The organism is Pseudomonas sp. o96-267 (assembly GCF_003935465.1).
In the GTDB taxonomy this organism is placed as follows: domain Bacteria; phylum Pseudomonadota; class Gammaproteobacteria; order Pseudomonadales; family Pseudomonadaceae; genus Aquipseudomonas; species Aquipseudomonas sediminis.
On record NZ_RHQP01000005.1, the window covers coordinates 140,580 to 184,940 of the forward strand.

Consider the following 44,361-nt stretch of genomic DNA (forward strand, 5'->3'; position numbering starts at 1 on the left):
CTCAGTGGCGCCGCCAATGCAAACTGGTTGGCATCGGTCATGGTGACCTTGATGTCGCCGGCCGAATAGCGAGTGGGCAGGATGGTGAATTTGTCCCCTGCTGCGACGGTGCCCGCATCGAGCTGCAGCGAAAAACCATCGATCACCGGTGCCGGCGAGTCGGTGAGGTCAAAGGTGCCCATGTCCTTGCCATCGGACAGCCGTCTTACGCTGTAGCCGGTGGCACTGTTGAATGTCACTTCATAATCGCTGGCGCTGAGTTTGCTGGTGTCCTCGATGGACACGCGCAGATTACCGGTGGTGTCGCTGTTACCGGTCTGCGCAAGGCTGCGCTGCTGCTGCAGCGTCAGATCATTGATATCGCCAAAGAGCATGGCGCCGAGTTCGGCATTGAGGTCGAGCCCCTGCCCCAGCTGACTGTTGATCTGATCCGAAACCACCAACGCCAGACGCCCCAGTTCATTCATGGTGGTGTCGAGCACATCTTCACGGTAACGCAGCAACCCACCGATCTGCCCGCCGGTGATCGAGGACGTGACGTCCAGCGTTGAATAACTGTTCTGGCTAAGCTGCAGCGAGTAACGCGCAGGATCCTCGGTACTCGGCACCGCATTGAGCGTCGAAGCCGCATTACCGACGACCAGCGGCTGTCCATTGCCGATGAACAGGTTGTAATTGCCGTCCTGCTGCACCACCGTGACGCCGATCAGCTCGGAGAGTTCACGCACGGCCTCGTCGCGCTTGTCGAGCAGATCGTTGGGCGAACCACCAGCCGCCGACACATTCATGATGGCCTGGTTGTATCCCGCCACGCTGGCGGCCAGGCTGTTGACCTGCTGCGTCATGCTGGAAAGCTGCTGATTGATGTAGCCGTTCTGATCCGACAACTGACCATAGATCGAGTTGAAGCGCTCGCTCAGGGTATTGGCCTGGGTCAGCAACAACTGCCGCGAGGCGGTATCGGTCGGGCTGGCTGCGGCGGTCTGCAGGGCTGCGAAGAAATTCGCCATCACGGCGGTGATACCGGTGGTGCTGTCGGCCAGCAGTGAGTTGACCTGGTTGATCTGCGTCAGATAAGTCTGCGCATCACCGTCCAGCGCCGTCGCGGTACGCACCTGCGTCGTCAGGAAATCGCTGTAGATACGCCGCACGTCGGTAATCGAGGCGCCACTGCCAAGATAGGTCGCCCCCAGTTTCTGCGAGGCATTGGAAACCTGGGTCACCTGCTGGCGGGTGTAGCCGGCGGTATCGGTATTGGTGATGTTGTTACCGGTCACGGACAGCGCGGTCTGGCTGACACGCAGGCCGGAAACGCCAATCGAGAGAAGATCAGCCATGAATCACCTCAAAGCGTCCGTGTTGTTGCCACATCGCTGCGGGCGATGGTCTGGTAGGTTGCATCGATCTTGCGTGCGATTTGATTGATCTTGCGGGCGTACTGCGGGTCGGTGGCATAACCGGCTGCCTGCAGTTCGCGCACGAACGTCTCCGAGTTATCCGTTTTGGACAGCGCATTTTGATAACGCGGGTTGCTCTGCAGGAAATCCACCAGGTCGTGGAAGCTCTGCTTGTACGAGTCATACGCCCGGAAACTGGCGGTTTCGCGCACCATTTGGCCTTCACGGTATTCGCTGGTCACGGCGCGCGCGGCCTCGCCCTGCCACTGCCCATGGGTCTTGATGCCAAACAGGTTGAAGCTGCTGTCGCCGTCACTGCGCCGCAGGATCGACTTGCCCCAGCCGGTTTCCAGCGCCGCCTGCGCTACCAGGTAGTGCGGCTCGACGCCGATACGATCGGCCGCCTCCTGAGCCAGTGGCAGCATGGTCTGCACGAAGTCCTGCGCCGAAGCGAATGCCGCCTTGCCCTTGGCCAGTGGTGGCTGAGCCACGCTACGTGGCGTCGTCTTCTGGGGTTCGGCGAGCGCCTTCTCGCTGCTGTCCTTTTTCGCCACCCAGTCAGCACCGTTATTGAGCTGACCCTCGCTGCTGGAGACGATGCCTGCCAGCAGACGATCTTCCAGGCGTGACGGCAGCGACAGGCGCCGGCGGTTGAGCAGCGCAGCCTGCGACACAGGCGCCTCGTCTGCATTCTTGCTGCTCGCCTTGTCTGCGCCCGACTCACCCTGCTGCACGACAGTACCAAAGGGGCTGCTGCGCGCAGGCTCACCACGCAGACGGCTCATTTGCCGTACCAGAACATCGGCCAAGCCAATGCCCCCACCCTCGCGTGACAGGCTGATGGACAATTGCTGATCGTGCATTTCCTGATAGTGGCGCGTGGTATCACTGTCGAACAGACTGTCCTTGGCAACCGCCTCGTTGGCCGAACGCATCGACTTGAAGATCTGGTTGATGAACAGCGCCTCGAACTCCTGAGCGACACGCCGAACGTTACCCTCGCTGTCGCGCTGTTCGCCATTTTTCATGCCGGCCAGGCGATTGAGATCGGTATAAGCCCCAGAGTCGCTGACCGTACGTGTACCACCGAGCAAGGTATTCATAGGGCCACCTCAAATAACGATCAGGTCAGCCTGGAGCGCGCCTGCCTGCTTGAGCGCCTCCAGAATGGCCATCAGGTCGGAAGGCGCTGCGCCCACCTGGTTTACCGCACGCACGATTTCATCAAGGCTGGTGCCGGGGCCGAACTTGAACATCGGTTTGGCCTCCTCTTCCGCCCCCACGCGCGAGCGAGGCACTACGGCCGTCTGCCCACCGGAAAGGGCGTCTGGCTGACTGACGATGGGGTCTTCGGTGATGGTCACGGTCAGGCTGCCATGGGTCACGGCTGCCGGCTGCACCTTGACGTCCTGGCCAATGACGATGGTGCCAGTGCGCGAATTGATGATGACCTTAGCCACAGCCTTACCCGCCTCGACCTGCAGGTTTTCCAGAATCGACAGATAGTCGACACGCTGGTTAGGGTCGAGCGGCGCGCTGACGCGAATCGAACCACCATCGATGGCCTGGGCGACGCCAGGGCCGAGCAGATCGTTGATCTGGTCGACGATGTTCTTGGCAGTGGTGAAGTCGGGGCGATTGAGGTTCAGGGTCAGGTAGTTGCCCTGATCGAAACCGCTCGGCACCGGGCGTTCCACCGTAGCACCACCAGGAATACGGCCGGCAGAAGGTACGTTGACGGTGATACGCGAACCATCGGCACCACTGGCATCGAAGCCACCCACGACCAGGTTGCCCTGAGCGATAGCGTAAACGTTGCCATCGATACCCTTGAGTGGCGTCATCAGCAAGCTGCCACCGCGCAGACTCTTGGCATTACCGATGGATGAAATGGTGATATCGATGGTTTGCCCGGGCTTGGCGAATGCAGGCAGATCAGCATGCACGGATACAGCCGCGATGTTCTTGAGCTGCACGTTGCCACCTGCCGGCACCTTAATGCCGAACTGCGCCAGCATGTTATTGAAGGTCTGGACGGTGAACGGTGTCTGGGTGGTCTGGTCGCCCGTACCGTTGAGGCCCACGACCAGGCCGTAACCGATCAGCTGGTTACTGCGCACGCCCTGAATGGATGCCAGATCCTTGAGGCGCTCGGCCTGCGTCGGCAGGCTCAGCAGCATGCACGCGAGCATGATGACCAGCAGCAACCAGTCGTTGGCGCCACGGTGACGGTAACCACGATGAGCAACCGCGAACTGCCGGCGGCAGGACGTGCTCTGCGCTTCACGCACGCAGCCCTTCTTCGGCTCGCGAATCCGGGCATCGGTAAAGGCTTGGCGAGCAGAGTTCGCAGCCACAAAGGTCAGGGGCCATTTCATATTCATACCCCTCAGAACGGCCACATCGGGCTCAGGAAGAAACGACTCAACCAACCTGGCTGGCTGGCATCGGCAAACGAACCGGTACCAGAATAGGTCAGCCGGGCATCGGCGATACGGGTCGAGGATACGGTATTGCTGCTGGAGATATCGTCGGCGCGGACCAGCCCGGAGATACGTACCATTTCATCGCCGGTATTGAGCGTCAGCCACTTCTCGCCACGCACCACCAGCACACCGTTGGGCAGCACTTCCGCCACCGTCACCGTCACCGAACCACTGAGGCTGTTGCTCTGCGCTGCGGAGGAGTCACCCTGATTGCTGCGAGTGCCGCTGAACTCGGAGCTCAGCGTCATGGGGTTGCGCGTCAGCGGATTGGTCGCCGATACCGCACCGCCGAACAGCGAGGTCAGGCCGATATTGGCCGAGCTGTCCTTGCTGATATCGGAACTGGCCGCCTTGCTCGCCTGGGTACGCTCTTCCAACGTGATGGTAATGATGTCACCGACGCGAAACGCCTTGCGATCATCGTACAGATTGGTCTCGAAGCCGGCCTGATAGATCGCACCATTGGTCGCGCTCGCCGGCAATGGCGTGCGTGGTAGCACCGGCGCGTAATAGGGGTCGTCGGCTTTGGGCGTTGGCGCCATGCAGCCAAACAACGACACGCAGAACGGCAAAAGAATATAAAGACCTTTCATTGCATACCTCACATCACAGACGCTCATGCTGCACCCAGCTCAATCAGCATCAGAGATTCTGATTGACGAACTGCAGCATCGAGTCAGCCGTGGAAATCACTTTGGAGTTCATCTCATAAGCACGCTGGGTGGTGATCATATTGACCATCTCCTCAACCACGCTGACGTTGGAGTTCTCCAGGGTGTTCTGCAGCACGGTGCCCAAGCCATTGAGGCCCGGCGTACCCACTTGGGGCGCCCCGCTGGCTGCAGTTTCCAGGAACAGGTTGTTACCGATGGCCTGCAACCCAGCCGGGTTGATGAAGTCGGCCGTCTGCAGATTGCCGATGACCTGAACCGCCGGATTATTGGCAGTGGTCACCGAAACCGTTCCATCCTCACCGACGGTGAACGTCTGGGTCTCGGCGGGTACGACGATGGCAGGCTCCAGGGCAAAACCGTTGGAGGTCACGACCTGCCCATCGGAGTTAAGGTGAAAAGTACCGTCGCGCGAATAGGATACGGTGCCATCAGGCAGCAGCACCTGAAAGAAGCCACGGCCGTTGACGGCCATATCCAACGGCTGATCGGTGGTCTGCAGACTGCCAGAGGTGAAGTTTTTCTGCGTGCCGACGATCCTTACCCCGGTGCCCAATTGCAGACCCGATGGCAACTCGCTGTCCTGAGTCGTCTGGCCACCTGGCTGACGGCGAATTTGGTAGAGAAGATCCTGAAACTCGGCACGATCACGCTTGAAGCCGGTGGTCGATACGTTCGCCAGGTTGTTGGAAATCACCGACAGGTTCATATCCTGTGCGGAGAGGCCGGTCTTACTGACCCATAATGCTGGAAGCATGTCTATCTCCTCGCCCTCGCCGGGCGGAACTCATTAGCTGACTTGCATGATCCGGGCCATGGACTCTGATCCTTCCTTGGCCGTGTTCATCATTTTCACGTGCAATTCAAACTGCCGGGAAAGCGCCAGCATGGAGGTCATCTCGGCGACCGCGCTGACGTTACTGCTTTCGAGGAACCCAGAATTGAGGCGTACATTGGCATCTGCTTCAAATGGCTGGCCTGTGCGCGAGTGGATCAAGCCATCGGTTTCCTTGCGGATTTGCGCGGTATCGGGGTTGACCAACTTGATCCGGTCGACTTCGGCCAATACGTTTGGGGCCTCACCGAGGGCGCGGATACTGATGGTGCCGTCCTGGCCGATTTCCACCTTCTGCTCAGGCGGTACCGCAATCGGCCCGGCATTGCCCATGACCGGCAAACCATTGCCGGTGCGCAACACGCCCAGCGCATCGACAGTCAAGCTGGCGGTGCGCACATACGCCTCGTTGCCATCGGGGGCCTGCACGGCGATCCAGCCGTCTCCCTCGATGGAGACGTCCATATCACGCCCGGTTTCCTGCAAGGCACCTGGCGTAAAGTCGGTGCCGGGGCGCTCGGACATCGCATACACGCGCGCCGGATAACTGTCGCCGAAAACCGGCATGGCACGCGCCTGCTCAAGGTCGGCGCGAAATCCGCTGGTAGAGATATTCGCCAGGTTGTTGGCATGAGCCTTCTGTGCCAGGGCGTTCTGGCTGGCACCCGTCATCGCCACATACAGCAACTTGTCCATCTCGACCTCCGCCTGAAAAACCACAATCACATGGTTTTTAGCAAGGTACGTGCCACAACCAAAAATAAATATTAAGCTACTGTTTTTAAAAGAAAAAAGCCTCTCGCAAGGAGAGGCTTCAACAATGGAGACGGCAAGAATCTGCCGCCGAAATCATCAACGGATATTGATGATCGTCTGCGCGATCGCGTTCTCGGTCTCGATGGTCTTGGCGTTGGCCTGGTAGTTGCGCTGCGCCACGATCAGGTCGACGAGCTGCCCTGTCAGATCGACGTTGGAGTCTTCCAGCGCCCCCGCCGCAATCGAACCGAGCGTACCGGAAGTCGGCGTCCCGATCACCGGCTCACCAGAGGCCAGCGACTGCCTCCAGGCCGTGCCACCAACCGGGGTGAGGCCTTGCATGTTGGCAAAGGTCGCCAGGGCCACCTGCCCGATCACCTCGGACTTGCCATTGGTGTAAGTGGCAAACAATTGCCCGGTTTCATCGAAGGACAAACCCGACAATTGCCCGGTGGTGTAGCCATCCTGCGCCAAGCTGTTCACTGCGAAGTTGGTGTTGGTCTGGCTTGCCTTGCGCAGATCCAGGGTAACGCCGGTAGCGCTGGCAGCAGCGCCATTGGAGCCCCAGGTGACCGGATCGGTCGTAGCATCGGTGATTGTCGCTGGAATCCAGTTGGCCAGGCTCAGCGTGCCATCGCCATTATCACCAAAATCACCAAATACAATATTGTCCGTATCCAGTGCGCCTGCGGTGGTGAACGGCAACGTGGCCTGGTACGGGTCCGTACTGGTCGGATCGCCCGGGTTACGCCCATCCACCAGCACGTACATGCTCCACTGGTTGCTCGCATCCTTGACGAAGTATTGCGTCATGGTATGGGCGTTACCCTGCGTGTCATACAGGCTCACGGAGGTCGACCAGTTATAGGAAGTTGACACAGTAGAATCGAAGGGCGAGCTAGTGGGTATGCTGGCCGACGAATTGAGCGCGAGACTCTGAGTGACAAGCGAGGTGGCGTTAGGCTCCTGGTTACTGGTATCGACCACCAGATTGGTCAGCACCCCATTGACTAGATTGCCGTCAGCATCGACGCCATAGCCCATCAGGTTGTTGCCAGCGCTGTTGACCACATTGCCATTACTGTCGACCTTGAAGGCACCGGCCCGCGTATACAGCTGGCTACCACCGTCATTGACGATAAAGTAGCCACTGCCATTGATGGCCAGGTCGAGACTGTTATCGGTGTAGCTGATATTGCCCTGGGTAAACTGCTGGGCGATATCCGATGTGATCACGCCACTGCCGATCGAGTTGCTCCCCGTGCCGAACATGCTGCTGGCATAGAGATCGGCGAACTCCGCACGCGAATATTTGAAGCCGGTGGTCCCGGTGTTGGCAATGTTGTTACCCGTCACGTTCAAGTATGAACTGGCAGCCTTCAAACCGCTCAATGCTGTATTGAATGTCATGCTCGCGTCTCCCTTACATCGATCGCTTACTGGCCGATATTGATTACTTTGGACAACGCAATACTGCCTACACCGGCCAGATTGAGCGTCATGTCACTTGTTCCAGAACCCAGCGTCACACTGCTGACCGCTGCCGGCAGGTAGGTCTCAAGGGCCGTGGATTTGCCATCCAGCGAGGCCGACGCCTTGAAGGTGTAGGTGCCGGACGGCTGCGCCACTCCGCTGGCGTTAGTGCCATCCCAGGTGAAGCTGACGTTGCCGCCTTTGGTCTGGCTGTCGAGCGCAATGGTCTTGACCAAACTGCCTGCCGAGTCATAGACACCGACCGAAATACCATCGGCTGCGGACGGGAGCACGACGCTACCCGTCATGCCGGCGGCGCCATCGACATAGGTACTACTGGCCGATACCGTCACGCTGCGCCCCACCAAGGAGGACGCCTGGAGCGCTTGCGAGGACTGATAGGAACTCAGCAACGAGTCCATCGAACTCGACATGTTGGTGAGGCTTTCCAGGCTGCTGAACTGGGCGAGCTGAGCCACGAACTCACTGTTGTCCTGCGGATCCAGCGGGTTCTGGTTGTTCATCTGCGTTACCAGCAGCATCAGAAAGTCATCCTTGCCCAGGCTGGAGTAACTGGATTCGTTGGTGCTGCTGGTCGAGGTGCCGGAGTAAGTCGACAGCACGCTGCTGGAAACAGTCTCTGTGGTGCTCATGGCTATGTCCTTACTGACCCAGGGTCAGAACCTTCTGCAGCATGGTCTTGGCGGTATTCATCATTTCCGCATTGGTTTGAAAGGCTCGACTGGCCGAAATCATGTCCGCCATTTCCTCGACCACATTGACGTTCGGATAGAACACGTAGCCATCCGCATTCGCTGCCGGATGACTGGGCTCGTAGCGCATGTCCAGATTGCTCTGATCCTCGACGATGCCGAGCACCTGCACCCCACTCCCCGCCTCGTCCTGCTCGGCGAACAGCGAACCACTACCACTGTTCTGCGACTGCTGGAACACGGTGGCGAACACCGGATGACGGGCGCGGTAGGTCTGATCGATGCTCGAGGAAACGGTCTCGGCGTTGGCGATGTTGCTGGAAATGGTATTGAGACGCGTGCTCTGGGCACTCATGCCGGTTCCGGCGATATTGAAAACACTGGCAAGGGACATGGCCTGACTCCTTATTCGCCGCGCAGGGCTGCAGTCAGCCCTTTGAATTTGCTGTTGAGAAAGGTAAAGCTGGCCTGGAACTGCACCGCGTTCTCGGCGTAGTTCGACTGCTCGATCTGCAGGTCGACGGTGTTTTGATCCAGCGACGCGTGGAACGGCGTGCGATACGGCAGCTCGGCTTCGCCGGTCTTCACGCCCTCGGCTGGGATGTGGCGGCTATCGGTGCGGCTCAGAGAAACGCCGCCACGCTGCATGCGGCTGCTCTGTTCGGCCAGTACGCTGGCGAAATCCAGATCGCGAGCCTTGTAGTTCGGCGTATCGGCGTTGGCGATATTGTTGGCCAGCACCTCGGCGCGTTGGGCACGAAAGCCGAGGGCTTGTTCGTGAATACCGAGTGCTCTGCCGAAGTTGATGCTCATGTTCCGAACCTTTGCCGCTTGGGCCATGTAGTCTCTGTTGCGAGATATTCAGCAAAGGCTGTGCCAACTTATTTAAGTCAACAAAATCAATAGCTTAAAGCATGACGAACAGGGAAATAGCGGCAAAGCGGCAAGGCTTTACCGCCTATTGGCAAGCAAGCGGCAAAGCCAACCGGACAGATTGCCGCCCCGCCGAACCCTGGGGCGCGCGATGCGCATCGGTTCTTCTGCACCAGGCCAAACCGCTGGTGCCTACGGCGAAACCTATCCGATCGGGCCCATGGTTTTCAGAGTCCAGAAACGCAAACGGGAGGCCAAAGGCTAATGCTGATCAGATAAGTTCGTCACCACCCCCTCCTACTTGCAGTAGAGGGGCGTTTTTCGTAGGAGCCAGCTTGCTGGCGATGCTTTTTATGGCGGATCGCCGGCAAGCCGGCTCCTACAAAGATCGAGTGCAACGGCTTAACTGACTGGCATTAGGCCAAAGGCCTCCCGCTGCTGATACCAAACATGCCTTGCGCCTATTTGGCCTTGTAGATGATCCCCGGGCTGCACTGCACCATCTGGTACTTGTCCGGCAGGCCATTGAGCGCTTCGGAGGCGCCAAGGAACAGATAGCCACCCGGCTTGAGGGTGGCATGGATGCGCGTGAGGATGTCCTTCTTCACCTCGGCCGAGAAGTAGATCAGCACGTTGCGGCAGAAGACGATGTCGAACTTGCCCAATGCCGCGTAGCTATCCAGCAAGTTCAGTGGGCGAAACTCGACACGGCTCTTGATAGGCGCCTTGACCTGCCAACGCCCTGGCCCCTTGGGGTCGAAGTAGCGCTGCAGTCGCTCCTGCGAAAGCCCGCGCCCCATGGCCAGGCTGTCGTATTCACCGGACTTGCAGTTGGCCAGCATCGAAGGCGAAAGATCGGTGGCGACGATCTGCACACCTGCCTTGAGCTGACCGAGGTTGGTACGCTCGAACTCATCGATGGCCATCGACAGCGAGTATGGCTCCTGCCCGGACGAGCAGGCGGCCGACCAGATACGCAGGCGCTGCCCCGGGTAGGCCTTGATCAACTCCGGCAGTACACGGCTCTTGAGCACCTCGAAGGGATAGGTGTCGCGAAACCACAGGGTCTCATTGGTGGTCATGGCATCCACCACCTGCTCGCGCAACCCGCCTCGCGGCTGGCTCTGCATGCGCTGCACCAGCTCGCCCAGGGTCTTGATGCCGTTCTGTTCCATCAACTTGTTCAGACGGCTGGAGACCAGGTACTGCTTGTTGCTGCCAAGCAGAATACCGCAGGCCTTTTCCAGGAAAGTCCGGAACTGCTCGAAATCCAAATTACCTGAAGACACTAGTGCCGCCTCTGCAACCATAACGTTCGCCGAAGGTCATCCTTCAGCACCCATCCGATACACGAATGCGATCGACCACCCGCGCCGCCAGATCATCTGGCTTGAACTTGGCGAGGAAGTCGTCAGCGCCGACCTTCTTCACCATCGCCTGGTTGAACACACCGGAAAGCGAAGTATGCAGGAGGATATGCAGCTTCTGCATGCGCGGATCGCTACGAATCTCCGTGGTCAGCGTATATCCGTCCATCTCGGGCATCTCGATGTCGGAAATCAGCATCAGCAGTTCCTTGTCGGGATTATGCCCCTCGTCGGCCATTTTCTTGAGGTAATTGAGTGCCTCGCGGCCATCGTTCAGCGCCGTCACCTCGACGCCAACGGTCTGCAGGCAGCGCAAAACCTGTTTGCGCGCCACCGAGGAGTCATCGACGATCAGCACATGCTTGGTCACCGCCTGACTCTGCACCTGATCATCGATGACGCCAGCGGAGATCACTTCCGAGGTCGGCGCGACTTCGGCAAGAATTTTCTCGACATCGATGATCTCGACCAACTGCTGGTCGAGCCGCGTGACTGCTGTCAGGTAGTGATCGCGTCCGGTGCCCTTGGGTGGCGGATGGATCTCCTCCCAGTTCATGTTGACGATACGTTCGACCGAGCGCACCAGAAAACCCTGAACCTTGGTGTTGTACTCGGTGATGATCACGAAGCTGGTCTTCAGATCTTCCAGCGCGGCACGGCCGGTAGCGATGGAAAGATCGAGAATCGGGATGGTGCCCCCGCGAATGTTGGCCACCCCCCGCACCACCGGACTTGATTTGGGCATGATGGTGAGTTTCGGGCATTGCAGCACCTCTTTCACCTTGAATACGTTGATACCGTAAAGCTGTGGGCCTTCCAGGCGAAACAGCAACAACTCCAAGCGGTTCTGTCCCACCAACTGAGTGCGCTGGTTAACCGAATCCATCAACCCGGCCATGCCCGGACTCCTTCTTATCCAGTAACGCCTACCCCGTTGAGCCTAGCAGGCGGCACGGGGCTTGCTTTGCATTGCTTATGAAGCAGAGAACGTCATCATTCCGTCAGCTACTAGCAAAGTGCCTTGCCCCTTTGCCCGTTTTACTCGCTTTGCCGACACTCGGCTACAGCGCTACGGCGGCTGCCACCTTCACCAGCACTGAACAACTTATCGGCGCCACCGAGGCCTTTCTTGAGCAGGCGACCACTGAATATCTACAGCGTAGCGAAATTCAGGGCCGCCATGAGATTCGCGTCAACCGTCTCGACCCACGGTTACGCCTGCCTCTGTGCGATCAGCCGCTGACCACCACGCTGGAAAGCCCGGCGCAGCCGCTGGGCCGTGTCACTACGCGCGTGCGCTGTGACGGCAGCGCTCCGTGGACAGTATTCGTGCCCGCTGAAGTGCGCTTGTATCGCCCCATTGTCGTACTGACTCGCCCGCTCAAGCGCATGAGCGTAGTCAAAGCTACGGATTTGAGCCTGGTTGAACGCGATGTCGGTCAATTGGGTCAGAACTTTCTCACCGACCTGAATCAGGCGATCGGCAAAAAATTGACGCGCCAGCTCGGTAGTGACCAGATTCTTCTTTCGACTCATCTGCAAATAGCCGAGGTCATTCGGCGCGGCGACCAGGTGGTGATCAGCGCTCGTGGCTCCACGGTCAACGTACGCATGCCCGGCGAAGCCCTGACCGACGGGGCCCCGGGCGAGCAGATCAACGTGCGTAACCTACGCTCGCAGCGAGTCGTTCGAGCCCGCGTTGTCGGGCCTGGGCAAGTGGAAGTACCCATGTAGGCATGTTTCTTGTAGCGCAAAGACGTGGCGATTCCCTACACTGTTAAACGACGCGATGAAATTAATCCTAAAGTTTTCCCGGCAGCAGCCGAGAAGCATGGCAAGCGTCCACCATATCGTCCGAGGTTCTGCATCATGGTCATCGACTTCAACCGGCTGAACAATGCCAATACGCCCGCCAATGCGGGACGTACCGGCGCGACTCAGGCTGGCAATCGCAATGAGTCGGCACAGCCGAACAAAGCGCCTGTCACCGGTACTGATGAACAGACCAACACCAAGAGCGGTGAATCGGTACAACTGAGCCGTGAGGCACAGCAGTTGCAAACAATCGGCGAGAAGCTGCGTGATCAGCCCATCGTCAACAAGGAGCGTGTGGCCCAGCTGAAACAGGCCATTGCTGATGGCAGCTATCAGGTCGACAGCAAACGCGTCGCCCAGAAACTGCTCGACTTCGAATCCCAGCGCTAGTCTCAGGGCTGCGCTGGGGGTGTTGGACGCCCGACCCCCAAGAGCCCGCCATGAACGACACAGCCTTGCTTGACCTCTTCACCAACGATATCGGCACCGCCGAGCAATTGCTTGAGCTGATCGATAGCGAATTCCAGGCCCTCACCGAACGCGACCTGCCGCGCCTCGACAGCCTGCTCAGTGAAAAACAACCTCTGCTTGCCCTGCTTCAACAGCACGGCAACGAGCGCAGCCGTCTGCTGCAAAACGCCGGTCTGAGTGCAGATCGCGAAGGGCTCACTGCGCTGGCGAGCAAGTCCTCCGTAGGTGATCAGTTGCTGGTACGCAGTGAGGAGCTGTCCGCTCTCCTGCAGCGCTGCCAGGAGGCCAATCTACGCAATGGGCGTTTGATTCGCGCCAACCAGGCCTCGGTCGGCAGCGTCCTTGGTATTCTGCGCGGCGCAGAGACACCCGGCCTCTATGACAGCCGCGGCGGTGCCGCTAGAATCGCGCAGCAAAGACCGCTCAGCCAGGCCTGAGCCATCCCCCAACAAAAAGCACAGGGACATGCAGGCACTCTGCCAGTATGCTAGTGCCGTTATAGCTCATGAACCGGAGAGTTCCGTCCTGTGTCCAGCGCGTTCAACGACGAGAGCGGTCCTCAGCCGCCCAAGGTGCTCAAGACATCCGTCGAGATCATTGCCACCCTGCGCCAATTGCAACAGAACCATGATCCCCTGGTTATCCAATTCAAGGATCGTGGCCAGCGTTTTCAAAGTTACCTTGTAGAAATCGATAAAGACCGTGCGCGCTTAGCGCTGGACGAGATCATCCCTAACGATGGCGAACGTTTTCTCAAGCAAGGCGAAACCTTCAACGTCGAGGCGTTCCGCGACGGGGTGCGAGTAGCCTGGACCTGTGATCACGACGTGCGGCTTGGCGAGCTCGAGGGAGCCCCCTGCTACTGGGCACCGTTGCCCACCGAAGTGATCTATCACCAGCGCCGCAGCGCCTTTCGCGCACAATTGAAACAAAGCGATCTGGTCAAGGTTGTACTCAATGGTGACAAACTGCGCGAGTCGCTGCCAGGCCATCTGCTGGACATCTCGGCCACCGGCTGCAAACTGCGTTTCGCCGGTAATCTCAGCCAGCAATTAAGCAATGGCCAGGTGCACGAGCGACTCACAGCTTACCTGCCCTTCGGCAACCTGACCTGCGCAGTGGAAATACGTCATGTGCAATACGAGGACAAGGTCGACATGACCTTCGTCGGCACTCGTTTTCATCGCATGACCGGTCTGGAGCAACGTCAGGTCGAGCGCTTCGTCTATCAGTTGCAACGCGAGGCGCGTCGCACCGAGAGCGACGGCCCCTTCTGAGCCCACCCCCTCCATTCGCGCAAAGCCCGTAGGGTGGGCTTCAGCCCACCAAGGGAGGCCGCCGTGGGCTAAAGCCCACCCTACAAAGTCTGGCGGCGGACTACCCCCGCTTCACGTCCGGCTCAACCTCCTCCTCGCCCGCCGCAGCTGGCTCCTGCATCTGCTCCTGTACCGTCTGCTCATCGACCCGCGGGTCGAGAGCGGCGACCAGTGGCGAGCTGGTTACGTTGCCGGGCATGGCCATATGCTGCAGTGGCGCATCATCGACCTGATGCTGATGGGTGACGACCTCTGGGCGAATACGCCAGACCAGGATCAGCGCACAGACACTGACAAACACATAGAGCATGTTGGCGCCATAAAAACGCATCAATACACCCGCCAATAATGGACCGATGCAGGCACCAACACCGAATGTCACCAACAGCATGGCCGTCAGTGATACCCGCCGCTCCGGCTCGACATGGTCATTGGCCAGGGCCACGGCCAGTGGGTAGAGGCTGAATTGCATCATGCTGACCAAAAAACCGACACCGAACAGCAGGCCGAGAAATACCTGTGGCAGTGCCGCCAACGGCAAGGCAGCCAGCAGCAGCAAGACCGAACAGCCACGAATCAGGCGCACGCGGTCATGTCGATCGGAAAGCCAGCCCAGCGGCCACTGCACCAACAGACCCGCCAGAATGCAGCTGCCCATGAACAGCCCCACCTGCTCGGTCGATAGCCCCATCCGAGTGGCGTACAAAGGCGCCAGGCCATAAAAAGAACCGATCAACAGGCCAGCCACGGCGATAGCGGTCAGCGACAGCGGCACGCGACTGAGGAAGAAGCGCAGCTCCAGCGGTGCCGGATGCAAGGGCGCCGGGTGTAAACGCCGGGTCAGCGCTACGGGCACCAGACACAAGGCGAAGCACAGGGCGACCAACATGAGCAATTCCAGACCCAGCGTCGGATGCACCACCAGCGCCAGCTGCCCAAGAATCAGGCCCAGGTAGGAAGCCCCCATGTACCCGCTGAACACCAGGCCACGCTGCGTGGCTTCGGCCTGCTCGTTGAGCCAGCTCTCGATGACCATGTACTGACACATCATGCCCAGGCCCACCAGCATGCGCAGGAACAGCCAGAATGGCAGCCACTCGATCAGCCCATGGCCCAGCACAGCAGCCGTGACTACGCCGGCACAGGCCACGTAAGCACGGATATGCCCCACCCGACCGATCAGTCGATGCCCCAGCTTGCCGCCGAGCACAAGGCCAAAGTAATTGGCCGCCATCAGCGCACCGACCCAGAGACCATCCACGGTGTCAGCCAGACGCAGGGCCAGGTAGGTACTGAGCAGGCCAGAGCCGAGCAACATCAGCAAGGTGGCGAAATAGAGCGAGCGGAATGACTTCCAGATCAAGCGCATTGACGGGTAAAGCTCCTTGTGCACGGAAACCGGGAATGGCGGCGGGCCTGCGCGGCTAGGACGGCGCCCTTGGGGCGTGCGGGCGATGCAACTTTCGATGCCCTGGAAAACGAACAGTTCGATTGCCAACTCATCACGATTCAGACGCTCGCTTGCGCCGCACATGGTACAGCGTAGCCTCAATTCTTCCTGTTCTTCGAGCGACCACGGGTCACACCCTGCCAGCCGCAGGTTTGCTGATCCGCCCCGGCAACTACCTGGCAGAGCCGGCAGACAAGCCTTGTAGAGATGCGACATGGGCTTGCGCCCTGTCGTCCAGATGCCCGTCCAGCGCACGAACCCCGATCCGGCTGTGCTAGAGTCGCGCGCTATTTTTTCGGCCTGCTCTCCATGGCACTACCGAAAAACCTCTCGAACCAGGCCCGACGCCACTTGCAACGCGCCCAGCAACCAGAGAACTCGCGATGTCCCAAGCCCTTCACCCTGCCCTGCAGCTACTCAACCGCACCAGCCTGGTGACACAGATCATCATCGGCCTGCTGGCAGGTATCGCTCTGGCCGTAATCGCCCCGCAGGCAGCACTGTCCGTCGGCTTCATCGGTAACGTGTTCGTCTCGGCGCTCAAGGCCGTCGCCCCGGTACTGGTGTTCATCCTGGTGATGTCGTCCATCGCCAACCACCAGCAAGGCCAACAGACGCATATCCGCCCGATCCTGCTGATGTACCTGATCGGTACCTTCAGCGCCGCCCTGGTCGCGGTGGTGGCCAGCTTCGCCTTCCCGTCGTCGCTGGTACTGAGCAGCCAGGCTGCTGAACTGACGCCCCCCGGCGGCATCGGCGAGGTGCTCAAGACGCTGCTGATGAACGTGGTCGACAACCCGGTCAATGCCCTGCTGAATGGTAACTTCATCGGTATCCTGGCCTGGGCTATCGGCCTCGGCTTCGCCTTCCGCCATGCCAGCGCCGGTAGCAAACAACTGCTGGGCGAACTGTCCAACGGTGTGACTGCCATCGTCAAGCTGGTGATCCGCCTGGCGCCGCTGGGGATCTTCGGCCTGGTCGCCGCCACCCTCGCCGAATCCGGCTTCGACGCCCTGCTCGGTTATCTGCACCTGCTGGTGGTGCTGGTCGGCTGCATGCTGCTGGTGGCCCTGGTGGTCAACCCGGCGCTGGTGTACTGGAAGATCCGTCGCAACCCCTACCCGCTGGTGTTCACCTGCCTGCGCGAAAGCGGCATCACCGCTTTCTTCACCCGTAGCTCGGCCGCCAACATTCCGGTCAACCTGCAACTGAGCCAGCGCCTGGGCCTGCACGAAGAAACCTACTCGGTCTCCATTCCGCTGGGCGCCACCATCAACATGGCCGGTGCCGCCATCACCATCACCGTGCTGACCATGGCTGCAGTGCACACCCTGGGCATCCCCGTCGATCTACCCACCGCCCTGCTGCTGAGCGTGCTGGCCTCGATCAGTGCCTGCGGCGCATCCGGTGTCGCCGGCGGCTCGCTGCTGCTGATCCCGCTGGCCTGCAGCCTGTTCGGCATCCCCAATGACGTGGCCATGCAGATCGTCGCCATCGGCTTCATCATCGGCATCGTTCAGGACTCGGCAGAAACCGCGCTGAACTCTTCCACCGACGTGCTGTTCACCGCCGCTGCCTGCATGGCACAAGAGCGTAAGGACAGCTGAGACCCATCGCGTTGATAGCAAGGCCCACCTCGCGTGTAATGCTGTTGACTTAAGCGGAGTAGCCTTGCGATCCACCGGGTAGCGGGTCTATGAAATCTTCACCGTCCTTGCTCTTGATGGCCTTGGGCGGTGATCCAGAAACAGCCCACCGACTCCTGCCCTCAACGCTGATAAGCGTTGTCCTGTTGCTGAAATCGGGTTGGCCGCTGCCATCACGATCAATTGCACGGCGATGTAGTGGGCCACCGGCTTGAAGCGGATGTCGCTTGGGGAGCGGCCAAAGGCGACGGCTGCCTGACTGGCTTCACGACGAATGATGTTGTAAGCCAGCAACAATCCCCAAACCTCTTGGTAGATCAGCTCCTTTACAGGCAAGAGCAGGCCGAATCGGCCTTTTTGAGGCAGGACGCCGGAACACAACAGGTGTTCATTGCCGCCCGTGTTCCTGTCTGTTCGCTCTTGTGCTCCATCGCTGAAAGCCCCGTGGTTACTGGCTCCAAGCATTCTAGGAACACCAATCACACCAAGAACAAGGAATTTTTCAGGGGGATGGGTTTGCATGCTCAAACCGACTTGCCGAAGTTGACCGGCACCACGTTGCCGACCCATTCCCAACGGTGGGCGAAATCGTATGGGGTGACGTGCTGCTGCCGGTTGGCATCGAGGTAGTCGGCCCACCACTGGCACATCAGCCGGCGTTCCTGCAGGTGCTCTGCCTTGTGGATGTAGGCGCCACGCACCGTGTCGCGCTCTTGGTGGCTCATCCGCCTTTCAACGGCATCCTTCGACCATAGCCCCGACTCCACCAAGGCGGAACAGGCCATAGTGCGGAAGCCGTGGCCGCACAGATCAACCTTGGTGTCATAACCCATACGGCGCAGGGCCTTGTTGATGGTGTTCTCGCTCATGGGCTTGTGGTGGTAATGGTCGCCGGGGAACACCAGATCGAAGCGACCGGTGAGCTGCCGCACCTGTTCCAGCAGCTCCAGTGTCTGGCGGCTCAGCGGTACCAGGTGCGGAGTCCCCATCTTGGCGCCGCGGTGGGAGAACTTGACGCCCTCGATGGCCTCGCGCTGGCCGGGTATCTCCCACATGGCCCGGACGGTGTCGATCTCACTCCAACGGGCAAAACGCAGCTCGCTGGAGCGGATAAACACCAGCAGGGTGAGCGATACCGCATGCCGGGTCAGCGCCCGGCCGGAATCGGCCTTGATACGCTGCAGCAGCTCGGGTAGGCGATCCAGTGGCAAGGCGGGCCGGTGGGCACTCTTGCGGGTGGCCGTGGCGCCCACCAGGTCGTTGGCCGGGTTACTGTCGATCAGCCCATGCTGCACTGCCATACGCATGACCCCGGTGATGTACTGGCGCAGCCGGCCAGCCAGCTCCAGGGTGCCGCGCTTCTCCACGGCCTTGAGCGGCTGCATCAGATCCCGGGTTTTGAGCTCACCCAGCGGGCGCGCACCGAGCACCGGCAATACGTGCAACTCGAGGTTGCGCCACACCGTGGCGGCATGCCCTGGCGACCACTTGAGGGAACAGGCCGCATGCCATTCCTCGGCCATGGCCTTGAAGGTGTTGGCGCGGGCATTGGTGGCTTCGATCTTTGCGAGCCTGGCGGTCTCTATCGGGTCTTGATCGTGGGCCAGCAGCTCCAGGGCAGAAGCACGCCGATCACGGGCGGCCTTCAGGGTCAGCGCTGGGTAGTTGCCGAAAGTGGCCAGCCCCGCCCTATCATCGGGCCGGGTGAACTTGAAGCGCCACACCTTGGAACCGCTGGGCTTCACAGCCAGGTACAGGCCCTGACCATCGAACAGCTTGTATTCCTTCTCGCGCGGCTTGGCAGCCTCACACTTGGAATCTGTCAGAGGGGTGACTGGGCGTGCCATAGGAATACGTACCCTTATCGAACCGGCGTATCCCTAAACGTCTTCCTAAAACGTGGATATGTACAGAGACAATAGTAGACAGCCGGATACAACAAAGCCGGCTCAAGTGGCCGGCTTTACTGGGATTCGTAGACTTCTATAGACAGATAGAGTCAATCATTTGGCGTCCCCTGCTGGAATCGAACCAGCATCTAGCCCTTAGGAGGGGCTTATTCTATCCGTTGAACTAAGGGGACACGGCCGTATTGGCAACGGCCGGGCCGCATCTTAGCGGCGACACGCGCATTTGTCATGTCGCCACCGCTCACTTCCTAGGGCCTGCTGCCGTTTTACATGGGCAACCATAGGAAGGCGCAGGCCATGGCCACCACGCTCTCGTAATTTCTCTTGAGCTTGTCGAATCGAGAGACCACCTGTTCGTGCTGATCGAAGTCGACGTGAGTGAAGACGGACATCGGGTTACCTCGGATATAAAAAGCCGCCCCTCTCCCGCACGGGAGAGGGTGGCAAAGGGGATGGGTTTGCGGCTCAGGCAGCCGGTTCGAACAGCTGCACAGCGGCGATCTCGCTGACGGTCAGGCGTGCCTTGAGCTGCGTCGCCTGCTCGCGCGCCTTGGCCAGTGCCGCTTCCTTGACGTGGCCGTAGCCGCGGATCTGCTCGGGAATCTCGGCCAGCGCCACCGCCGTGCGGTAGTTACCGGCGTTGAGCTCGGCGAGCAGGTAGGCCACATTGGCTTCGTACTCCTCGATCAGCTCGCGCTCCAGGCGACGCTCGGCACTGTGGCCGAACGGATCGAGCACGCTGCCACGCAGGAACTTGAAGCGCGCCAGTACGCCGAACGCCTTGAGCATCCAGGGGCCGAAGCTGCGCTTGCACGGCTCACCAGTCACCGCATCGGGCTTGCTCAACCAGCTCGGCGCTAGGTGGAACTGCAGCCGGTAGTCGCCTTCGAACTGCGCTTCGAGCTGCTTGCGGAACGTGGCATCGCTGTACAGCCGCGCCACTTCGTACTCGTCCTTGTAGGCCAGGAGCTTGAAGTAATAGCGAGCTACGGCCTTGCTCAGGCGCTGCTGCGCATCGGTATCGGCCTTGCGCACGTGCTCGACCAGCTCACGGTAGCGTTCGGCATAGGCCGCGTTCTGGTAGGCGGTCAGACGCTGCACACGGTCGGCAACGATTTCCTCCAGCGTGCTGCAATGCGGCGCTTCGACGACCTTGGGCGCGGCGAGTTTTTCCACCGCAGCCAGATCATGTGCGGCGCGACGGCCCCAGAGGAAGGCCTGCTGGTTGAGTTGAACGGACACGCCGTTGAGCTCGATGGCCTTGTTCAGCGCTTCGGCCGATACCGGCACCAGGCCCAACTGATAGGCATAGCCGAGCATGAACAGGTTGGTGGCGATGCTATCGCCGAGCAGGCGAGTGGCCAGGCGAGTAGCGTCGACGAAGCGGGTCTTGCCCTCGCCCACCGCCTCGCTGATCGCCTCGCGCATGGCTGCGCCGGGCACCTGGGCGTCCGGGTTGCGGGTGAACTCGGCAGTGGCCGCCTCATGGCTGTTGATCACCGCATGGGCGATCTTGTAGTTGAGCTTGGCCAGCGCCTCTTCGCTGGACGACACCACCAGGTCGCAACCCAGCAGCAGGTCGGTTTCCCCGGCGGCGATGCGCACCGCGTAGATGTCGCTCTGCCGCGTGGCAATACGGATGTGGGTGATCACCGGGCCGAACTTCTGCGCCAGGCCGGCCTGGTCGAGCACGGTGCAGCCCTTGCCTTCGATATGCGCGGCCATGCCCAGCAGCGCGCCAACGGTGGTCACACCGCTACCGCCAACACCGGGCAGAAGGATGTTCCAGGGGCGAGTCAGGGCCGGCTGTTTCGGCTCCGGCAGGGCGATGAACAGCGCACCGAGGCCCCCGGCCGCGGGCGTGCGCAGGCTGCCGCCGTGCACGGTGACGAAACTCGGGCAGAAGCCCTCCAGGCAGCTGAAGTCCTTGTTGCAGGCACTCTGGTCGATCTCGCGCTTGCGCCCCAGTTCGGTTTCCAGCGGCAGCACCGACAGGCAGTTGGATTTCACGCTGCAGTCGCCACAGCCTTCGCACACGGCCGGGTTGATGAAGGCGCGCTTGGCCGGATCGACCATCTTGCCGCGCTTGCGCCGACGACGTTTTTCGGTGGCGCAGGTCTGGTCGTAGAGGATCACCGACACACCTTTTACCTCGCGCAACTCACGCTGCACGGCGTCCAGCTCGCGACGGTGATGGAAGGTGACGCCCGGGGCGAAGGTGGCGCGGGTCGGGTACTTGTCCGGCTCGTCGCTGACCAGGGCGATGCGTTTGACGCCCTCGGCATGCACCTGCTGGCTGAGCTGGTCGATACGCAGTTCGCCGTCGATGGGCTGGCCGCCGGTCATCGCCACCGCATCGTTGTAGAGAATCTTGTAGGTGATATTGACCCCGGCGGCCACGGCCGCGCGCAGGGCCAGATGGCCGGAGTGGAAGTAGGTGCCGTCACCGAGGTTCTGGAACACGTGCGGCGTATCGGTGAACGGCGCCTGGCCGATCCAGGTGGCACCCTCGCCGCCCATCTGGGTGAAGGTGTCGGTGCTGCGATCCATCCACTGGGTCATGTAGTGGCAACCGATACCACCGAGAGCGCGGCTGCCTTCGGGCACCTTGGTCGAGCTGTTATGCGGGCAACCGGAGCAGAAATGCGGGGTGCGCGCAGTCTTGTGCTTGGGCGCAGCCAGGGCCTTCTCCTTGGCATCGAGGAAGGCCAGGCGCTCCTCGATGGTCGGGCTGCTGTAGATCGGCGCAAGGCGCTTGGCGATCACCCGGGCGATCATTGCCGGGGTCAGCTCGGCCAGGTTCGGCAGCAAGGACACGCCCTGCTCATCGAACTCGCCGACCACCCGCGGGCGCTTGCCTACAGGCCAGTTATAGAGCTGGCCGGTCAACTGGTCTTCGATGATGCTGCGTTTCTCTTCCACCACCAGAATTTCGTCCAGGCCTTCGGCGAACTGGTGCACCGACACCGGCTCCAGCGGCCAGCTCATGCCGACCTTGAGCACGCGCAGGCCAACCTTGGCGCACAGTGCTTCGTCCAGGCCGAGGTCATCCAGGGCCTGGCGCACGTCGAGGTAGGACTTGCCGGTGGTGATGATGCCCAGACGCGGGTTGGGCGAATCGAGCTTGACCTGGTTGAGGTTGTTGGCCAGGGCGAAGGCGCGCGCGGCGTAGATCTTGTAGACGTTGAGGCGCTTTTCCTGGGCCAGGGGCGGATCGGGCCAGCGGATGTGCAAGCCGTCTTCCGGCAGTTGGAAATCCTCGGGGATCTTTATCTGGATACGCAGTGGATCGACGTCCACCACGGCCGAGGAGTCGACGTTCTCGGCGATGGTCTTCAGCGCTACCCAGCAGCCGCTGTAGCGCGACAGCTCCCAGCCGATGATGCCGTAGTCCAGCACTTCCTGGACGTTGGCCGGGTTGAGCACCGGGATCGACGCGGCGATGAACGCATGCTCGCTCTGGTGGGCGATGGTCGAGGACTTGCAGCCATGATCGTCACCGGCCAGCAGCAATACGCCGCCGTGCTTGGAAACGCCGGCCGAGTTGCCGTGCTTGAACACGTCGCCACTGCGGTCGACGCCCGGCCCCTTGCCGTACCACATGGCGAACACGCCGTCGTAGCGGGCGCCGGGGAACAGGTTGGCCTGCTGGCTGCCCCACACCGCGGTCGCGCCCAGCTCTTCGTTGACGCCGGGCTGGAAGTGGATGTGGTTTTCCTTCAGGTACTCGCGCGCGTCCCACCGGCTCTTGTCCAGGCCGCCAAGGGGCGAGCCGCGATAGCCGGAGATGAAGCAGGCGGTATTGAGTCCGAAGGCGGCATCACGCTGCTTCTGCAGCATGGGCAGGCGGGTGAGCGCCTGAGTGCCGGTCAGATAGAGGTGACCCGTGGCGAGGCGGTATTTGTCATCCAGGCGGATTTCGGCCAGTGACATGGAGCGCTCCTTTTATTTTTATGGCGAGCACGGGGAGCGCGACGGTAGACACGCTCCGTTGGTTTCACGGCAGGATCGCTGCTGTGAATTTGCCTAAAGCATGACTGGAGGGTTCCGCTTTTTTCTTTCTATTTTCGAGTATCGAAGGCGATACTTCGCATGATCCTTCCAACAATCACAATAAATTGGAAACAATCATGCAGGACAAGCTCAGCCCCATCGACCGGCGGATTCTCCGCCTGCTGCAACACGATGCCGACCTCTCTGCCGCCGAGGTAGCCGAGAAAGTCGAGCTGTCGCAATCGCCCTGCTGGCGACGGATCAACCGCATGCAGGAAGAGGGATTGATCGAACGCAAGGTCGCCCTGCTCAATCACAAGCGCCTGGGCTTCGGCATCACGGTGTTCGTCGACATCAAGCTGTCGGCCCACGGGCGCGGCAATCTGGATGAGTTCGAGCGGGCCGTGGTCGGCTACCCGCAAGTGCTGGAGTGCTACAGCATGGCCGGCGGCTCGGACTACCTGCTCAAGGTGGTGGCCAAGGACATCGCCGATTACGAGCGTTTCCTGCGCGACCACCTGCTGCAGCGCCCGCATGTGCACGAGGCGCACTCACATATCGCCATGAGCGAGGTCAAGCGCACCACCGAGTTGCCGCTGGATTAACGCCCTGGCCTGCGCGTGCGCCAAGCGGCCAGCAGCGACGGGCCAAGCGCGGTGAGTGCCGAGCCAAGTACCACTACCACGGCGCCGGCGTAGGCGATCCAGTTGACCTGCTCGGGCAGCACGTGATCCGGCCACCAGGTCGAGGCCAGGGCCACGGAGACGAAAGTCACCAGCGGCGTCAGCGCCAGAGTCGCGCTGACCCGCGAGGCCTCCCAGTGCGCCAGCGCCTCGGCGAAGGCACCATAGGCCACCAGGGTATTCAGGCAGCAAGCCAGCAGCAGCCAACCTTGCAGCGGGCTCAGTTGCAGCGCTTGCAGCGGCTGCGCCCAGGGCGTCAGCAACAGCGCGCAGGCCAGGTAGATGACCATCATCACCTGCACCGAACTCCACAGGGTCAACAGTTGCTTCTGCGCCAGGCCGTAGAAGGTCCAGACGAAGGCCGCGGCCAGCACGGTCAGCACGCCGGTGGTATAGGTGGTCAGCGAGGTCAGCAGCTCACCCAGGCGCTGGTTGAAGAACAGGCCGAAGCCCAGCAGCATCACCATCAGGCCAATCGCCTGGCCCAGGCTGAAGCGCTCGCGAAAGACGAACAGGCTGCTGATCAGCAGCAGGATTGGCGCGACCTGGATCACCAGTTGCGTGGTGCCGGGGCTGAGCAAATTGAGCCCGACCAGATACAGCACGTAGTTGGCCGTCAGCCCGCCGATGGCCAGCGCCAGCAGCCAACCGCCCTTGCGCCCCAACGAACGAAAACGCGGCAACCGACGGCTCGCGGCAAGGTAGGCAAACAGCAGAGAACCTGCCACGGCCAGGCGATACCAGGTGACCGTTACCGGATCCATGACCTGGAGAACTTCTTTCAGTTTGATTGGCAGGATGCCCCAAAGCACCGAAGTGATCAGGGCCAGCAGCAGGCCGTACATCCAACGGCCGGAAGAAATGTGCATGGCAACCTCTGGCAGGCAGCCAACAGAGCATGTCGACCGCAGCAGAGCATTCTAGGAGAGGCCACCACACCGACACAGCAACAGTTCAGCACAGTTGCCGAGCGAAACTGTACTGATCGGCAACCCAGAAACGCCAGCCGACCGGCGCCAATAATCCATAAAATCGGCTAAAAGCCTGTAACAAGCCGCCAAAATCTACCATCTGTCGTTTTGCCAAGCAGGCCGCATTGGCCACAGTAGACTCAGGTTATCCAGCACCTGCAGATGGAGTCCCCGCCATGTTCGGCCAACGCACCGTCGACCCCCAACCGGGCACGCATTACCGTAGCTCACGCGTCAGTGCCGTCAACGGCCAATATTTCTTCGCCACTCGCGAAGGCACGCTGGAGGGCCCCTATCTCTCCCGCCACGACGCCGAGCAGAGCATCGTGCGTTACATCGAGCGCATGGTCATGGCCGACAAGCTGCTACGCCATAGCAGCGAGCACATCGACAACCTGCAGCGCCGCGAAGCGATCAAGCACAATCAGGAGCTTTGAGCGCTCCCACCTAAAGACGCGCCAAGCCCAAATCCCCCCGATGCGCCGCAAGATGCGGCAGCACTGCGGCCAGCAAAGGCTCCTTGAAGGCATCCTGAAAGCGATGCGCCAGGCCCGGAATCAACTTGAGTTCGGAGCCCTTGATATGCGCAGCCACGTGTACCCCATGCATTACCGGCAATAGCGGGTCGGCCGTGCCATGCACCACCAGCGTCGGCACGTTCAGGCGATTGAGCAACTCGACGCGGCTCGACTCGGCAAGAATCGCCAGCAGCTGACGCTGCACGCCTTCGGGATTGAAAGCGCGGTCATAGGCCTGTTCAGCCTGACTCAAGAGCAAGGCACGATCATCATGCACCGTCGGGCTACCGAGGGCCGCCAGCAAGTCCGCCTGTTGTTGCAGTGCAGCCTCGCGACTACCGGCCTCACGCCTTGCCAGCAACGCCACCAACGCATCGCTGGGCGCAGGCAACCCTTGCGCGCCCGAACTGGTCATCACCAGCGTCAGGCTTAGAACGCGCTGCGGCGCCAAGTCGGCCAGATGCTGCGCGATCATGCCACCCATGCTTGCACCCAACACATGGAAGCGCTCGACGCCGAGCTGGTCCATCAGCCCCATAGCATCACCGGCCATGTCACGCAGGTGATAAGGCGCACCAAGCGACAGACCCAGGCGATAGCGCAGTACCTCGTAAGGCAGGTTGATGCTCGGCGCCGGCCGCCGCCACGTGCTCAGCCCGACATCGCGATTGTCGAAGCGCACGACGCGAAAGCCCTGCTGACAGAGACGCTCGACCACCTCGTCAGGCCAGTGGATCAACTGCCCACCCAGCCCCATCACCAGCAGCAGCGCCGGATCGCGTTCGTTGCCGATACTTTGATAGGCCAGACGCACCTCACCGATATCCGCATAGCGGGTCGGCTCGGACAGGTCGCAACGATTGGCCGCAAGAGACGGCAAGCCGCAAAGCAACGCGGCCAGGAAAATGAATACACGCATGAAAACACCAGAAACGCAGAACCCCACTGAAGCGCGAGTCTGATGAAAGTCGTTCGACGGCGCTGCCACACAAGCGTGACAGTTTGATGAAGGGGGACGAACGGTTGCCCGGAGGGTGACTAGAAGTGCGATCCAGAGCGTCGCGAGCGCCCCTCCTACCTATCCGTAGGAGGGGCTTCAGCCGCGACCACTGCCGGGCAATCAGGCCAGCTCGGCACGCAACTGCCTGGCGGCGGCCACCATGCTCACCAGCGCGGCCTCGGTTTCCGGCCAGGCGCGGGTTTTCAGGCCGCAATCGGGGTTGACCCACAGGCGTTCGAGCGGGATACGCCGCGCCGCCTTGCGCAACAGCCCGGCCATCTCGGCACTGTCAGGCACACGCGGCGAGTGAATGTCATACACGCCGGGGCCGATGTCGTTCGGGTAAGCGAACTTCTCGAACGCTGCCAGCAGCTCCATATCCGAACGCGACGTCTCGATAGTGATCACGTCGGCATCCATCGCTGCGATGGACTCGATCACATCGTTGAACTCGCTGTAGCACATGTGGGTATGGATCTGGGTTTCGTCACGCACGCCGCTGGCGGTCAGACGGAAAGCTTCGCTGGCCCAGTCCAGGTAGTGCTGCCAAGCGGATTTACGCAGTGGTAGCCCTTCACGGAACGCCGCCTCGTCGATCTGGATGATCTTGATGCCCACCGCTTCCAGGTCCACCACCTCATCGCGAATCGCCAGCGCCAGTTGCCGAGCCTGCACTTCACGTGACACGTCCTCGCGCGGGAACGACCACATCAGCATGGTCACCGGGCCGGTCAGCATGCCCTTCATCACTTTGTCGGTCAGGCTCTGGGCGTATTTGATCCACTCCACGGTCATGGCCTCGGGCCGGCTCAGATCACCGACGATCACCGCCGGTTTTACGCAGCGTGAGCCGTAACTCTGCACCCAGCCGAAGCGGGTGAAGGCATAGCCATCGAGTTGCTCAGCGAAGTACTCGACCATGTCATTGCGCTCGGCCTCGCCATGCACCAGCACGTCCAGGCCCAGACGCTCCTGCACCTGCACCGCCTGGCGAATTTCGCTGTGCATGGCCTCGGTGTACTCGGCCGCGCTGAGCTTGCCCTGCTTGAACGACTGCCGCGCCAGGCGAATCGCCGAGGTCTGCGAGAAGGAGCCTATCGTCGTGGTCGGCAGCAATGGCAGTTGCAGGCAGTCACGCTGTTGCTCGATGCGCTCGGCGAACGCCGATTGACGCTGGGCATGGCGCGGACGAATCGCCGCCAGACGGGCCTGCACCTCGGGTTTGTGAATACGTTTTGAAGCTGCACGAGCAGCCTGTACTGAGCGGCTCGCTTGCAAGGCGGCTTGCACAGAAGCGTCTTCCGGCACCTCCAGGGCCTTACCGAGCAATGCGACCTCCTGACATTTCTGCACGGCAAAAGCCAGCCAGCCTTTCAGCTCGGCATCGAGCTGGTCTTCACGAGCCAGATCCACCGGGCTGTGCAGCAGCGAGCAGGACGGCGCCACCCACAGCCGTTCGCCCAGGCGTTCGTGAGCGTGACGCAGCACCTCAAGGGCTTTCTCCAGATCGCAGCGCCAGACGTTGCGCCCGTTGACCACGCCCAGCGACAGCACCTTGTATGCGGGCAGGCGGTCAAGGATGGTCGGGTACTGCTCCGGCGCACGCACCAGGTCGATATGCAGGCCATCTACAGGCAGGTTGGCGGCCAGACCAAGATTGTCTTCCAGGCCGCCAAAGTAGGTGGCGATCAGCTTCTTGCACGGCTCGCGCTGGATCAGGTTGTAGGCGCGCTCGAACGCGTTCTTCCACTCTTGCGGCAAGTCGAGCACCAGGATCGGCTCGTCGATCTGCACCCACTCCACGCCCTGCGCGGCCAGACGCTGGAAGATCTCGCCATAGACCGGCAGCAGGCTTTCGAGCAGCTCCAGCTTGTCGAAGTCGCCCCCCTTGACCTTGCCCAACCACAAGTAAGTCAGTGGTCCGATCAACACCGGCTTGACCTTGTGCCCGAGGGCATGCGCCTCAGCCACCTCCTCGAACAGTTGCTCCCAGCTCAGGGCGAACTGCTGACCCGCGCTGAGCTCCGGCACCAGGTAGTGGTAGTTGGTATCGAACCACTTGGTCATCTCTTGGGCATGAGCACCGCCGCAGCAAGTAACGCTGCTCTTGTTTGCAACGGTCCCACGCGCCATGGCGAACAGAGTGTCCAGCGTCGGCTTGCCGGTAGCCGGACGGAAACGCTCAGGGATGACGCCAAAGGCCAGGGAATGACTGAGCACCTGGTCGTACCAGGCGAAGTCACCCACCGGCAGCAGGTCGATACCGGCATCCCTCTGCAATTGCCAGTGCTCGGCGCGCAGACGCTGGCCGACGGCGCGCAGGCCAGCTTCGTCCAGCTCACCTTTCCAGTGCGCTTCGAGGGCTTTCTTCAGTTCGCGGTCGCGGCCGATGCGCGGGAAACCTAGGGAATGGGACAGGGCCATGTCGTGAAACTCCAGAATCAATCGAGATGACGCCATTCTCGGCACCGACACCGAGTGAGACAAACTCAAGATTTTCGTCTTGATCTAAAGATTTACTCATGTAGGCTGTATGAACCATTTTCATCCAGATACGCCACTGGATGAGTGAAACCTTTTAGAGAACCGCCATGCTCGAGCTACGCCACCTGAAAACCCTGCACGCCCTGCGCGAGACCGACAGCCTGGTGGAAGCCGCCGAGCGTCTGCACCTGACCCAGTCGGCGTTGTCGCACCAGTTCAAAGAGCTGGAAGAGCGCCTCGGCCTGCAGCTGTTCGTGCGCAAGACCAAGCCCGTGCGCTTCACCAGCGCTGGTCTGCGCCTGCTACAACTCGCCGACGCCACCCTGCCCCTGCTGCGCGGCGCCGAGCGTGACTTGGCGCGCCTGGCGGGCGGCACCGCTGGCCGCTTGCACATGGCCATCGAATGCCACAGCTGCTTCCAGTGGCTGATGCCGACCATCGATCAGTTCCGCGATGCCTGGCCGGAGGTGGAGCTGGACCTGGCCTCGGGCTTTTCCTTCGCCCCGCTGCCCGCCCTGGCCCGAGGCGATCTGGACCTGGTGGTGACCTCGGATCCCATCGAGCTGGCCGGTATCACCTATGTGCCATTGTTCACCTACGAGGCGATGCTCGCCGTGGCCAACCAGCACCGTCTGGCGCACAAGGCCTGCATCCAGCCACAGGATCTAGCCACGGAAACCCTGATCACCTACCCGGTGGAACGCGACCGCCTGGATATCTTCACGCGCTTTCTCGAGCCCAACGATATCGAGCCAGCCCAGGTACGCACCTCCGAGTTGACGGTGATGATGATGCAACTGGTGGCCAGCGGTCGTGGCGTATGCGGCCTACCCAACTGGGCACTGCACGAGTACAGCTCGCGCGGTTACGTCAGCGCCAAGCGCCTGGGCGAAAAAGGGCTGTTCGCCACGCTCTACGCGGCGATCCGCACCGACATGCTCGACGCGCCGTTCATGCGCGACTTCCTGCTCACCGCCAAGGATACCTCCTTCGCCAGCCTCGAAGGCGTCAGCGTGGCGCGCTGACGGCAGCACGTAGGGTGCGCCGTGCGCACCAACAATCCACCACCGCCGGCCCTGGTGCGCACGGCGCACCCTAGACCACATCTCCAATCGCCAACGCCATGGCGAACGCCCGTCCACACCAATTGCCTTGTTACAACTCCCGCATTGCCGCAGCGTGACCGACAGTCATAGCATGACCATCGGTCACGAAACCCGGAACCGTCATGCGCTATCAGGATCAACTCTTCCAGCAGCGGGAAAACGCCCTGCTGCAATCCGCTCGCCAGCTGTTTCAGGAGCAATCCTGGGATCGCGTCACCATCGCCGAAGTGGCCCGTCACGCCGGCATTGGCAAGGGCACGGTGTACAAGCACTTCTCCAGCAAGGAGGCACTCTATGCGCGCCTGGTGCTGGATTGCTCGCGCCAGCATCTGAGCGAACTGCATGAGACCGCGAACCAGGCTCCTCCTCGCGAAGCCATGCGCCATGTGATTCGCCGCGCCTTCGAACAACTGCTGGCCGACCCACTGCAAGCCCAACTCTGCCTGCTGTGCGACCGCCCCGCCTTCCAGGAACGTCTGGACGCGCCCTACCGTGAACAGTTCCTCGAGCTGGAAGGTCAGTACATGGCCCTGTTCAACCAACTGCTGCAGGGCAGCTTCGGCGAACTGAAACTCTCCCCCACGGATTGCCAGCACCTGCTCTGGGGCGTGGAGGCTTGCGTCAATGGCGTGATGGCACGCATCGCCTCCGGCGGCTTCGCCCACTGGGCCGAACCCATCGAGCTGGACGCCTATTTCCAGCGCGTCACCGATTTCATCATTGCCGGCCTGCAAGGCCAGGCCGCCGCGCTGCATGCAGCGCCTGCACTCAGCGAGTAAACCCACATGTTCGCCCAACTCAGCAAGCGTCCCTGGATCATCGCCATCGTCATCGCAGTCCTGCTGCTGGCCTGGCTGTTCAGCGGCGAGCGTTTCGTCGCTCGCGACGAGGTCGAGCCCGACCAACCTGCCGCCAGCAACGAGTTGGCGCGCGTCGAAATTCAATGGCTGCAAGCCCAACCCATGCAGCGCGAGCATGTGGTGCAGGGGCAGGTCGAAGCCTGGCGCCGAGTGGAACTGCGCGCCCAGGTCAGTGGCAGCGTACAGAACCTGGATCAGGACAAGGGCAGCCGCGTCGCAGCCGATCAATTGCTGCTGAGCATTTCGCCAGACGACCGCCCGGCCCAGGTCGCGCGCAGCGAGGCCGATGTGCGCCAGCGTCAGAGCGACGTCACCGCCGCCAAGCGCCTGCGCGAACGCAGCCTGGTTTCGGCCAACGAGCTGATGCGTCTGGAAAGCGAGCTGGCCAAGGCACGCGCCGAACTCGACAGTGCCCGTCTGCAACTGCGCAACACCAAGATCAAGGCGCCGTTTGCCGGCATCTACGACCAGCGCATGGTCGAGCTGGGCGATTTCGTCCAGCCCGGCCAGAGTCTGCTGACCCTGGTGGATATCGACCGCCTCAAGGTCAGCGCACAGATCGCCCAGCAGCAGGTCACCCAGCTCGAACTGGGCCAACCGGTAAAGGTGGAACTGCTCGATGGCCGCACGCTGCAAGGCGAACTGCACTTTATCGCCGCAGCTGCCGACCCCGGTTCGCGCAGCTTCCGCATAGAGGTCAAGGTGGACAACCCGGACAGCCTGCGCCTGGCTGGCGCCAGCGCCACCCTGCACATCCAGACCGGCGAAGCCATGGCCCATCGCCTGTCCCCTGCCCTGCTCAGCCTGGATGAAAGCGGCCGCCACGGCGTCAAGTGGGTCAACGAGGCGCAGCGCGTGGAGTTCACCCCGGTGCAACTGATCAGCGTCGACAACCAGGGCGCCTGGGTCAGCGGCTTGCCGCCGAAGGTGGCGCTGATCACCCTCGGCCAGGGCTTCGTCCAGCCCGGTCAGCAGGTCCGCGCGCAACTCGCGGCCGAGGGCAGTTGAGATGCACGCACTGATCGCTGCCGCACTCGACCGTAGCCGTACCACCATCCTGGTCCTGCTGTTCCTGCTCTGCGGCGGGCTGGTGGCCTACATCGCCATGCCCAAGGAATCCAACCCGGACGTGGTCATTCCCATCATCTACGTTTCGGTGACCCTGGAAGGCATCAGCCCGGAAGACGGCGAACGCCTGCTGGTGCGTCCACTGGAGCAGGAGCTGCGCAGTCTCGAGGGCGTCAAGGAAATGCGCTCGGTATCCAGCGAAGGGCACGCCTCGGTGACCCTGGAGTTCGACGCTGGCTTCGACGCCAAGGTGGCGCTGGCCGACGTGCGCGAGAAGGTCGATACCGCGCGCAGCAAGCTGCCAGAAGAAGCCGACGAACCGACCGTCAACGAAGTCAACGTGGCGTTGTTCCCGGTGCTGTCGGTGGGGCTGTCCGGGCCGATTGCCGAAACCGAGCTGGTGTACATCGCCCGGCGCCTGAAGGAGAACATCGAGGGCATCGCCGAAGTGCTGTCGGTGGAGATCGGCGGCGACCGCGAGGACCTGCTGGAAATCGTCGTCGACCCCCAGGTGCTCGACAGCTACGGCATCGACTACAACGAGCTGTTCAACCTGGTCAGCCGCAACAACCGCCTGGTCGCCGCCGGCAGCCTGGATACCGGCGCCGGCCGCATGAGCATGAAAGTGCCCGGCGTCATCGAAGACCTCGAAGACGTGATGCGCATGCCGATCAAGGTAGTCGGCGACAGCGTGGTCACCTTCGCCGATGTCGCCACCATTCGCCGCACCTTCAAGGACCCCACCGGCTTCGCCCGCATCAACGGCCAGCCGGCCATCGTGCTGGAAGTGGCTAAGCGCAGCGGCGCCAACATCATCGAGACCATCGATCAGGTCAAGGCACTGATGGAGCAGGCCAAGCCCCTGCTGCCGCCGGGGGTGGAAGTCAGCTACATCATGGATCAGTCGCAGGAAGTGCAGAACATGCTCGGCGACCTCCTCAACAACGTGCTCACCGCCATCGTTCTAGTGCTGATCCTGGTGGTGGCGAGCATGGGCATGCGGTCGGCGCTGCTGGTCGGCCTGACCATTCCCGGCGCCTTCCTCAGCGGCATCCTGCTGATCTGGATGCTCGGCTTCACCCTCAATATCGTCGTGCTGTTCAGCCTGATTCTGGTGGCCGGCATGCTGGTCGACGGCGCCATCGTCGTCTCCGAGCTGGCCGACCGCTACTTGCAACAGGGCCAGACGCCTCGTCAGGCCTGGGCCAATGCCGCGACACGAATGGCCTGGCCGGTAATCGCTTCCACTGCCACGACTCTGGTGGTGTTCCTGCCGCTGCTGTTCTGGCCGGGGGTGGTTGGTCAGTTCATGAAGTACCTTCCAGCGACAGTGATTCTCTGTCTGCTGGCATCGCTGGCCATGGCCCTGGTGTTTCTGCCGGTGCTCGGCGCCGTCACTGGCGGCCAGGCACGCCCGCAAGCCCCCAGCACCAATCGCGCCGGCAACGCCTACCGCAATCTGCTGGCGACGCTGCTCAAGCGCCCGGGGCTGACCCTGCTCGGCATGCTCGCGCTGATCGCCCTGATCTACGTCGGTTACGGGCGCTTCAACCATGGCGTGGAATTCTTCCCCGACGTCGAGCCGGAAAGCGCGCAGATCTGGCTGCGCGCTCGCGGCGATCTGTCGGTGCAGGAGAAGGACGCCCTGCTCCAGCAGGTGGAAAAGCAGGTGATCGGCATGCGTGAGGTCAAGGCGCTGTATGCGCGCTCCCTGGCCCAGCCGGAAGGCCAGCAGGGCCAACTCGGCGCCGACGTGATCGGCACCCTGCAATTCCAGTTCGTCGACTGGCACCAGCGCCGCCCGGCCAAGGACATCCTCGCCGAAATGAGCCAGCGTACCGCGGGCATTCCTGGCGTGGTCCTGGAGTTCCGCAAACAGGAACAGGGCCCCACCGACGGCAAGCCGGTGAAACTGCAGATCAGCTCACTGGACCCAGCGCTCGGCGAGCAGTGGGTCGAGCGTATCCGCGGGGAAATGACGCGCCTCGGCGGCTTCGCCGATATCGAGGACGACCGTGCCCTGCCCGGCATCGAGTGGCGAATAAAGGTCGACCGCGAGGCCGCCGCACGCTTCGGCGCGGACGTACTCAGCGTCGGCAACGCGGTACAGATGATCACCAACGGCCTGAAACTGGCAACCTACCGGCCAGAAGATGCGACCGACGAAGTGGACATCCGCGTGCGCCTGCCCGGCAACTGGCGCTCGCTCGACCAACTCGGCCGACTGCCCCTCAATACACCGGCCGGCCAGGTACCGCTGAGCAACTTCGTCGACCTGCAGCCTGCGCCCAAGGTCGGCACCCTGAGGCGCGTGGACGGCGACCGCACCATCACCCTGCAGGCCGATCTGGCCGAAGGTGCGCGCCTGGACGAACGCCTCAAGGCGTTGCGCGAAGCGCTCGGCGATGTACCGGCCGAGATCAAGGTGAAGTTCGCCGGCGAGGATGCCGACCAGCGCGAGGCGGCCACCTTCCTGATGACCGCCTTCGTCGTCGCCATCTTCCTCATGGCGATCATCCTGGTGACCCAGTTCAACAGCCTCTACCAGGCAGCGCTGGTGCTGTCGGCCATCGTCCTGTCCACCGCTGGCGTACTGATGGGTCTGCTGGTCAATGGTCAGTCGTTCGGCATCGTCATGGTCGGCATGGGCCTGATCGCCCTGGCCGGCATCGTGGTGAACAACAACATCATCCTGATCGACACCTACAACCAGTTGCGTCGCCAGGGCCTGGAACCGCGTGAAGCGGCGCTGGAAACCGGCAGCCTGCGCCTGCGTCCGGTGCTGCTCACCGCAGTGACCACCATCCTCGGGCTGATGCCCATGGTGCTCAGCATCAACGTCGACCTGATCACCCCAAGCCTCGGTTTCGGCGCACCCTCGACACAGTGGTGGACGCAGCTATCCAGCGCCATCGCTGGCGGCCTGGCCTTCGCCACGGTGCTGACCCTGCTGCTCACGCCCTGCATGCTGGTGCTCGGCGCCCGCTTCGAGCGGCGTCCACCGCCGCTGGAGACCTACGACACCGACCTGCTCGACCTGCCGGAGCACCTGATCGCCAGCAAACCCGACAGGACGCACCTACAGCGCAGTGACTGATACTGGAGTCCACCTGGCAGGGGCAACATGGCAAAACGCCAGATATCGCCTAGGCTAACCAACAACGGTACTTAGGGCGGGAATGGAAAGGCAGCAGGGATGCTTTTAACAGACAGCAGACGCGCAAGGCGTCTTGCAGAAACGACAAAGCCCTCTCTCGGAGGGCTTTGTCTTTTCCGCTCGCCTCGCATAGGCCAGCGCAAGCAATGAACACCGAGCTAACGAAGTGTATGGGGTCGGCATCCTGCCTGTTGATCACTTCGTTAGCCCGGTGACCGGAGAGTAGTCCAGGCACTGGCATCGTGCCAAGCCTCAATTACGCGGCGTGTTTCACAGAGCGGAGTGCTCCCCTGGCAGCTCTAGCACTTCAAGTTTCCCCAGAATATTCGCGTGATAGCAAATAACCATCTCTCTTCGTGACGCTTGAAACTATCACTCACAACGCCCTGAACTAGACACAAAGATGATGACTCATGCTTTCTACTGCGGCGAGCATTGCTTAGCATACATACAACGTATATACGTTGTAGCTACGAATCGACCGATAGGTGACGACCATGGCCAAAGAAGCCGTTTTCAATCTGAAGCTTGAGCCTGAACTGCGCGAAGACTTCATGGCAGCCGCTCAAGCCGCACACCAGCCGGCCTCCCAGGTTATGCGCGACCTCATGCGCGACTACATTCGCCAGCAGCAACAGGCCAAAGAGCATGATGAGTTCGTGCAACGCAAGGTCGCTGCCGCCAGGGCATCGGTAGACGCTGGTCGTGGCCGCTCCAATGATGATGTAGAAACTGAATTCGCCGCTCGCCGCGCTAAGGCTCTAGGCCACTGATGCAGGTCATTTGGACACCTGAGGCCCTACAGAATCGTCTGGATATCTGGGAATACATCGCCACTGAGAGCCCTCGCGCCGCCGTATATATGGATGAGGCATTCAGCGCTGCTGCAGCCTCGCTGGCTGACTTTCCCGACAAGGGCAGGTTGGGTTTGGTCACCGGTACTCGCGACCTGATCCCTCAGGAGAACTACCGCCTCGTCTATCAGGCTGAGCATGATGCGGTCTGGATTCTTGCCCTGGTGCATGTCGCCAGAATGTGGCCGCCGATCCAGAGCTAGCCTGCAGGCTCAACCGGCTTTCGACACTTCTTCGGCACCTTGCATGCCGCAGATAGCAAAAGCCCCCGAAACTCTAGGAATTTCAGGGGCTTAAGCTTGAGATATGGCGGGAAGATAGGGACTTTCCGAATTTGAGCAAAAAACTCAATAAAATCAATGGATACAGGCACTTACAGAGCCGTTTGCTAAAAAATTTTGCTACAAAACCACAGAAAAAACACCTACGATCCAAGCACTTTTCGGCTCTCCGGTGGCGGCAATGGCAAGCGATAACTTGGTCTTACGTTCTGGTCTATGGCACGCCCGTCTGACCATTCCGGCAGACGCTCGGCCTACCCTCAATCGACGCGAGTTCACCGCCTCACTCAAGACCGGATCGAAGACCGAAGCCCAGCGGCTCAAAATCCCCTACCTGCAACAATGGCAATCGTTGATTGACCAAGCCCGCACCGTATCCAAGATCGATCCCGAAGACGCCAGGATTCAGGCCAAGGCACTTGCAGAGCGTGCCCGTGACTTCTACGTCGATGTTGCCCAAGCCCACATCACGAATGGCCCTATAAGCTCGGAAAAGGCCGATTCCGTGGCCGATTTTCTTTCGTTGGGGCCAGAGCATTCGCAAGAGGAATGGGAGCGGCTATTGAGGCATTTTGAAGTGGATAAGCCACTCGACGCCTTCACCTTCAACCGCGACCTTCAGTCACTCGTTCAGGGCAACATGGAGCGTCAGGCCAACGCCTTGCCGTTGAAGGAAGCCGACAAGGACGAGATTAAGCAGATACTCAAAGACCCCAGCCACTACCGGGCCAAGTCGCCCATAACGACTGCCAGAATCAACGCTTTCAAGGTTCACCAGGAGCAGGTAAAGGGGATCGTCCAGAAGACCGTTGACACTCAGGTCGCCCGCTTGGAAAACCTCAAAAATTGGCTTGAAACCAACCGCCGCGACCTCACCCACGAGAGCATCATGGCTTACATGGATACGCTCAGCGTCAGCGAGAAAACCAAGAAGCAGTTTCTCTTTGCCGGTTCCAGTTTTTGGAAGTGGGCACTTCGCTACGATGAGAATTTCAAGAAGCTACACCGCGACCAGCAGTCGCCTTTCCAGAATCATGACTTCCCCACCAACCGCAGCAAGAAGGCCGCAACCTCGACCGAACGCAAGGCATTCGCCCCGGAAGACGTGGCGAAGCTCTACGATGCAGCCAGGAACCAGAAGAACCGCGAAACCCTTGCCGATCTCATTCTATTGGGTGCCTACACAGGGGCACGCATTGAGGAACTATGCCGCTTGAAAACAAGCGATATAGTTACCGAGGAAGGCATCCAATGCTTCTACATCACGGATGCAAAAACGGCAGCCGGTGAAAGACACATACCTATCCATCCCAAGCTACAGCCAGTAGTAGACCGCTTGGCTAAGCAGTCCGAAGATGGCTACCTCATCAAATCCACATCAGGAAATAAGTACGGAAACCGTTCGGATGCCCTTAGCAAGCAATTTGGACGCCTTAGAACCGACCTTGGCTAGAACGGTCAATTTGTTTTCCACAGTTTCCGCAAGACAGTTATCACCCAATTACAACGCTCAGATATACCCGGAATCTTGATCGCCGCAATCGTTGGACACGAAACCGGAACCATCACTTTTGACGTGTATAGTGCAGGCCCAAGCCCTAAGCAAAAACACACGGCAATTTCCAAACTCAAATACAATATAAAAACTTGAGATTCCAGAGGGGTTACACATTAAAAATCAGGGACGATTTTCCAGCCTTATCGCTCCAACCCCATCAGTCCCGTTCTAAATTTCAGGAAATTTTCTCGCATAATGCACTCCCCTGCCCGCGTGCACAGCATACGCTCGCACGCAGCCGCGTTTTAGATACCAATATATATTGATCTCATATGTAACGATCTCAATATTGTTGTTTACCTATACGCATACACCCGCGTGCATTGCTACGCTCGCACGCTCAACCTATAAGACCTCAAATTGAACTTTGAAATCTCTATGGTATATTGAATCGAAAGAGAGATATATCAACCCGCATATCTATCCCACCACACTTTCCTGACGAAAAGACGCACTTCGTGCTTGCGGTAGGATAGCGGGCCAAAAGGGTTCCCCCTTTGGATTCCCCAAAATCCAGAGCCAAAAACACAAAGCCAAATCGCTGAAATGTTAGGGGGTTAAATTAACCAACTGATGAGGATTAAATGAATGTAAAAAAGACCACCACAATGATATTCAAGACCAAGAATTATTCCAACGCCAAGCACCCTGCTGGCAATGGTAAAAAGCTGGGTCATTACCAGCTTCGCAAGACACTAAAACACTCCCTCCGCATTCCCAGCAAAGAGATCAAAACCACTGAATGGATAGAGGTGGACTCACACCGCAATCTACTCTGGATCAATGGTCAGCTTCGCCGTATGGATGACGTGCCACTGGCAGAACGTCAGCAACTGGTTGAGCAGATAATGGCGACCGCTAGCGAGGACGTGTTAGGAGCGGAAGAACTCGCAGCCGCCCGTAACTCTCGAACCAAGTATAAAGACAAGCTCAAACGAGCAATAAAGAACGAAGAAGACCCCCAAGCCAAGGCGGGGCTAGAAGCCGCCTACAACGTCCAGGGCGTGGCAGATATACAAAACCTTACCGCATCCCTTGAGTTATCAGGAATGAAGCGTAAGGCTCAGAAAATCACGATGGTTAGGCAGTTCCTCGAACTGCACAACAAGATTGAGCAGGCCGATAAACCGAAGGTTCAACAGAACCGAGCCGTTATCCAAGAGTCCTTCTTTAAATTCCCATCAAGGAATGAGGTGGAGAACATTACACCAGAAGAATTTATAGGGCATATTCAAGGATTTTACTCTAAATGCTTCCCAGACAATCCAATTCTGGCTATCGCATTCCACGGTGACGAAAGCACCAAGGGGAATCACTATGACGACCACCCTCACATCATAACTTCAATGAAAAACAGGAAGACCGGGGAATATGACTTAATCCAGCAGCAACGTAAACTGGTGAACTCTTGGATCAAGAAGAACTACCCAGATAAAAAACCACTTCCTTTAAAAATGAACCATGATCAATCAAAGTTGTTCGGCGGTTACTTCCAAGAAATTTTCTATGCCTACACCAACGCCAAACTACTCAAAAATAAACCCATAGAGGCAAAGATAAAAGAGAAGACACAGGAAAATAATGAATGGAACCGAGAACTTGATCTTGAAGCCTCCAAGCCTAAAAGCGAAAGAACTTATTCACTCTACAGAAAAATGCTGGAAGAAAATGCCACTTTGAAATACGAGATTGAAAACCTGACTTATGAAAAAGAGAAACTAGCAATCGAAAAAGAGACATTGGCACTTGAGAAAGAAAAAATAGTTAATGGAATCCGCCAAGCGGCACAGAAAGAACAGGCCGTAATGATCTCCTTAAACAAAACCACGGAAAACTATTTCAACCTGAGAGACGATCTAATTGCAGAACAGCAAAGACAAAAAATCTTGAAAAAAGCCATAGAGCAGGATGAAGAAAAAAGCGGCAGGCTTTACAGTGAAATTCAGCATATGACTAGGCAAGTCGAAGATCTAGATAAGTATATGAAGCAAGCCAACAGCAGGCTTCAGGAAATGCAAAACACCATTATTCGTGAATTTACCTCTTTAGTTGAGAACCTTACAGGATTCATCCAAGCAGCATTCGACAAGATTGGCCAGAATAAAGCCAAATACAGCCGAGACGTAGCGGAGAACTACGAAAGGATTTACGACAGTGACTTGACTTCAGATATGTCAATAACGGCGGAAGCCTTGAAAATGATTGACGAAGTGGAAGACAAGACAGATTCAACCGGATACATAACAAATAAGATTAAAAGAAAATTACTAAGACCGTAAAGCAACCCGCAATTAAGCGGGTGTTTTATCCATAATTCATCATCTTCAACACCTGACCATCCTCTGGCGTTACATCTTCCATCCGAGCCTTGCCGATAGGCTCTAAGATTAGCTTTTGCCTGAAATACTCCAAAAAGCAATCAACGCCGGTAATCTCTATACCTCCCCAATCAAATACTGTATGCCAATAAAACTCACACCGCTCTACATCAAAAATCAGCTTAATATTACACGTTATGTAATTGGTATCCCCGATAAATAACAAATAGATAATGCTATCTGGCGAACTTAATCCCACCCATTTTTTGAGGACTGTGCTGCTGAGTATATTGTCTAGCCTTAAATCATAAGAAAACTCCAGGGCACTTCTTATTTCAGCATCGACTCTATCGAGTTCATCAATCCACAGGCTCGGACTAACTCCGGGCAATTTGCTGTAATTTTCAAACTCGACCATTTCAGGCGAAACCACAACATACCTAGACGCATCAAGCCTTTTGAATAACCATTCAACTTCATCAATTGTAATGAGATAGTTATCGCCTTGCTCTATGTAAGCATAGACATCAGAATCATCAAAACGCTCTACATACCTCATAATTGAATCTATAAGATCCATAACACCTCCATTATTCTTATAGTCACGCAAAAGCCCACACTAGGCGGGCTTGGTCTATGATTTATTCAGCATAGAGTCACATCATAAAATACTGCCCTAAGCGATTAATCGGGCAGTAAAGGCCGGTAACAAAGGGGACTAAGCACCGACAATGTGGAGATATGAAAACCACACAAATATCAAACCATGAAAAACCAATAAGTCAATAGAGCATTGACATATACAATCAAAATTATTTTTCAGGCAGAAACAGAAAAGCCCCATTGCGGGGCTTTATTTCTTATCGTATTGATTCGGGTAGGCCAGTGAGTAGATAGCCCGCACGATATCCAAGTCATACTCGATAAAATATCCAGTAATCAAAATACCGTTAACGCCCCAGATTCCACCATCAGAAGAATCCAGATACACCCACCAAATTTTTTTACCTTTAATAGCAAACCACTCAGCGTAACCCGATGGGGTTCTATAATAAAGAAGGCTACTATCTCGGGCCTTTGCGGCATCTTCCCAAGACCTCGAACGACTCACCTTTACGCCGTTACTGACTATGTAGCCTTGAATTTCTTCTCTTGTCTTCATCTCTATTTAGCCGGAAGAGAGTAAGAAACCTTGGTGCCATTAACCTTTACAAAGCCTTTTTGCCTCAACCCCTCAATCAGTCCATCTATTTCTTGAGCTGAGAGACGCTTTTGAAACATAGAATTGATAGTGCTGCTTAGGGTTTTAACCGCCCTTGGGCGTGAATTTCCCCGTTTCTTCAAGTCATTAACAATAATCTCGATTCTATCCCCAGGTGCGTTGGAATTAACTACCTTCACAAGCGGGATATCTCCTATTGTCGCTGAGCGACAAGCAAATATCTTTTGCGTTTTAAGGTGGGCAATGAGTGGATCAAATCCGGTATCTTTCGAAATTATATGAAAGTAAGAGTCTGGCTGTTTGGTCGCCATAACACCAATGTAATAGGCGACATGGAAATCCAAGGCATTATGCCCCGTTCCGCTTATTTTAATATACTCCGCCCTGTCGCCCATTTTCTGCAAAGCAGAAGCAACCTCAAAAGAAACTTTTGACTGAGTTGCACCGACAAAGACTATGACTTTGAATTGCTCGCCCTGAACAATTGCAACGTCATCAGGCTGCACACTTTCATAGTCAATAAGAACAAAATTTACTCTCATTCAACCCTCCTTGATTAGCGGATTTTAACCGAACGATCAAAAAGATAAAAGCCTGCATGGTTACGTGCTTTTATTTTTTCAGCATCACAAAAAAATCAACTGAAAGGCGACAGGATCGATTTTTGGGGAATACCCAAGAAATCATCATCTTGCTTAAACGTATAAGCATTATTTTAGTATTGTTTTGGGTATCCCGTTTTTTCTTGGGTATTCCTGTTTTGGGTATTCCCTTGGGTATTCCTTTAGGCATCCCTGTTTTGGTTATGCCAAAAACAGGATTATTTTTCGCTAAGAAATTAGCGACAGAATGGTCGCGTGGCACAATTAAAAGTAAGCCCAAGAAAAGATAAAGCCCGCAAATTTGCAGGCCTTATTTGACTTACCAATATTAAATGGTAAGTTATTAAAAGATGAAGCCCAAACGCTAATAACATTTGGGCCTCGGGTTGATACTGTTCCAGCAGGAATCAACTTGTAGTTAAAGTTATAACACGCCAGATTTTAATTTCAAGTCCTCCCCTCGGAAAAACCTCATAACCATAATAAATTCAGTATTTAACCCTTGCATAGTTTTGGACAGGATACCCGATCCTATCATTGTGATTTTTGGACTATGGAAGTCGAGGCCGTACAAAGGGGAACCCGGCAACGAAAGGAGCCAACCCGCAAGCCACTGGAAACAGTGTTGAACAGGGAGCCGGGACGCAGCAGATATATGCGTTAAGTGTTCAAAGTTTAAGCGTCAGTATCAATGACTTAAACCCGAGAAAGGGACTCGCTTCCCCTAATTGGCCAGGCTGTCCTCCGAACACTCAGTTTTGTACTGAGCTAGTAGGAAGGAGCAGCTTTGCCGAGAAGAAAGGCGAAGCCGCTTCGCGGCAAAGCTGGTGATTAAGAGCAAAGCGAAAACCCCATAGGGTTTTCAAGACACACGCACACATGCGATACACACTCCCACCACCGCGAGCTAGAAGCTATGGGAAGAGCTAGGCATTAGCCGTGCAACTTGATATAGAAAATGACTAGCAGGTCTAGCCTGTCGCCATTATAACTTTATTCAGTAACCGCCAAGACTCTAATTCTTCCTTGGGAAGACGGCCATCATCCAGAAGAAACTCCCCTGGGATAATATACTTATCTTCCCCCCGCTCAAGTAAATATTCATCACTTGCCCAATCCTCATAAGCGGGCATCCTACTGAATCTAATGAAGTCACCTTCGTCTTTCAGTATAGGAGAAGCTATTCGATACCTTCTCCTCCATAGTATTTTTCTGTCCAAACTAAAGTTGGTGATTCCAATCCCACAATCGTATTTGTATTCGTCATCAAATATATTTATCTCTGATAGTGCTGATTCATACATGGCGGATATTAGCAGACGATGATATCGATCCACATCCCCCTTTAATTTTGCTCTCATCACCGCGATTGAATACAGAATTGCAAGCCCTTCATATCCTATATCCAAGGTCAGTGGAATATCATTTTTTTTCCTTTGATTCCATTTTTTATACGAGCACCCAATCCTTCCATTCTCTATTGTCAGCTTACTCTTATTATGCACTGCCACATTTCTCACAAACGTGAGAATTCGATAAGTTTCCTTTACCGATTTTTCATATTCATCAGACTCAGGAAGACGCTTATATTTCGCCATGAAACCTTTATCTTCTAGATCTGGTATCTCAGACTCGAAAACCGCATCCAGAAGCGAATAAATCAATATATGTTTGAGAAAAAAACCAACAGGAGTAGGGCCGCCGCCCATAGAAATATAGCAATAGTGGCTAGTGGAAGTTTTTTCTCCATCAAATTCTGTTTTTATTACATCAGGCGATGGAAGGTCTACCCCTCCAGCCATAATAAAATTGAGCATTTCATTTTTAAAAGCGTCAATCATATCTACCTCAAATATCACTCATTATAGTGTTTGGATAAGATATTCATGTTAGATTGTAGCTCAAAATTCTGATGTTGCGGCTTGTTCTTTATTTTTACAAATGGCGTGATGATTTATTGGTAATAACCAAGAAAATAAAACCTGCTCTGAACTTTCATATTTTATCTTTTATGTTATGGTAATAATAAGAACAAATTAAAACACCATGACAATAAAATCAAGACACGCAGGATTAACGTTATTTGAAACACTCCTATCACTAGCAGTAGTAATGGCTTTAAGCATTAGTTTTATTTTTTGGTTCGCGGAGCAGCAACGCGAAAAGCAAGCCATAATTTTCGGAAATGATATAGTTTCAATCATTACTGCATTCGATAAACGTATCCACGTCGATGGATGGGATATTGATAATTTCAAAAACGAAACAGAATGGAGTAATTCAGACGAATTTCTAAGGATGCTGAATACAGAATTTGTGGCTAAGGAAGCATCTTGCGGAAAGGATGAAAATTGGATTCCATCACTCGCCAAGGAAAAGGCCACTCAACTAATCCCATGTAATTTCTGGTCAAGAGTTCCTTACGCTCTTGAGGGTGTGCAGAATTTTGTGTAACCGGGGCTTGGGTTACTGCTGCGGCAGCCTGTCTTCGTAACTGATCGTAAAGC

38 protein-coding genes, 1 tRNA gene and 3 pseudogenes (1 of these 42 cut by a window edge) are annotated in these 44,361 nt (G+C 58.1%); 17 read left to right on the plus strand and 25 right to left on the minus strand.

What is annotated here, in order from left to right:
• The 12 genes from flgK to EGJ86_RS05120 all read right to left on the minus strand — a co-directional run.
• Positions 1 to 1,337, minus strand: the 5' portion of a protein-coding gene (gene flgK, locus EGJ86_RS05065) for a flagellar hook-associated protein FlgK (protein ID WP_055986465.1). It extends 685 nt beyond the left edge of the window; only the first 1,337 of its 2,022 coding nucleotides appear in the window; the start codon lies at positions 1,335 to 1,337; the stop codon falls past the left edge of the window.
• 8 nt (positions 1,338 to 1,345) lie between these two features.
• Positions 1,346 to 2,500, minus strand: a complete 1,155-nt coding sequence (gene flgJ, locus EGJ86_RS05070; protein WP_055986468.1) for a flagellar assembly peptidoglycan hydrolase FlgJ — start codon at positions 2,498 to 2,500, stop codon at positions 1,346 to 1,348.
• A 9-nt stretch (positions 2,501 to 2,509) separates the two neighbouring features.
• On the minus strand, positions 2,510 to 3,589 hold the full coding sequence (locus EGJ86_RS05075; protein WP_055986601.1) for a flagellar basal body P-ring protein FlgI: 1,080 nt from the start codon (positions 3,587 to 3,589) through the stop codon (positions 2,510 to 2,512).
• 197 nt (positions 3,590 to 3,786) lie between these two features.
• A complete protein-coding gene (flgH, locus tag EGJ86_RS05080) occupies positions 3,787 to 4,476 on the minus strand; it encodes a flagellar basal body L-ring protein FlgH (RefSeq protein ID WP_055986472.1) in 690 nt (229 codons plus the stop codon).
• 49 nt (positions 4,477 to 4,525) lie between these two features.
• Positions 4,526 to 5,311 carry a flagellar basal-body rod protein FlgG gene (flgG, locus tag EGJ86_RS05085; protein ID WP_055986476.1) on the minus strand — a complete coding sequence of 262 codons (786 nt, stop codon included), beginning with the start codon at positions 5,309 to 5,311 and terminating at the stop codon, positions 4,526 to 4,528.
• 33 nt (positions 5,312 to 5,344) lie between these two features.
• Entirely contained in the window at positions 5,345 to 6,085 is a 741-nt protein-coding gene (locus EGJ86_RS05090; protein WP_055986477.1) for a flagellar basal body rod protein FlgF, read from the minus strand.
• Between the two features lie 156 nt (positions 6,086 to 6,241).
• On the minus strand, positions 6,242 to 7,555 hold the full coding sequence (gene flgE, locus EGJ86_RS05095; protein ID WP_055986480.1) for a flagellar hook protein FlgE: 1,314 nt from the start codon (positions 7,553 to 7,555) through the stop codon (positions 6,242 to 6,244).
• A 26-nt stretch (positions 7,556 to 7,581) separates the two neighbouring features.
• Positions 7,582 to 8,271, minus strand: a complete 690-nt coding sequence (locus EGJ86_RS05100) for a flagellar hook assembly protein FlgD (protein ID WP_055986483.1) — start codon at positions 8,269 to 8,271, stop codon at positions 7,582 to 7,584.
• 10 nt (positions 8,272 to 8,281) lie between these two features.
• Positions 8,282 to 8,725, minus strand: coding sequence for a flagellar basal body rod protein FlgC (gene flgC, locus EGJ86_RS05105; RefSeq protein WP_055986486.1), 444 nt, complete (start codon positions 8,723 to 8,725; stop codon positions 8,282 to 8,284).
• A gap of 11 nt (positions 8,726 to 8,736) precedes the next feature.
• Positions 8,737 to 9,144 carry a flagellar basal body rod protein FlgB gene (gene flgB / locus EGJ86_RS05110; RefSeq protein WP_055986489.1) on the minus strand — a complete coding sequence of 136 codons (408 nt, stop codon included), beginning with the start codon at positions 9,142 to 9,144 and terminating at the stop codon, positions 8,737 to 8,739.
• A gap of 521 nt (positions 9,145 to 9,665) precedes the next feature.
• Positions 9,666 to 10,493, minus strand: coding sequence for a protein-glutamate O-methyltransferase CheR (cheR, locus tag EGJ86_RS05115; RefSeq protein WP_039964674.1), 828 nt, complete (start codon positions 10,491 to 10,493; stop codon positions 9,666 to 9,668).
• Positions 10,494 to 10,536: 43 nt separating this feature from the next.
• The gene (locus tag EGJ86_RS05120) at positions 10,537 to 11,469 is read right to left on the minus strand and encodes a chemotaxis protein CheV (protein WP_055986492.1); all 933 of its coding nucleotides are present in this window, start codon (positions 11,467 to 11,469) and stop codon (positions 10,537 to 10,539) included.
• A gap of 77 nt (positions 11,470 to 11,546) precedes the next feature.
• Between EGJ86_RS05120 and flgA the strand changes: the two genes are divergently transcribed.
• From flgA to EGJ86_RS05140, 4 genes are all read left to right on the plus strand, one after another.
• A complete protein-coding gene (flgA, locus tag EGJ86_RS05125) occupies positions 11,547 to 12,305 on the plus strand; it encodes a flagellar basal body P-ring formation chaperone FlgA (protein ID WP_055986495.1) in 759 nt (252 codons plus the stop codon).
• Between the two features lie 135 nt (positions 12,306 to 12,440).
• On the plus strand, positions 12,441 to 12,776 hold the full coding sequence (gene flgM, locus EGJ86_RS05130) for a flagellar biosynthesis anti-sigma factor FlgM (protein WP_003460690.1): 336 nt from the start codon (positions 12,441 to 12,443) through the stop codon (positions 12,774 to 12,776).
• A gap of 50 nt (positions 12,777 to 12,826) precedes the next feature.
• Positions 12,827 to 13,294: a flagella synthesis protein FlgN gene (locus EGJ86_RS05135; protein ID WP_055986497.1), complete on the plus strand. Its 468-nt coding sequence runs from the start codon at positions 12,827 to 12,829 to the stop codon at positions 13,292 to 13,294.
• Between the two features lie 90 nt (positions 13,295 to 13,384).
• Positions 13,385 to 14,134, plus strand: coding sequence for a flagellar brake protein (locus EGJ86_RS05140; RefSeq protein WP_055986501.1), 750 nt, complete (start codon positions 13,385 to 13,387; stop codon positions 14,132 to 14,134).
• A gap of 100 nt (positions 14,135 to 14,234) precedes the next feature.
• On the opposite strand, the gene EGJ86_RS05145 is transcribed toward EGJ86_RS05140, so the two are convergent.
• Entirely contained in the window at positions 14,235 to 15,542 is a 1,308-nt protein-coding gene (locus EGJ86_RS05145) for an MFS transporter (RefSeq protein WP_055986504.1), read from the minus strand.
• Between the two features lie 464 nt (positions 15,543 to 16,006).
• On the opposite strand from EGJ86_RS05145, the gene sstT reads away from it, so the two are divergent.
• Positions 16,007 to 17,230, plus strand: coding sequence for a serine/threonine transporter SstT (gene sstT, locus EGJ86_RS05150; protein WP_003460683.1), 1,224 nt, complete (start codon positions 16,007 to 16,009; stop codon positions 17,228 to 17,230).
• Between the two features lie 87 nt (positions 17,231 to 17,317).
• On the opposite strand, the pseudogene EGJ86_RS05155 reads toward sstT, so the two are convergent.
• The 5 genes and pseudogenes from EGJ86_RS05155 to EGJ86_RS05175 all read right to left on the minus strand — a co-directional run.
• A pseudogene (locus tag EGJ86_RS05155) lies at positions 17,318 to 17,593 on the minus strand (IS4 family transposase); the annotation flags it as partial.
• A gap of 200 nt (positions 17,594 to 17,793) precedes the next feature.
• Positions 17,794 to 19,116, minus strand: coding sequence for an integrase arm-type DNA-binding domain-containing protein (locus EGJ86_RS05160; RefSeq protein WP_125834282.1), 1,323 nt, complete (start codon positions 19,114 to 19,116; stop codon positions 17,794 to 17,796).
• A 161-nt stretch (positions 19,117 to 19,277) separates the two neighbouring features.
• Positions 19,278 to 19,352: transfer RNA gene (locus EGJ86_RS05165), tRNA-Arg, on the minus strand.
• Between the two features lie 93 nt (positions 19,353 to 19,445).
• Positions 19,446 to 19,538 (minus strand): annotated as a pseudogene (locus EGJ86_RS05170) (IS5/IS1182 family transposase); the annotation flags it as partial.
• 106 nt (positions 19,539 to 19,644) lie between these two features.
• Complete coding sequence (locus EGJ86_RS05175; RefSeq protein WP_125834283.1) at positions 19,645 to 23,112, minus strand: indolepyruvate ferredoxin oxidoreductase family protein; 3,468 nt, start codon at positions 23,110 to 23,112, stop codon at positions 19,645 to 19,647.
• 197 nt (positions 23,113 to 23,309) lie between these two features.
• On the opposite strand from EGJ86_RS05175, the gene EGJ86_RS05180 reads away from it, so the two are divergent.
• Complete coding sequence (locus tag EGJ86_RS05180) at positions 23,310 to 23,777, plus strand: Lrp/AsnC family transcriptional regulator (protein WP_092376353.1); 468 nt, start codon at positions 23,310 to 23,312, stop codon at positions 23,775 to 23,777.
• On the opposite strand, the gene EGJ86_RS05185 is transcribed toward EGJ86_RS05180, so the two are convergent.
• Complete coding sequence (locus EGJ86_RS05185; RefSeq protein WP_125834284.1) at positions 23,774 to 24,724, minus strand: DMT family transporter; 951 nt, start codon at positions 24,722 to 24,724, stop codon at positions 23,774 to 23,776. The genes EGJ86_RS05180 and EGJ86_RS05185 overlap by 4 nt on opposite strands.
• A 278-nt stretch (positions 24,725 to 25,002) precedes the next feature.
• On the opposite strand from EGJ86_RS05185, the pseudogene EGJ86_RS05190 reads away from it, so the two are divergent.
• Positions 25,003 to 25,173: pseudogene (locus EGJ86_RS05190) on the plus strand (DUF6316 family protein); the annotation flags it as partial.
• A gap of 100 nt (positions 25,174 to 25,273) precedes the next feature.
• Here the strand turns inward: EGJ86_RS05190 and EGJ86_RS05195 are convergent.
• Together EGJ86_RS05195 and metE are read right to left on the minus strand one after the other, a co-directional pair.
• Positions 25,274 to 26,263: an alpha/beta fold hydrolase gene (locus tag EGJ86_RS05195; RefSeq protein ID WP_125834285.1), complete on the minus strand. Its 990-nt coding sequence runs from the start codon at positions 26,261 to 26,263 to the stop codon at positions 25,274 to 25,276.
• A 201-nt stretch (positions 26,264 to 26,464) separates the two neighbouring features.
• On the minus strand, positions 26,465 to 28,768 hold the full coding sequence (metE, locus tag EGJ86_RS05200; RefSeq protein ID WP_125834286.1) for a 5-methyltetrahydropteroyltriglutamate--homocysteine S-methyltransferase: 2,304 nt from the start codon (positions 28,766 to 28,768) through the stop codon (positions 26,465 to 26,467).
• 167 nt (positions 28,769 to 28,935) lie between these two features.
• On the opposite strand from metE, the gene metR reads away from it, so the two are divergent.
• The 8 genes from metR (at position 28,936) to EGJ86_RS05240 (ending at position 39,991) form a co-directional block, all read left to right on the plus strand.
• A complete protein-coding gene (gene metR, locus EGJ86_RS05205) occupies positions 28,936 to 29,853 on the plus strand; it encodes a transcriptional regulator MetR (protein WP_125834287.1) in 918 nt (305 codons plus the stop codon).
• A 203-nt stretch (positions 29,854 to 30,056) separates the two neighbouring features.
• Positions 30,057 to 30,713 carry a TetR/AcrR family transcriptional regulator gene (locus tag EGJ86_RS05210; RefSeq protein ID WP_125834288.1) on the plus strand — a complete coding sequence of 219 codons (657 nt, stop codon included), beginning with the start codon at positions 30,057 to 30,059 and terminating at the stop codon, positions 30,711 to 30,713.
• 6 nt (positions 30,714 to 30,719) lie between these two features.
• The gene (locus EGJ86_RS05215; protein WP_125834289.1) at positions 30,720 to 31,802 is read left to right on the plus strand and encodes an efflux RND transporter periplasmic adaptor subunit; all 1,083 of its coding nucleotides are present in this window, start codon (positions 30,720 to 30,722) and stop codon (positions 31,800 to 31,802) included.
• A gap of 1 nt (position 31,803) precedes the next feature.
• Complete coding sequence (locus EGJ86_RS05220) at positions 31,804 to 34,959, plus strand: efflux RND transporter permease subunit (RefSeq protein WP_125834290.1); 3,156 nt, start codon at positions 31,804 to 31,806, stop codon at positions 34,957 to 34,959.
• A gap of 557 nt (positions 34,960 to 35,516) precedes the next feature.
• Entirely contained in the window at positions 35,517 to 35,792 is a 276-nt protein-coding gene (locus EGJ86_RS05225) for an antitoxin of toxin-antitoxin stability system (protein ID WP_125834291.1), read from the plus strand.
• The gene (locus EGJ86_RS05230; protein WP_125834292.1) at positions 35,792 to 36,076 is read left to right on the plus strand and encodes a type II toxin-antitoxin system RelE/ParE family toxin; all 285 of its coding nucleotides are present in this window, start codon (positions 35,792 to 35,794) and stop codon (positions 36,074 to 36,076) included. Before EGJ86_RS05225 ends, EGJ86_RS05230 begins: the two co-directional genes overlap by 1 nt.
• A 259-nt stretch (positions 36,077 to 36,335) precedes the next feature.
• Positions 36,336 to 37,607, plus strand: coding sequence for a DUF6538 domain-containing protein (locus tag EGJ86_RS05235; RefSeq protein WP_125834293.1), 1,272 nt, complete (start codon positions 36,336 to 36,338; stop codon positions 37,605 to 37,607).
• Positions 37,608 to 38,296: 689 nt separating this feature from the next.
• Entirely contained in the window at positions 38,297 to 39,991 is a 1,695-nt protein-coding gene (locus tag EGJ86_RS05240; protein ID WP_125834294.1) for a hypothetical protein, read from the plus strand.
• Positions 39,992 to 40,016: 25 nt separating this feature from the next.
• Here the strand turns inward: EGJ86_RS05240 and EGJ86_RS05245 are convergent, their stop codons facing one another.
• From EGJ86_RS05245 to EGJ86_RS05255, 3 genes are all read right to left on the minus strand, one after another.
• Complete coding sequence (locus EGJ86_RS05245) at positions 40,017 to 40,610, minus strand: hypothetical protein (protein WP_125834295.1); 594 nt, start codon at positions 40,608 to 40,610, stop codon at positions 40,017 to 40,019.
• Between the two features lie 273 nt (positions 40,611 to 40,883).
• On the minus strand, positions 40,884 to 41,192 hold the full coding sequence (locus tag EGJ86_RS05250; RefSeq protein WP_125834296.1) for a hypothetical protein: 309 nt from the start codon (positions 41,190 to 41,192) through the stop codon (positions 40,884 to 40,886).
• Positions 41,193 to 41,194: 2 nt separating this feature from the next.
• Complete coding sequence (locus EGJ86_RS05255; protein ID WP_125834297.1) at positions 41,195 to 41,794, minus strand: PIN domain-containing protein; 600 nt, start codon at positions 41,792 to 41,794, stop codon at positions 41,195 to 41,197.
• Between the two features lie 122 nt (positions 41,795 to 41,916).
• Here EGJ86_RS05255 and EGJ86_RS05260 point away from each other — a divergent pair, with 122 nt between their 5' ends.
• Positions 41,917 to 42,144, plus strand: coding sequence for a hypothetical protein (locus tag EGJ86_RS05260; protein WP_125834298.1), 228 nt, complete (start codon positions 41,917 to 41,919; stop codon positions 42,142 to 42,144).
• A gap of 681 nt (positions 42,145 to 42,825) precedes the next feature.
• Here the strand turns inward: EGJ86_RS05260 and EGJ86_RS05265 are convergent.
• Positions 42,826 to 43,695, minus strand: a complete 870-nt coding sequence (locus EGJ86_RS05265; RefSeq protein WP_125834299.1) for a hypothetical protein — start codon at positions 43,693 to 43,695, stop codon at positions 42,826 to 42,828.
• A gap of 271 nt (positions 43,696 to 43,966) precedes the next feature.
• Between EGJ86_RS05265 and EGJ86_RS05270 the strand changes: the two genes are divergently transcribed.
• Positions 43,967 to 44,308 (plus strand): hypothetical protein, encoded by a 342-nt coding sequence (locus EGJ86_RS05270; RefSeq protein ID WP_125834300.1) that lies wholly within the window; start codon positions 43,967 to 43,969, stop codon positions 44,306 to 44,308.
• Positions 44,309 to 44,361: the final 53 nt, after the last annotated feature.

Coding starts and splice junctions, on each gene's coding strand:
- flgM (WP_003460690.1), top strand. CDS start 12,441: ATGGTCATCGACTTCAACCGGCTGAACAATGCCAATACGCCCGCCAAT.
- EGJ86_RS05185 (WP_125834284.1), bottom strand. CDS start 24,724: ATGCACATTTCTTCCGGCCGTTGGATGTACGGCCTGCTGCTGGCCCTG.
- EGJ86_RS05120 (WP_055986492.1), bottom strand. CDS start 11,469: ATGGCCGGGTTGATGGATTCGGTTAACCAGCGCACTCAGTTGGTGGGA.
- flgA (WP_055986495.1), top strand. CDS start 11,547: ATGAAGCAGAGAACGTCATCATTCCGTCAGCTACTAGCAAAGTGCCTT.
- flgE (WP_055986480.1), bottom strand. CDS start 7,555: ATGACATTCAATACAGCATTGAGCGGTTTGAAGGCTGCCAGTTCATAC.
- metE (WP_125834286.1), bottom strand. CDS start 28,768: ATGGCCCTGTCCCATTCCCTAGGTTTCCCGCGCATCGGCCGCGACCGC.
- sstT (WP_003460683.1), top strand. CDS start 16,007: ATGTCCCAAGCCCTTCACCCTGCCCTGCAGCTACTCAACCGCACCAGC.
- metR (WP_125834287.1), top strand. CDS start 28,936: ATGCTCGAGCTACGCCACCTGAAAACCCTGCACGCCCTGCGCGAGACC.
- EGJ86_RS05270 (WP_125834300.1), top strand. CDS start 43,967: ATGGCTTTAAGCATTAGTTTTATTTTTTGGTTCGCGGAGCAGCAACGC.
- EGJ86_RS05075 (WP_055986601.1), bottom strand. CDS start 3,589: ATGCTCGCGTGCATGCTGCTGAGCCTGCCGACGCAGGCCGAGCGCCTC.
- EGJ86_RS05100 (WP_055986483.1), bottom strand. CDS start 8,271: ATGAGCACCACAGAGACTGTTTCCAGCAGCGTGCTGTCGACTTACTCC.
- flgG (WP_055986476.1), bottom strand. CDS start 5,311: ATGCTTCCAGCATTATGGGTCAGTAAGACCGGCCTCTCCGCACAGGAT.
- EGJ86_RS05245 (WP_125834295.1), bottom strand. CDS start 40,610: ATGGATCTTATAGATTCAATTATGAGGTATGTAGAGCGTTTTGATGAT.
- EGJ86_RS05225 (WP_125834291.1), top strand. CDS start 35,517: ATGGCCAAAGAAGCCGTTTTCAATCTGAAGCTTGAGCCTGAACTGCGC.
- flgC (WP_055986486.1), bottom strand. CDS start 8,725: ATGTCCCTTGCCAGTGTTTTCAATATCGCCGGAACCGGCATGAGTGCC.
- EGJ86_RS05220 (WP_125834290.1), top strand. CDS start 31,804: ATGCACGCACTGATCGCTGCCGCACTCGACCGTAGCCGTACCACCATC.
- EGJ86_RS05135 (WP_055986497.1), top strand. CDS start 12,827: ATGAACGACACAGCCTTGCTTGACCTCTTCACCAACGATATCGGCACC.
- flgH (WP_055986472.1), bottom strand. CDS start 4,476: ATGAAAGGTCTTTATATTCTTTTGCCGTTCTGCGTGTCGTTGTTTGGC.
- EGJ86_RS05180 (WP_092376353.1), top strand. CDS start 23,310: ATGCAGGACAAGCTCAGCCCCATCGACCGGCGGATTCTCCGCCTGCTG.
- EGJ86_RS05175 (WP_125834283.1), bottom strand. CDS start 23,112: ATGTCACTGGCCGAAATCCGCCTGGATGACAAATACCGCCTCGCCACG.
- EGJ86_RS05235 (WP_125834293.1), top strand. CDS start 36,336: ATGGCAAGCGATAACTTGGTCTTACGTTCTGGTCTATGGCACGCCCGT.
- EGJ86_RS05230 (WP_125834292.1), top strand. CDS start 35,792: ATGCAGGTCATTTGGACACCTGAGGCCCTACAGAATCGTCTGGATATC.
- EGJ86_RS05265 (WP_125834299.1), bottom strand. CDS start 43,695: ATGATTGACGCTTTTAAAAATGAAATGCTCAATTTTATTATGGCTGGA.
- EGJ86_RS05145 (WP_055986504.1), bottom strand. CDS start 15,542: ATGCGCTTGATCTGGAAGTCATTCCGCTCGCTCTATTTCGCCACCTTG.
- EGJ86_RS05210 (WP_125834288.1), top strand. CDS start 30,057: ATGCGCTATCAGGATCAACTCTTCCAGCAGCGGGAAAACGCCCTGCTG.
- EGJ86_RS05255 (WP_125834297.1), bottom strand. CDS start 41,794: ATGAGAGTAAATTTTGTTCTTATTGACTATGAAAGTGTGCAGCCTGAT.
- EGJ86_RS05160 (WP_125834282.1), bottom strand. CDS start 19,116: ATGGCACGCCCAGTCACCCCTCTGACAGATTCCAAGTGTGAGGCTGCC.
- EGJ86_RS05090 (WP_055986477.1), bottom strand. CDS start 6,085: ATGGACAAGTTGCTGTATGTGGCGATGACGGGTGCCAGCCAGAACGCC.
- flgB (WP_055986489.1), bottom strand. CDS start 9,144: ATGAGCATCAACTTCGGCAGAGCACTCGGTATTCACGAACAAGCCCTC.
- flgJ (WP_055986468.1), bottom strand. CDS start 2,500: ATGAATACCTTGCTCGGTGGTACACGTACGGTCAGCGACTCTGGGGCT.
- EGJ86_RS05215 (WP_125834289.1), top strand. CDS start 30,720: ATGTTCGCCCAACTCAGCAAGCGTCCCTGGATCATCGCCATCGTCATC.
- EGJ86_RS05195 (WP_125834285.1), bottom strand. CDS start 26,263: ATGCGTGTATTCATTTTCCTGGCCGCGTTGCTTTGCGGCTTGCCGTCT.
- EGJ86_RS05250 (WP_125834296.1), bottom strand. CDS start 41,192: ATGAAGACAAGAGAAGAAATTCAAGGCTACATAGTCAGTAACGGCGTA.
- EGJ86_RS05240 (WP_125834294.1), top strand. CDS start 38,297: ATGAATGTAAAAAAGACCACCACAATGATATTCAAGACCAAGAATTAT.